The organism is Mesorhizobium sp. M0598 (genome assembly GCF_040320865.1).
Taxonomy (GTDB): domain Bacteria; phylum Pseudomonadota; class Alphaproteobacteria; order Rhizobiales; family Rhizobiaceae; genus Mesorhizobium.
In genome coordinates, this window is record NZ_JAMYQL010000002.1 from 109,036 (window position 1) to 164,230 (window position 55,195).

At 62.5% G+C, this 55,195-nt stretch carries 60 protein-coding genes and 1 tRNA gene (2 of these 61 running past the window's edge); 35 read left to right on the forward strand and 26 right to left on the reverse strand.

The window, feature by feature from the left end:
- Positions 1–29: the beginning of a DUF6949 family protein gene (locus NKI59_RS03545; protein WP_352683367.1), read on the reverse strand. It extends 316 nt beyond the left edge of the window; 29 of the gene's 345 nt are visible here — the first part of the coding sequence; it begins with the start codon at positions 27–29; its stop codon lies off the left edge, out of view.
- A 119-nt stretch (positions 30–148) separates the two neighbouring features.
- On the opposite strand from NKI59_RS03545, the gene NKI59_RS03550 reads away from it, so the two are divergent.
- Positions 149–880, forward strand: a complete 732-nt coding sequence (locus NKI59_RS03550) for a hypothetical protein (RefSeq protein ID WP_352683369.1) — start codon at positions 149–151, stop codon at positions 878–880.
- A 263-nt stretch (positions 881–1,143) separates the two neighbouring features.
- Here the strand turns inward: NKI59_RS03550 and NKI59_RS03555 are convergent, their stop codons facing one another.
- Both NKI59_RS03555 and cysE read right to left on the reverse strand, forming a co-directional pair.
- The gene (locus tag NKI59_RS03555) at positions 1,144–1,347 is read right to left on the reverse strand and encodes a DUF3126 family protein (protein ID WP_023674799.1); all 204 of its coding nucleotides are present in this window, start codon (positions 1,345–1,347) and stop codon (positions 1,144–1,146) included.
- A gap of 333 nt (positions 1,348–1,680) precedes the next feature.
- The gene (gene cysE / locus NKI59_RS03560; protein ID WP_023717455.1) at positions 1,681–2,529 is read right to left on the reverse strand and encodes a serine O-acetyltransferase; all 849 of its coding nucleotides are present in this window, start codon (positions 2,527–2,529) and stop codon (positions 1,681–1,683) included.
- Positions 2,530–2,688: 159 nt separating this feature from the next.
- Between cysE and NKI59_RS03565 the strand changes: the two genes are divergently transcribed.
- Positions 2,689–3,303, forward strand: coding sequence for an HD domain-containing protein (locus NKI59_RS03565; protein WP_352702388.1), 615 nt, complete (start codon positions 2,689–2,691; stop codon positions 3,301–3,303).
- Positions 3,304–3,345: 42 nt separating this feature from the next.
- Here the strand turns inward: NKI59_RS03565 and NKI59_RS03570 are convergent, their stop codons facing one another.
- The 4 genes from NKI59_RS03570 to NKI59_RS03585 all read right to left on the reverse strand — a co-directional run bounded on the left by NKI59_RS03570 (position 3,346) and on the right by NKI59_RS03585 (position 5,822).
- Positions 3,346–3,687: a hypothetical protein gene (locus NKI59_RS03570; RefSeq protein WP_352702390.1), complete on the reverse strand. Its 342-nt coding sequence runs from the start codon at positions 3,685–3,687 to the stop codon at positions 3,346–3,348.
- 167 nt (positions 3,688–3,854) lie between these two features.
- Complete coding sequence (locus NKI59_RS03575; RefSeq protein ID WP_352702391.1) at positions 3,855–4,622, reverse strand: alpha/beta fold hydrolase; 768 nt, start codon at positions 4,620–4,622, stop codon at positions 3,855–3,857.
- Between the two features lie 20 nt (positions 4,623–4,642).
- Entirely contained in the window at positions 4,643–5,206 is a 564-nt protein-coding gene (locus tag NKI59_RS03580; RefSeq protein WP_352620826.1) for a DUF192 domain-containing protein, read from the reverse strand.
- 19 nt (positions 5,207–5,225) lie between these two features.
- Positions 5,226–5,822 (reverse strand): cold-shock protein, encoded by a 597-nt coding sequence (locus NKI59_RS03585; RefSeq protein ID WP_502893739.1) that lies wholly within the window; start codon positions 5,820–5,822, stop codon positions 5,226–5,228.
- 215 nt (positions 5,823–6,037) lie between these two features.
- Here NKI59_RS03585 and gloA point away from each other — a divergent pair, with 215 nt between their 5' ends.
- Positions 6,038–6,478: a lactoylglutathione lyase gene (gene gloA / locus NKI59_RS03590; protein WP_352702393.1), complete on the forward strand. Its 441-nt coding sequence runs from the start codon at positions 6,038–6,040 to the stop codon at positions 6,476–6,478.
- Positions 6,479–6,556: 78 nt separating this feature from the next.
- Positions 6,557–6,850, forward strand: a complete 294-nt coding sequence (locus NKI59_RS03595) for a DUF2218 domain-containing protein (protein ID WP_352702395.1) — start codon at positions 6,557–6,559, stop codon at positions 6,848–6,850.
- Between the two features lie 8 nt (positions 6,851–6,858).
- Here the strand turns inward: NKI59_RS03595 and NKI59_RS03600 are convergent, their stop codons facing one another.
- Together NKI59_RS03600 and ilvA are read right to left on the reverse strand one after the other, a co-directional pair.
- Positions 6,859–7,431 carry a DUF1697 domain-containing protein gene (locus tag NKI59_RS03600; RefSeq protein WP_352702397.1) on the reverse strand — a complete coding sequence of 191 codons (573 nt, stop codon included), beginning with the start codon at positions 7,429–7,431 and terminating at the stop codon, positions 6,859–6,861.
- On the reverse strand, positions 7,428–8,684 hold the full coding sequence (ilvA, locus tag NKI59_RS03605; RefSeq protein ID WP_352702399.1) for a threonine ammonia-lyase IlvA: 1,257 nt from the start codon (positions 8,682–8,684) through the stop codon (positions 7,428–7,430). The genes NKI59_RS03600 and ilvA overlap by 4 nt, the downstream gene beginning before the upstream one ends.
- A gap of 126 nt (positions 8,685–8,810) precedes the next feature.
- Between ilvA and NKI59_RS03610 the strand changes: the two genes are divergently transcribed.
- The 3 genes from NKI59_RS03610 to NKI59_RS03620 all read left to right on the forward strand — a co-directional run bounded on the left by NKI59_RS03610 (position 8,811) and on the right by NKI59_RS03620 (position 12,679).
- Entirely contained in the window at positions 8,811–10,205 is a 1,395-nt protein-coding gene (locus NKI59_RS03610) for a hypothetical protein (protein WP_352702401.1), read from the forward strand.
- A gap of 104 nt (positions 10,206–10,309) precedes the next feature.
- Complete coding sequence (locus NKI59_RS03615; protein ID WP_254817699.1) at positions 10,310–11,383, forward strand: alpha/beta hydrolase; 1,074 nt, start codon at positions 10,310–10,312, stop codon at positions 11,381–11,383.
- A 132-nt stretch (positions 11,384–11,515) separates the two neighbouring features.
- A complete protein-coding gene (locus tag NKI59_RS03620; RefSeq protein WP_352702403.1) occupies positions 11,516–12,679 on the forward strand; it encodes an alpha/beta hydrolase in 1,164 nt (387 codons plus the stop codon).
- Positions 12,680–12,926: 247 nt separating this feature from the next.
- Here NKI59_RS03620 and ade read toward each other — a convergent pair whose 3' ends face one another.
- The 3 genes from ade to NKI59_RS03635 all read right to left on the reverse strand — a co-directional run bounded on the left by ade (position 12,927) and on the right by NKI59_RS03635 (position 16,788).
- Complete coding sequence (gene ade / locus NKI59_RS03625; protein ID WP_352702405.1) at positions 12,927–14,738, reverse strand: adenine deaminase; 1,812 nt, start codon at positions 14,736–14,738, stop codon at positions 12,927–12,929.
- A gap of 535 nt (positions 14,739–15,273) precedes the next feature.
- Positions 15,274–15,726 carry a cupin domain-containing protein gene (locus tag NKI59_RS03630; protein WP_352593811.1) on the reverse strand — a complete coding sequence of 151 codons (453 nt, stop codon included), beginning with the start codon at positions 15,724–15,726 and terminating at the stop codon, positions 15,274–15,276.
- Positions 15,727–16,305: 579 nt separating this feature from the next.
- Positions 16,306–16,788, reverse strand: coding sequence for a class I SAM-dependent methyltransferase (locus NKI59_RS03635; protein ID WP_352593810.1), 483 nt, complete (start codon positions 16,786–16,788; stop codon positions 16,306–16,308).
- A gap of 351 nt (positions 16,789–17,139) precedes the next feature.
- On the opposite strand from NKI59_RS03635, the gene NKI59_RS03640 reads away from it, so the two are divergent.
- From NKI59_RS03640 to NKI59_RS03650, 3 genes are all read left to right on the forward strand, one after another.
- Positions 17,140–17,472: a tyrosine-type recombinase/integrase gene (locus tag NKI59_RS03640; protein ID WP_352593809.1), complete on the forward strand. Its 333-nt coding sequence runs from the start codon at positions 17,140–17,142 to the stop codon at positions 17,470–17,472.
- Between the two features lie 57 nt (positions 17,473–17,529).
- A tRNA-Leu gene (locus NKI59_RS03645) sits at positions 17,530–17,618 on the forward strand.
- 328 nt (positions 17,619–17,946) lie between these two features.
- Positions 17,947–18,234, forward strand: coding sequence for a ribbon-helix-helix domain-containing protein (locus NKI59_RS03650; protein ID WP_352593808.1), 288 nt, complete (start codon positions 17,947–17,949; stop codon positions 18,232–18,234).
- A 127-nt stretch (positions 18,235–18,361) separates the two neighbouring features.
- On the opposite strand, the gene NKI59_RS03655 is transcribed toward NKI59_RS03650, so the two are convergent.
- A complete protein-coding gene (locus NKI59_RS03655) occupies positions 18,362–18,940 on the reverse strand; it encodes an NUDIX domain-containing protein (protein WP_352593807.1) in 579 nt (192 codons plus the stop codon).
- Between the two features lie 152 nt (positions 18,941–19,092).
- On the opposite strand from NKI59_RS03655, the gene NKI59_RS03660 reads away from it, so the two are divergent.
- The 8 genes from NKI59_RS03660 to NKI59_RS03695 all read left to right on the forward strand — a co-directional run bounded on the left by NKI59_RS03660 (position 19,093) and on the right by NKI59_RS03695 (position 26,288).
- Complete coding sequence (locus NKI59_RS03660) at positions 19,093–20,196, forward strand: NADH:flavin oxidoreductase/NADH oxidase (protein WP_352570880.1); 1,104 nt, start codon at positions 19,093–19,095, stop codon at positions 20,194–20,196.
- Positions 20,197–20,802: 606 nt separating this feature from the next.
- Entirely contained in the window at positions 20,803–21,120 is a 318-nt protein-coding gene (locus NKI59_RS03665) for an SH3 domain-containing protein (RefSeq protein ID WP_352570878.1), read from the forward strand.
- 62 nt (positions 21,121–21,182) lie between these two features.
- Positions 21,183–21,476: a DUF982 domain-containing protein gene (locus NKI59_RS03670; RefSeq protein WP_031211240.1), complete on the forward strand. Its 294-nt coding sequence runs from the start codon at positions 21,183–21,185 to the stop codon at positions 21,474–21,476.
- 28 nt (positions 21,477–21,504) lie between these two features.
- Complete coding sequence (locus NKI59_RS03675; protein WP_023674770.1) at positions 21,505–21,744, forward strand: DUF2188 domain-containing protein; 240 nt, start codon at positions 21,505–21,507, stop codon at positions 21,742–21,744.
- Positions 21,745–21,909: 165 nt separating this feature from the next.
- Positions 21,910–22,995: an ABC transporter ATP-binding protein gene (locus NKI59_RS03680; RefSeq protein WP_352702408.1), complete on the forward strand. Its 1,086-nt coding sequence runs from the start codon at positions 21,910–21,912 to the stop codon at positions 22,993–22,995.
- A 33-nt stretch (positions 22,996–23,028) separates the two neighbouring features.
- Complete coding sequence (locus NKI59_RS03685) at positions 23,029–24,354, forward strand: ABC transporter substrate-binding protein (protein WP_352702410.1); 1,326 nt, start codon at positions 23,029–23,031, stop codon at positions 24,352–24,354.
- A gap of 187 nt (positions 24,355–24,541) precedes the next feature.
- Entirely contained in the window at positions 24,542–25,393 is an 852-nt protein-coding gene (locus NKI59_RS03690) for a carbohydrate ABC transporter permease (RefSeq protein ID WP_502894452.1), read from the forward strand.
- 1 nt (position 25,394) lies between these two features.
- Positions 25,395–26,288 carry a carbohydrate ABC transporter permease gene (locus tag NKI59_RS03695; RefSeq protein WP_352702414.1) on the forward strand — a complete coding sequence of 298 codons (894 nt, stop codon included), beginning with the start codon at positions 25,395–25,397 and terminating at the stop codon, positions 26,286–26,288.
- 186 nt (positions 26,289–26,474) lie between these two features.
- Here NKI59_RS03695 and NKI59_RS03700 read toward each other — a convergent pair whose 3' ends face one another.
- Positions 26,475–27,461, reverse strand: a complete 987-nt coding sequence (locus NKI59_RS03700; protein ID WP_352702417.1) for an alpha/beta fold hydrolase — start codon at positions 27,459–27,461, stop codon at positions 26,475–26,477.
- A 149-nt stretch (positions 27,462–27,610) separates the two neighbouring features.
- Between NKI59_RS03700 and NKI59_RS03705 the strand changes: the two genes are divergently transcribed.
- The 8 genes from NKI59_RS03705 (at position 27,611) to NKI59_RS03740 (ending at position 36,437) form a co-directional block, all read left to right on the forward strand.
- Positions 27,611–28,360, forward strand: coding sequence for a competence/damage-inducible protein A (locus NKI59_RS03705; RefSeq protein ID WP_352702419.1), 750 nt, complete (start codon positions 27,611–27,613; stop codon positions 28,358–28,360).
- A gap of 79 nt (positions 28,361–28,439) precedes the next feature.
- A complete protein-coding gene (locus NKI59_RS03710; protein ID WP_352702421.1) occupies positions 28,440–29,273 on the forward strand; it encodes a universal stress protein in 834 nt (277 codons plus the stop codon).
- A gap of 127 nt (positions 29,274–29,400) precedes the next feature.
- A complete protein-coding gene (gene gpt, locus NKI59_RS03715; RefSeq protein ID WP_352481145.1) occupies positions 29,401–29,901 on the forward strand; it encodes a xanthine phosphoribosyltransferase in 501 nt (166 codons plus the stop codon).
- 222 nt (positions 29,902–30,123) lie between these two features.
- Positions 30,124–30,612, forward strand: coding sequence for an NUDIX hydrolase (locus NKI59_RS03720; RefSeq protein ID WP_352702423.1), 489 nt, complete (start codon positions 30,124–30,126; stop codon positions 30,610–30,612).
- Between the two features lie 646 nt (positions 30,613–31,258).
- On the forward strand, positions 31,259–35,023 hold the full coding sequence (locus NKI59_RS03725; protein ID WP_352702425.1) for a vitamin B12-dependent ribonucleotide reductase: 3,765 nt from the start codon (positions 31,259–31,261) through the stop codon (positions 35,021–35,023).
- Complete coding sequence (locus NKI59_RS03730; protein ID WP_352702426.1) at positions 35,020–35,547, forward strand: hypothetical protein; 528 nt, start codon at positions 35,020–35,022, stop codon at positions 35,545–35,547. The genes NKI59_RS03725 and NKI59_RS03730 overlap by 4 nt, the downstream gene beginning before the upstream one ends.
- 230 nt (positions 35,548–35,777) lie before the next feature.
- Positions 35,778–35,984, forward strand: a complete 207-nt coding sequence (locus NKI59_RS03735) for a type II toxin-antitoxin system HicB family antitoxin (RefSeq protein WP_352702428.1) — start codon at positions 35,778–35,780, stop codon at positions 35,982–35,984.
- Between the two features lie 72 nt (positions 35,985–36,056).
- Positions 36,057–36,437, forward strand: coding sequence for a VOC family protein (locus NKI59_RS03740; RefSeq protein WP_352702430.1), 381 nt, complete (start codon positions 36,057–36,059; stop codon positions 36,435–36,437).
- 128 nt (positions 36,438–36,565) lie between these two features.
- Here NKI59_RS03740 and NKI59_RS03745 read toward each other — a convergent pair whose 3' ends face one another.
- Entirely contained in the window at positions 36,566–37,585 is a 1,020-nt protein-coding gene (locus NKI59_RS03745) for a GH25 family lysozyme (protein ID WP_352623616.1), read from the reverse strand.
- 252 nt (positions 37,586–37,837) lie between these two features.
- Here NKI59_RS03745 and NKI59_RS03750 point away from each other — a divergent pair, with 252 nt between their 5' ends.
- Positions 37,838–38,515: a hypothetical protein gene (locus NKI59_RS03750; protein WP_352702432.1), complete on the forward strand. Its 678-nt coding sequence runs from the start codon at positions 37,838–37,840 to the stop codon at positions 38,513–38,515.
- Between the two features lie 18 nt (positions 38,516–38,533).
- A complete protein-coding gene (locus tag NKI59_RS03755; RefSeq protein WP_352702434.1) occupies positions 38,534–38,752 on the forward strand; it encodes a hypothetical protein in 219 nt (72 codons plus the stop codon).
- A 13-nt stretch (positions 38,753–38,765) separates the two neighbouring features.
- Here the strand turns inward: NKI59_RS03755 and NKI59_RS03760 are convergent, their stop codons facing one another.
- The 5 genes from NKI59_RS03760 to NKI59_RS03780 form a co-directional block, all read right to left on the reverse strand.
- Positions 38,766–38,978, reverse strand: coding sequence for a hypothetical protein (locus NKI59_RS03760; protein ID WP_023674755.1), 213 nt, complete (start codon positions 38,976–38,978; stop codon positions 38,766–38,768).
- Between the two features lie 118 nt (positions 38,979–39,096).
- A complete protein-coding gene (locus tag NKI59_RS03765) occupies positions 39,097–39,495 on the reverse strand; it encodes a GFA family protein (protein ID WP_023674754.1) in 399 nt (132 codons plus the stop codon).
- A 196-nt stretch (positions 39,496–39,691) separates the two neighbouring features.
- Positions 39,692–40,648, reverse strand: a complete 957-nt coding sequence (locus NKI59_RS03770) for an alpha/beta fold hydrolase (RefSeq protein WP_352702437.1) — start codon at positions 40,646–40,648, stop codon at positions 39,692–39,694.
- A 22-nt stretch (positions 40,649–40,670) separates the two neighbouring features.
- Positions 40,671–41,156 (reverse strand): SRPBCC family protein, encoded by a 486-nt coding sequence (locus NKI59_RS03775; RefSeq protein WP_352702439.1) that lies wholly within the window; start codon positions 41,154–41,156, stop codon positions 40,671–40,673.
- 120 nt (positions 41,157–41,276) lie between these two features.
- The gene (locus NKI59_RS03780) at positions 41,277–41,525 is read right to left on the reverse strand and encodes a ParB N-terminal domain-containing protein (protein WP_023674751.1); all 249 of its coding nucleotides are present in this window, start codon (positions 41,523–41,525) and stop codon (positions 41,277–41,279) included.
- Positions 41,526–41,680: 155 nt separating this feature from the next.
- Between NKI59_RS03780 and NKI59_RS03785 the strand changes: the two genes are divergently transcribed.
- From NKI59_RS03785 to NKI59_RS03805, 5 genes are all read left to right on the forward strand, one after another.
- A complete protein-coding gene (locus NKI59_RS03785) occupies positions 41,681–43,321 on the forward strand; it encodes a N,N-dimethylformamidase beta subunit family domain-containing protein (RefSeq protein ID WP_352702441.1) in 1,641 nt (546 codons plus the stop codon).
- A 1-nt stretch (position 43,322) separates the two neighbouring features.
- Entirely contained in the window at positions 43,323–44,690 is a 1,368-nt protein-coding gene (locus tag NKI59_RS03790) for an aminotransferase family protein (RefSeq protein WP_352702444.1), read from the forward strand.
- Positions 44,691–44,700: 10 nt separating this feature from the next.
- Positions 44,701–45,630 (forward strand): 3,5-dioxohexanoate:acetyl-CoA acetone transferase, encoded by a 930-nt coding sequence (kce, locus tag NKI59_RS03795; protein WP_023674748.1) that lies wholly within the window; start codon positions 44,701–44,703, stop codon positions 45,628–45,630.
- 157 nt (positions 45,631–45,787) lie between these two features.
- Positions 45,788–46,297: a GNAT family N-acetyltransferase gene (locus NKI59_RS03800; protein ID WP_352702446.1), complete on the forward strand. Its 510-nt coding sequence runs from the start codon at positions 45,788–45,790 to the stop codon at positions 46,295–46,297.
- Complete coding sequence (locus NKI59_RS03805; protein WP_352576042.1) at positions 46,294–47,325, forward strand: histone deacetylase family protein; 1,032 nt, start codon at positions 46,294–46,296, stop codon at positions 47,323–47,325. The genes NKI59_RS03800 and NKI59_RS03805 overlap by 4 nt, the downstream gene beginning before the upstream one ends.
- 18 nt (positions 47,326–47,343) lie before the next feature.
- On the opposite strand, the gene NKI59_RS03810 is transcribed toward NKI59_RS03805, so the two are convergent.
- Together NKI59_RS03810 and NKI59_RS03815 are read right to left on the reverse strand one after the other, a co-directional pair.
- Positions 47,344–48,609: a cysteine desulfurase-like protein gene (locus tag NKI59_RS03810; protein ID WP_352702449.1), complete on the reverse strand. Its 1,266-nt coding sequence runs from the start codon at positions 48,607–48,609 to the stop codon at positions 47,344–47,346.
- Between the two features lie 48 nt (positions 48,610–48,657).
- A complete protein-coding gene (locus tag NKI59_RS03815; RefSeq protein ID WP_352702451.1) occupies positions 48,658–49,725 on the reverse strand; it encodes an aldo/keto reductase in 1,068 nt (355 codons plus the stop codon).
- Between the two features lie 383 nt (positions 49,726–50,108).
- Here NKI59_RS03815 and NKI59_RS03820 point away from each other — a divergent pair, with 383 nt between their 5' ends.
- Entirely contained in the window at positions 50,109–50,273 is a 165-nt protein-coding gene (locus NKI59_RS03820; RefSeq protein ID WP_023674744.1) for a hypothetical protein, read from the forward strand.
- Positions 50,274–50,324: 51 nt separating this feature from the next.
- Here NKI59_RS03820 and NKI59_RS03825 read toward each other — a convergent pair whose 3' ends face one another.
- Positions 50,325–50,831 carry a DUF1993 domain-containing protein gene (locus tag NKI59_RS03825; protein WP_352702453.1) on the reverse strand — a complete coding sequence of 169 codons (507 nt, stop codon included), beginning with the start codon at positions 50,829–50,831 and terminating at the stop codon, positions 50,325–50,327.
- Between the two features lie 123 nt (positions 50,832–50,954).
- Here NKI59_RS03825 and NKI59_RS03830 point away from each other — a divergent pair, with 123 nt between their 5' ends.
- Positions 50,955–52,001, forward strand: coding sequence for a DUF1176 domain-containing protein (locus NKI59_RS03830; protein ID WP_352702455.1), 1,047 nt, complete (start codon positions 50,955–50,957; stop codon positions 51,999–52,001).
- Here NKI59_RS03830 and NKI59_RS03835 read toward each other — a convergent pair.
- From NKI59_RS03835 to NKI59_RS03845, 3 genes are all read right to left on the reverse strand, one after another.
- Positions 51,998–52,855, reverse strand: a complete 858-nt coding sequence (locus NKI59_RS03835) for an alpha/beta hydrolase (RefSeq protein ID WP_352702457.1) — start codon at positions 52,853–52,855, stop codon at positions 51,998–52,000. The genes NKI59_RS03830 and NKI59_RS03835 overlap by 4 nt on opposite strands.
- 92 nt (positions 52,856–52,947) lie before the next feature.
- Positions 52,948–54,558 (reverse strand): NTP transferase domain-containing protein, encoded by a 1,611-nt coding sequence (locus NKI59_RS03840; RefSeq protein WP_352702459.1) that lies wholly within the window; start codon positions 54,556–54,558, stop codon positions 52,948–52,950.
- Positions 54,555–55,195, reverse strand: partial view of an XdhC family protein gene (locus NKI59_RS03845; protein ID WP_352702461.1) — the 3' portion only. The gene runs 64 nt beyond the window's last position; the window shows 641 of its 705 coding nt (coding positions 65–705); the start codon falls outside the window, past its right edge; its stop codon occupies positions 54,555–54,557. The genes NKI59_RS03840 and NKI59_RS03845 overlap by 4 nt, the downstream gene beginning before the upstream one ends.

Sequence of the window (55,195 nt, forward strand, 5' to 3'; positions counted from 1 at the left end):
CTGAATATGATTTGTTCGACCGGGCCCATCTTTACCCTCCGTTTACCATGAAATCGCAAAGTCGCCTGCAAAAGCTGCGAAGCAAGAGCCGTGCCGGGCCGAGATGTGCCGCTCAGGCGCACCCGATGGACGGTAAACGAGGGTCGCGATGAAGCAGGCAGCCGCCACAGAGGGCCCGCAACTCAGCGTCGTCGATTCGACGCTGATGAAGCGAGTGTTTTATGCGTTCGCGACGCTGGCGCTGCTTTCGGTGGCGATCAGCCTTGGCGGCAAATGGTTCGGCCGCTCGATTGCCATGGCCGGGTACACCGACGACACCACGGTCCACAAGGTCGTCATCGGCAACAACGTCATCGCCGTGCCGGCCAATGTCATCCGCTTTGCCCAGGCCCGGCGCGACGGCATCGCCTCGCGACTCGACCTCTATCTGCGCTATCCCGAGATGGACGGCTACAGCGAGGCTGCCCGCAACGACTTCAACCACACCGGACCCAGCAAGGACATCGTCTTCCTGTCGTTCGAGCCGCAGATGATGTCGCGCGACATGAGCGGCCGCTTCGCGCCGATCTACAGCGCGCTGATCGCCAAGCCGGGTACGCCCGGCCCTGGCGGCACCACGCTTTACGCCTTCAGCGAAAAATCAGGCTATCTGAACGAAGTGCTGGCGGTCGCCGACCGCCCCGGCAAGGATCCGTTCGTCGCACGCTGCCTGAGCGGCCCGAGCGCGGACGAATCGCTGGCGCCCTGCGAGCGCGACATCCTGGTCGGCGACAATCTCAGCCTTACCTACCGCTTCCCCCGGGAATTCCTGGGCGACTGGCAGGGGCTCGACGCGGCGATTTCTGCCGAAGCAGCGCGTGTGCTGAAGACCGGGCGGTAAGCAACGAAACGAGCCGTTCCGTAGCGATCCTTCGCGCCCTCTCTGTCCTGCCGGACATCTCCCCACGAGGGGGGAGATCGGCCGTCATCTTGGCTTTCGCCAATCTCCAATGTTGCAGGAAGAGTGCAGCGCCGAGGCTGCCAATCTCCCCCCAGGTGGGGGAGATGGCCGGCAGGCCAGAGGAGGGCGCTGTCCCGCCGGCGTCCTGCAAGGTTCCGTACCGCCGCAGCGCTTGAGGCGTAGCGGTCAGCTAAACTCCCAACTCAGGCCAGATCGATGTCGAGGATCGCCATCGAGAAATTATAATCGCCGTCGTCCTCGTCCTTGAAGACGATGCCAAGGAACTCATCGCCGACATAGACCTCGGCCGAATCTTCCTTGCGCGGCCGCGCCTTCACTTCGAGTTTAGGGTTCTGGAAGGTGCGCTTGAAATAGGCGTCCAGCTTTCTGATTTCGTCCGGCTTCAACAGTCTTCTCCGATCGTCGGCTTCTTCGTTTGAGCGCGCTTCTGGCACGTCGACAATGGCCATGTAAAGGCAAGCCGGCGAGAGAACACGGGCAATCGCCTCAGGTTTGCGCTGCCCCTCATCGCCCTGCCGGGCACTTCTCCCCGTATAGTGACGGGGAGAAGGACGCCTTCGCAAAAAATTTCGCCAATCTCCAGCGTTACAGAAACAGTGCCGAGGCCGCAGTCAGCCCCTTCTCCCCGTCACTATACGGGGAGAAGATGCCGGCAGGCAGATGAGGGGCGGCGCCGACATTGATAGTTGGTCCGACGCGACAAGCCCCTGCCCGAGCACTCAGATGTCGAAGCTGACGACGTGGTCCATCGTCTGCGATGGCAACAGCTGGTCCATCTGCCGCGAAGGCTGGTCGCAGCCGGTCTCGCCGACGACGCGGGCCGGCACGCCGGCAACCGTCTTGTTGTGCGGTACCGGCGACAGCACTACCGAGCCGGCCGCGATCTTCGAGCAATGGCCGATCTCGATGTTGCCGAGGATCTTGGCGCCGGCGCCGATCAGCACGCCGTAGCGGATCTTGGGATGGCGGTCGCCGCCGGCCTTGCCGGTGCCGCCCAGCGTCACGCCGTGCAGGATCGACACGTCGTCCTCGATCACCGCCGTCTGGCCGACGACGAGGCCGGTGGCGTGGTCGAGGAAGATGCCCTTGCCGATGCGGGCAGCCGGATTGATGTCGGTCTGGAACACCGAGGACGACCGGCTCTGCAAATACAGCGCGAAGTCCTGGCGGCCCTGGTTCCACAGCCAATGCGCCAGCCGGTGCGTTTGAATGGCGTGAAAACCCTTGAAGTAGAGCACCGGCATGATGAAGCGGTCGCATGCCGGATCACGGTCGTAATAGGCCTGGATATCGACGCGCACCGTCGTCGACCAGTCCTTGTCGTCGGCCGCCATCGCCTTGAACGTCTGGCGGATGAGGTCGGAGCCGATGTCCTGATGGGCGAGGCGCTCGGCCAGCCGGTGAATGACCGCTTCTTCCAGGTTTTCCTGATTGAGGATGGTCGAATAGAGGAACGCCGCCAGCAGCGGATCGCGGTTGACCGCTTCCATCGCTTCGTCGCGGATCGAACGCCAGATCGGATCTACCGGCTGCACCCTGGTGGGACGGGAAATCGTAACGCTGTTCATCTGATGTCTCCGGCCATCCAATGTCTCGGCCATCCAATGTCTCGGTTGGCGGCTTGCCTATTCTCCGGCCGCACCTATAAGCCAGATCATAGCACGGGTGAACTCAATTTTCCTTAGTGCTTCGTGAAATGGATTTGGTTGGCGGAATTTCAAGCAGCCATGGAAAACGCAACCTTGATGGACGAGACCCTGAAGCGCGAGCTTTCCGCGCTCTATGAGGCCGAAGATCGCCACTACCACGACCTTGGCCACATCGAGGCGATGCTGGCGCTGGCCAATGATTACAAGGCGTTGTTGCATGATCCTGAAGCAGTCGAGGCAGCGATCTGGTTCCACGACGCGATCTACGACAGCCGCGCCAAGGACAATGAGGCGAGGAGTGCCGCACTTGCCGAGGAAAAGCTCGCCGGTCGCGCCGATGCACAACGCCTCGGCCACATCGCGGCGATGATCACTGCCACCGCCGGCCACGAATTGCCGCCCCTTGGCGACCAGCATTCGGTTCGCGACGCGGCGCTGTTCCTCGACATGGACCTGGCGATCCTGGGTGCTGCGCCCGAGGCGTTCGACGCTTATGAACAGGCGGTCCGCCGCGAATATCAGTGGGTCGATGAGCCGATGTGGCGGGCCGGACGTGCCGCTGTCCTGAATGGCTTCCTCGCCCGCCCGCATGTCTTCCATAGCAAGGAGTTCCGCCGGCGCTTCGAAACCCAGGCCCGGCATAACATGGCGCGGTCGCTCAGGGCGCTGGGGCACAGCCCGCGCGGATCGTAGCCCGACGCGTCGGCCACTTGCGTCCGGAAGATTTGCCCGAAATCAGGTGAATGCGCCAAAAGTCGATGCCATTGCCCACAGCATGAACACCCCGGCCGCCAGCGACGCGCCGTTGACCACGATGCCAGCCAGGCCGAGCAAACGATTGTCGTTTGGGCGCCCAAGCGCCATCAGCCCGAAGACCGCGCCGGTAAGATGTGCCAAAGGCCCGGCCAGGAAAAATACCGCAGCGAAGAAGCCCGTCGCACTGTTCTGGAGCAGTGGGGACGCGTCGCTCGGCATTGCCATCAACGCGGTGATCGCTATCGCGCCTGCCACCAATGCAGCCAGCCCTAGAACAACGGACCATTCGCCGAACCTGCTTTTCGCAACGACGCCCAGCAAAGCGGCGTCGCTTCTTCCCCATTGTGCCATCGTACCCTCTGCCCCTCGTTCAGCGCGTGGCGGGTTTGAACCGATCCACGCGTCACGCTTAGTTACCCCCGTATCGTTGCAAAACCGCTAAGAACCCCAGCTTCAGGCCGGATGGCCGCTTTTGGGGGAGCCATCCATCAGAGCGGATGCTCGGCATAAAACTCCAGCACGCGCTGCTTGAAGGTCTTGTCGCCGACCGCCAGCATATGGTCGCGGCCTTCGATGTGAAAAGCCCTGGCGTTGGGCATCAGGGCGGCGAGTTCATCCGGCGAGCCGCCGATGTCGTCCTTGGTGCCGACGGCGATCAAGGTCGGCTGGGCAATGCGGGCAATGTCGGCCTCGCTCAGCAATTCGCGCGAGGTGGCGATGCAGGCGGCGAGCGCCCGGCGATCGCTGCGGGTCTGATCGGCGAAGGCGCGGAACGAGCGGCCGCGCGGATCGCTGGTGCCTGCCGGATCGTCGGCCAGAAGGGCGTCGGCTATCGGATCCCAGTCGCCGACGCCGTCGACCATGCCGATGCCTAGACCGCCGAAGACCAGCGTCGCCACCTTCTCCGGATCGGAGAGCGCCAGGAAGGCCGATATGCGCGCGCCCATCGAATAACCCATGACATGAGCGCGTTCGATGCCGAGATGGTTCAAAAGCGCTGCCGCGTCCGACGCCATTTTTGCCGGCGTGTAGTCGGCTTCGTCATAGCTCTTCGATGACGAGCCATGGCCGCGATTGTCGAAGGCGATGGCACGGTAGCCGGCATCGTTCAGCGTCTTGAACCAGCCGGGCGACACCCAGTTGACGTAATGGCTCGAGGCAAAGCCGTGGATCATCAGCACCGGATCGCCCTGCCCCGATGCCGGCTGGCGGTCAAGGAAAGCAAGGTCGAAACCGTCATGGGAGAAGAACTGCATCGGCCGAAGATCCTGCCCGCTCAGTCGGAATCGACACTCGGCGCATCGCCCTTGTCGGGCGGCGGCATGGCCGGCCCCGGCGCCGTGCCGATGGCCGGATGGCGCAGCAGGTCGCCGTCCTTAATGCCCTTTTTGGCGGCGGTGCCCGCCTTGAGCTCGAGCACGAAGCGCACCGGTTCGTCCGGCGAGATGATCGCCTCCGACTGCGGCTCGCCTTGCTCGATCGCCCGGATCCGGCCGTCCTGGCCGACGAAGATCAGGTCGAGCGGCATCGGCGTGTTCTTCATCCAGAAACTCACATCCTGCGGCGCGCCGAACACGAACAGCATGCCGTGATTGTCGGCCATGTGGCGGCGGAACATCAGGCCGGCCTCGCGCTCGGCGGGCGTGTCGGCGATTTCGACGGAAAAAGAACGCTCGCCGGCCTTCGTCACCGCGACCAGCGGCGCCGGGTCGACGGGAAGGATCATCGCCTTGCCGTCGGCGGAACTCGGTTGCTGAAAATAGAAGAACGCACTTGCGGCGACGATGAGGAAAATCCCGGCGCAGAGCGCGCCCGCCGTCACCCGGTTCCTGTGAGCCATATGAAATCCTCGGCCGGAACTAATGCGAGACCGGCAAGGTACCCATATCGGGGTGAATTTCGGCAGCCATAAGGCCTTTGTCGCCGCGTCCGAAGCGGACCAGCACCACCTGGCCCGGCCGGAGTTCGGTGATGCCGTAGCGGCGCAGCGTCTCCATGTGGACGAAAATGTCCTCGGTGCCCTCGCCCCGAGTCAGAAAGCCGAACCCCTTGGTACGGTTGAACCATTTGACCAGCGCCCGTTCGAGGCCGCTTTCCGGCGTCACCGCGACATGGGTGCGCTGCTCCTGCATCTCCGCCGGATGCACCGCCGTGGTGACATCCATCGAGAGCACGCGGAAGGCCTGCAGCCCGCGCTCGCCCTGCTTGACCAGGCAGACGACACGGGCGCCTTCCAAGGCGGTCTGAAAACCGTCCTTTCGAAGGCATGTCACATGGAGGAGGATGTCGCCCGAAGTACCATCATCGGGAAGGATGAAACCGTAGCCCTTGGCCACGTCGAACCATTTGATGGCGCCGGCGATTTCGACGAGATCGGCCGTATCGGCGCTCTCATCCCGCTTCAACGCATCGTTACCGGCCCCGTCCCGCCCCATGAAAGAGGCCTTTTCCCCCATAAGAACGCCCCCTTTTTTCAACAAACACCGCAACTGATTCTTGGTATCAGATTAACACCGCGGCTTCCGGTGTGTGCAAGACCTGACGTGCCTTTTTTCACGGTTCCGTACAGGAATAGCGGATTTGCCGTTTGCCGGCGCCGGCAAGCGTGGCCAATTGCCCTTTGGCCGGGCCGCCCCTATGTTGCGCCGCAACGCAACATAAGGAGGAAATCATGCGCTATCTGCACACCATGGTCCGCGTCGCCGACATCGATGCTTCGCTCGATTTCTACTGCAGCAAGCTTGGCCTCAAGGAAGTGCGCCGCCATGAAAACGAGCAAGGCCGCTACACGCTGATCTTCCTCGCCGCCCCCGAAGACGAGCAAAGCGGCATCAGCGAGAAAGCGCCGCTGGTCGAGCTGACCTACAATTGGGACCCGGAAGACTACAAGGGCGGCCGCAATTTCGGCCATCTCGCCTATGAGGTCGACGATATCTACGCCACCTGTCAGCGGCTGATGGACAAGGGCGTTACCATCAACCGGCCGCCGCGCGATGGCAACATGGCGTTCGTCAAATCGCCGGACGGCATCTCGATCGAGCTGTTGCAGAAAGGTCCGGCCAAGCCGAAGGCCGAGCCGTGGGCGTCGATGCCGAACACCGGCAGCTGGTAACCGATCACGCCATGTTGAACGGACGCAGGCGGGCCCTGGTTCGGTTTTCGCGTCCGCATTCCCAAGGAGAATTCATTCATGCCGGCCAGCCATGTCGACGTCGCCACCGAACATGCCAGCCGCTATCTGCAGCAGCTGTGCAAACATTGGGCGCACAAGTTTCCCGTCGAGTTCGACCCGAACCACGGCACCATCGATCTGACGCTCGGCCGCACGGTTCTCGATGCCGACCCGGCTGCGCTGCACATTGCAGTGACGACCGATGAAGCCGGCTCGCTCGAGCGCCTGGAAACGGTCGTCGCCGAGCACATCAAGCGCTTCGCCTTCCGTGAAGAGCTGGCATTCGACTGGAAACGCGCTCCGGTCGCGTAGACGACCGGTCAACCGCCGGCCTTGGCCATGTCCAGCAGCATCAGCACGGTGCGCCAATTGCGCGCCGTGCCCGGCACCTTCAGAACGCGCGGAATGAGATTGGCAAACACCGATTTGCCGAGCCCGTCAGGCGCATGCAGGTAGAGCACGTCGCCCTTGATCTCGAAGCGTTCGGGACCGGTGCATTTCTCTGTCAGCCGGGCGACCTCTTCGGCGGTCGGCGCGCGCTCCAGCGCATAGGCGTGCAGCTTGGTCGGCTCGCCCGCCATTTCCCGATAGGGGTTGTCCGCCGCCAGTCGCTCGAGCCAGCCGAGGTCGCGCACCATGATGCGCGAATGGAACCCCCATTTCTTCTCGAATTCCGCTTCGAGCCGCCTGGTCAGCAGCGCTGCATCGCCATCTGGCGACCGGAACACAGCGTTGCCGCTCTGCACATAGGTGGCGACATCGGAGAAGCCGAGCTGCTCGAAAAACGACCTGAGTTCCGCCATCTTGACGATGCGGTTGCCGCCGACATTGATGCCGGAAAACAGCGCGATAAAAACGTTCGCCGGAGCGTTCGGAAGATCGTTGCTGCTCATATGATAAACCCGGCGAGCGTCTCGTTGTCGGTGATGTCCTGGTAATGGACGCTCTCGGCGTCGAAATTCGCCTTGAGCAGGTCGAAATTGCGGCGGTCCTTGGTTTCGATGCCGATCAGCACCGAACCGAAATTGCGCGCCGATTTCTTCAGATATTCGAAGCGGGCGATGTCGTCGTCGGGACCCAGCAATTCGAGGAAATCGCGCAGCGCGCCGGGCCGTTGCGGAAAGCGGATGATGAAGTATTTCTTCAAGCCCTCGAAGCGCAGCGCCCGTTCCTTCACATCCGGCAGCCGCTCGAAATCGAAATTGCCGCCCGACACCACGGCGACGATGGTCTTGCCCCTGATTTCCTTCCTGGAAAAATCCTTGAGCGCATCGATCGCCAGCGCGCCGGCCGGCTCGAGCACGACGCCTTCGACATTGAGCATTTCGATCATGGTTGCGCAGAGCCGGTTTTCCGGGATCAGCCGCACGGTGTCGGCGGCAAACTCCCTGAGGTGGCGCAACGGCTCGCGGCCGATCTCGGCCACCGCTGCGCCGTCGACGAAATTGTCGACCTTGGCGAGCTTGATCCGCTTTCCGGCGGCAAGGCTCTCGCTCAGGCTCGGGGCGCCGGCCGGCTCGCAAAAGACGAAGCGCGTTTCGCGGTGCTGGTCGGCGAAATAATGGGTGACACCGGCGGCCAGGCCGCCGCCGCCGACCGGCAGCATGACGATATCAGCCATGCGCGCACCGGGCATCTGGCCTGATATCTCGTAGGCGACGGTCGCCTGCCCTTCGATGATGTCCTTATGGTCGAACGGCGGCACCATGTGGGCGCCGGCAGTTTCGGTGAATTCGAGTGCGGCGCGGTAGCAGTCGTCGAAAAAATCGCCGACCAGCCTGATCTCGACGAAGACGCCGCCGAACAGCCGCGTCTTGTCGATCTTCTGCTGCGGCGTGGTCACCGGCATGAAGACGACGCCCTTCTTGCCGAAATGGCGGCAGACGAAGGCAAAGCCCTGTGCATGATTGCCGGCCGAGGCGCAGACGAACAGCTCGGCCTCGTTGCCGGCGGCGAGCGTCTTGCGGAAGAAGTTGAAGGCGCCGCGGATCTTGTAGGAACGCACCGGCGTCAGGTCCTCGCGCTTCAGCAGCACCCGCGCGCCGGTCTTCTTCGACAGATAGTCGTTTTCCTGCAGCGGCGTTTCCGGAAAGATCTCGCGGATCGCCGCAACGGCAGCAGCGACGCGAGAGGAGAAACTGGTCATGGCAAGAGCACCCCACAGGCTACGCGAGTTCGGTCCCGCTATTGCATATCCGGCCTCGCGAAGCCATTGTCCGGCCACCCGAAAGGGTGTTCCCAAAACCTCGTTGGCCGTTAGGAGCGTCTGTTCATGCCCGTCGCATCGGTGGCCCAGAAAACCGTGTCGCTGCCGGAATTCGGCGAGCCGACGGTGATGCCGCTGGTTACGCGCGCCACCTATGAGGCCCGTATCGCGGCGCTGGTCGCGCGCGGCGGGTTCGATGCCTTCGTCGTCTATGGCGACCGCGAACATGCGGCCAATGTCGCCTACCTCTGCGGCTACGATCCGCGCTTCGAGGAGACGCTGCTCATCATCGTTCCCGGCAAGCCGCCGAAACTGCTGGTCGGCAACGAGGGCTGGGGCTATGCCGAGATCTGCGATGGGCCGTACGAGCGCGTGCTCTACCAGACGTTTTCGCTGCCGGCGCAGCCGCGCGACCGCTCGCAAGCGCTGGCCGACATCCTCGTCGATTGCGGCCTGAAAGCCGGCCAGCGCATCGGCGCCATCGGCTGGAAGCCGTTCGGCCCCGGCGATGCGGGTTTTGGCGAAACGACGCTCGACCTGCCGTCCTTCATCGCCGACACGTTGCGCAGCCTTGCCGGCGATAGGGGCGTGATCATCAATGCGGCGAACCCTTTGATGAACCCTGCCGACGGCCTGCGCGCCATCAACGAGGCCGACCAGCTGGCCGCGTTCGAATTCGCCGCGACCTATTCCTCGCAAGGCCTGCGCAACGTCCTGCAAGGCATCGAACCCGGCATGACCGAATTGCAGGCGGCGCGGCTGATGGGCATCAACGGCCTGCCGCAATGCTGTCACCCGATGCTGTCGGCCGGCAAGCGTGCGGCCTATGGCCTGCCGAGCCCGCGCCTCGACATCATCAAGCGCGGCGACCCGATCACCATGGCCTATGGCATCCAGGGCTCGCTCAATGCCCGCGCCGGTTTTCTGGTCGAGGATGCGGCCGAGCTTCCGAGGGGCATCCAGGACTATGTCGAGAAGCTGGTCGCGCCCTATTTCTGCGCCGTCGTCGACTGGTACGAGACGGTCGGCATCGGCGTTCCCGGCGGCGCGTTGTGGCAAGCGGTGCACGACCGCATCGGCGATCGGTTCTTCGGCGTAGCGCTCAACCCCGGCCATCTCATCCATATCGACGAATGGATGCATTCGCCGGTATTTTCCAGCTCCGACATCAGATTGAAGTCGGGCATGGCCTTGCAGGTCGACATCATCCCGGCGACCGGCACCGATTATTTCACCACAAACATCGAGGACGGCATCGCGCTGGCCGACGAGGCGCTGCGCGAAGAGATCGCCGCGCGCTATCCCGAAGCCTGGCGCCGCATCGAGGCGCGCCGCGCTTTCATGACCGACGTGCTCGGCATAAGGCTGAAGCCGGAAGTGCTGCCGTTTTCCAACATTCCGGCGTTCCTGCCGCCGTTCTGGCTTTCGCGCAACAGTGCGATGGCAGTCGCGGGGCGCTGAGCGCATTTCGGGCGCCTGCGACTTACTTCTGCCGCACTTCGCCTGTCCGGGAGGTGCGGCGGAGGTGGATGGGCCTTTGGTCAGGCCGGAGTGGAATTGCTTAAGTGCCCTTGAAGACGATTTGCATCATTGTCCTTGCCGCGTTGCTCGCCGGCTGCGGCGGCCGCCAAACCGAGGAACTGCTCGGCAGCGCCATGATGGCAGTGCCGGTGACGGAAATCGCCGGCAATCACTCGATCTTCATCGCCACGACGCGCAAGCGCTCCGACGATCCCAACAAGGTCTTCGACGGCGAGCGTTCGGCGACGCTGAACTATGCCCGCGTCAACGTCACCGTCCCCGGCATCCACAAGACAGGCCAGATCGAGCGGCGCTCACGCGGCAAGTCGGACGATCCGGCCAAATACTTCATGGCTTCCGAGGTCGTCGGCTACGACACCCAGCCGAAATTCTCCAGCGCCCTCAGCGCCGACATCGCGGCGCGCGGCGGCCGTGTCATGGTCTTCGTCCACGGCTACAACACCGGCTTCGACGACGCGGTCTACCGCGTCACCCAGATCACCCATGATTCCGGCTATCCGGGCACGCCGGTGCTGTTTTCCTGGGCGTCGGGCGCCAAGACCACCGACTATGTCTACGACAAGGAAAGCGCCAGCGTTGCCCGCGACCAGCTGGAAGTGACGCTGAGAATGCTGGCGCAGACCGGCGCACGGCGCATCGACATCGTCGCCCATTCGCTGGGGACCTGGGTTACCATGGAGGCGTTGCGCCAGCTCGCCATCACCGGCGACCGCGATCTGGGCGGCAAGCTAGGCGACGTCGTGCTGGCCTCGCCCGATATCGACGTCGACGTGTTCAAGAGCCAGATGCGCCGCTACGGCAAGCCGGACAAGCCGTTCATCCTGCTGCTCTCCGACGACGACCGGGCGCTGCGGCTCTCCGGCCTGATCGCCGGCGCGCGGCCGCGCGTCGGCGACTACAAGGACGCCGCCGACCTCGCCAGCTATGGCGTGTCGGTCGTCGATCTCTCCAGCGTCAAGGGAGCCGACCGCTTCAACCACACCAAATTCGCCGATAATCCGGAATTGGTGCAGTTGATCGGCCAGAAGCTGCGCGAGGATGACGGGTTTGCCAGCGACCGCGAGGTGACAGACCGCATCGCCTCGGTCGGACAATAACTGCATTGCGCGGCAGTGATTGTTGACCATTGCCGCACCATCGGAACAGTTTGAACTGGACCGTGCCGGCCTCTGCCTCTATCGAATAGGCCAAGACGTCTCCGGCTCGACGTCGCCTTTGCGGGAGCCCGCGTGACCGTGCCTTCGAAGATCTTTCTCGTCGTTGCGTTCGCGCTCGCGGTTACCGGCTGCGCCGGCCAGAACACGCACGATCTGCTCAACAAGACGACGATCACCGTGCCTGCTGCCGATATCGCGGCGACGCATCAAATCTTCGTCGCAACGACCCGGCAAAAGGCAATGAAAGCGCCCCGGCAGGTGTTCGACGGCGACCGTTCGCCGACCACCAGCTTTGCCAGCGTCGAGGTGACGGTGCCCAAAATCCACCAGCTCGGCGCCATCGAGCGGGTCAAGGGCTCGGCCAACAGCAATCCGGCGAAGGATTTCACGGCGACCGGCGTCACCTTCTACGAAGGCGCGCCGCAATTCGCCAAGGCGGTCGGCGCCGACATCGCCATGCGCGGCGACCGCGCGCTGGTTTTCGTGCACGGCTTCAACAACGGCTTCGATGACGGTATCTACCGGCTGACGCAGATCGCGCACGATACGAAATACCCAGGCACGCCGGTGCTGTTTTCGTGGGCGTCGAGCGGCACGACGACCGGCTACATCTACGACAAGGAAAGCGCCAGTGCGGCGCGCGACGATCTCGAAGCGACGCTGCGCATGCTCGCCAAGAGCCGCGCCAAGAGCATCGACATCATTGCCCATTCGATGGGGACCTGGGTGACCATGGAAGCATTGCGCCAGCTTGCCATCACCGGCGACCGCGACCTCGGCGGCAAGCTCGGCTACGTCATCCTGGCCTCACCCGACATCGACGTCGACGTGTTCAAGAAGCAGATGATCCGCTACGGCAAACCCGACAAGCCGTTCGCCGTGCTGCTTTCGGGCGACGACCGGGCGCTCAGGCTGTCGACCCTGATCTCTGGCGACAAGCCGCGCGTCGGCGACTATGGCGACGCGGCCGACCTCGCCAGCTATGGCGTCTCGGTGGTCGACCTGACCAAGACCAAGGGCGGCGACCGGCTGAACCACGCCAAATTCGCCGACAACCCGTTCCTGGTGCAGCTGCTCGGCGACCGCCTGCGCGCCCCGGCGGGCCTCGCCTCCGAAGAGACCGCGCCGGCCCAGCTCGACAATCTCGGCCAGGGCCTCGGCAAGGCCGTCGGTTCGGTCGCCGAAATCGTCATCACCACGCCGTTCAAAGTGCTGACCATCGCCACCGGCGGGTGAGCGATCGATGAGCGGTCACTGTTGACGTCAGTTCGGAACAAAGCGCACGGCAGCGATCCTTCGCGCCCCTCTGTCCTGCCGGACATCTCCCCCTCTAGTGGGGAGATTGGCCACCACTTTCGGCTTTCGCCAATCTCTAACTCTGACGAACAAGGCGCTATCAACGAAACTGCCAATTTCCCCCCTTGAGGGGGAGATGTCCGGCAGGACAGAGGGGGGCGCTGTCCCTCCAGGGTTCAATGATTCTTCAAACGAACAGATCGACCTTCCGAAAAGTCGTCACGTCGATAAGGCCGACGTCGGAAATCCTGAGCTCGGGGATGACGACCAGCGCCAGCAACGAGTGCTGCATGTAGGCGTTGTTGAGCGAGCAGCCCATCTGGCGCATGGCGTCGCTGAGTTGGTCCGCCTTGGCGGCGACGATTTCCGCCCGCTCGTTGGACATCAGCCCGGCGATCGGCATTTCGACCAGCGCCAGCTCCTTGCCCTTGGAGAACAGCACGACGCCGCCGCCGACCTCGCCCAGCCGGTTCACCGCCAATGCCATGTCCTGCTTGTTGGTGCCGACGACGATGATGTGGTGGGCATCATGCGCCACGCTCGACGCCATGGCGCAGTCGCCGATATAGCCGAAGCCGGAGACGAAGGCGTTGGTGACGCCGCCGGTGCCCTTGTGGCGCTCGACCAGCGCGATCTGGCAGACATCGTTGCGACGGTCCATGGCGACCAGCCCGTCCTCGACGGCAAGATCGGCCTCGAGCGCCCGCGTCGGCGCCTGATTCTCGATGACGCCGATGACGCGCACCCGCACCTCGTTGGCGCCCAGGGGTGCGGCGATATCGAAATCGCCGGGCTTGAGCTTCCTGCCGAGCTTGACGGTGTTCTTCGCCGTCTTCGGATAGTCGTAGGCTGGAATGTCGATTTCGAGCTTGCCGCCCTTGGCCAGCCTGACGCCGCGGCCATAGACCTCGTCGATGGTCATTTCGGCGAGGTCGGAGACGATCAGCAGATCGGCGAGCCGTCCCGGCGCGATCGAGCCGATCTCGCGCTCCAGCCGGAAATGCTGGGCGGTGTTGAGCGTCGCCATCTGGATCGCCGTCACCGGCTTCAAACCCTGGCTGATGGCGTGGCGCACGACCCGGTCCATATGGCCTTCGTGCACCAGCGTGCCGGAATGACTGTCGTCGGTGCACAGGATGAAGTTGCGCGGGTCGAGCCCGCTCTCCGTCACCGCCTTGATCTGCGAGGCCACGTCGTACCAGGCCGAGCCCAGCCGCAGCATTGCCTTCATGCCCTGGCGGACGCGCGCGATGGCGTCCTCGGCGCGTGTGCCTTCGTGATCGTCCTCGGGGCCGCCGGCGACATAGCCGTGGAACGGCAGGCCGAGATCGCGCGAGGCATAATGCCCGCCGACCGTCTTGCCGGCCCTCACCGTCGCCGCGATCTCGCCCGACATCACCGGATCGTTGGCGGCGACGCCCGGAAAATTCATCACCTCGCCGAGCCCGATGATGTTCTCCCAGGTCATCGCCTCGGCAACGTCGGCGACGGTCAGCTCGGCGCCGGCATGCTCGAGCCCCGGTGCCGAAGGCACGCAGGACGGCATCTGCACGAGCACGTTGACCGGCATGGCGACGGCCTCGTCATGCATCAGCCGCACGCCCGGCAGGCCGAGCACGTTGGCGATCTCATGCGGATCGATGAACATCGAGGTGGTGCCATGCGGGATCACCGCGCGGCAGAATTCCGTCACCGTCACCATGCCGCTCTCGACATGCATATGCGCGTCGCAAAGCCCCGGCACCAGATAGCGGCCGCCGGCATCGACCACCTTGGTGCCCTGGCCGATGGCATGGCCGGCGTTCAGCCCGCAATAGGCAAAGCGGCCGCCGGCAATGGCGATGTCGGTGCCGGCGATGATCTCGCCCGAATGGACGTTGACCCAGCGCCCGTTGCGGATGACGAGATCGGCGGGCTTGCGGCCCATGGCGACATCGACCAGATGCGTCGCCATCTCGGCCCAGGGTTTTGGTTTCGTCGCATTGGCGGTCTTGGGCATCAACAGGCTCCTCTTTGCCCGACTGTGCCAAGCCGCGAGGATTTTGACCAGCGGGGAAGTAAGCGCGGACGGCGAAGTTGCAGATCTCCCCCTTGAGGGTCCCTCGAGGGGGAGATGTCGCCGAAGGCGACAGAGGGAGTCGGGACGTCCTGACGCGAACCTTTACCGCGAAACAAAACAGGCTGGCGCTCGACGCGCGACGACCCCCTCTGGCCTGCCGGCCATCTCCCCCTCAAGGAGGGAGATCGATGCGCCATGGCTTTCGCCAATCGTCAAGGGCATTTTGTGCCGGCCGCAGCAACTTTGTTCTTGCTTTGTGCCGGCAGCTATGCTACTGACTCCAACGACCCGTCCTCCCGAGGCGGGTTTTTTGTTATGGCGCCATTCATGGCAAATGGCCCAGGCGGAATACGATTCCGTTGCGGCCAATCAGCTTTCGTCTCGTTAGAGGATCCTTCTGAATCGACGGTCGCGGAGTTTGACGCACTCCATCGTTCGAGCCTTCGGCCGGTTCACTCAATTCGATCCCGAACTGTCACTTTTTGCTTGGATCGTCCGCCGGGTTGACGTAGGTGATCTTGAATGGCCCCTCGCCATGAACCTGGATAATCGTATCGCTTGTCGTCCAGGCGAAGTGATTCATTCCGGCCGGCGCGACGCCGAAGCCGCCAGCAGTCAGTTCGACACCTTTCGCCTCGTCGAGCTTATCGCCCATTCCAATATGGAAGTTGCCGGAAAGCACCGTTACGTATTCCGTGGTGGGATGATTATGTGCGGCAATTTTGTAGCCGGCAGGTGTCTTCAACCGCAGCACATAGGCGCCCTCCTTTGAGGGGTCTCCAGCGACAACAGCCATTTCCGCGCCAGCGGGAATGACAGCTGGAGCAGGACCCCATTTGATGTCTTTGGCGTTCATCGGCATCTCATCGGCAAACAGAGGCGCCGTCCCAACAAGCAGCAGTGCCAGGGCAGAGGCAAGCTTGAGCATGACAATCTCCCAATGTCTGTAGAGGACGGCGTCGAGTATCGGCGCGCCGATCCACTTGCCAATTGGAGTCTATCAGGGCAGAGCGCCCGAACGCATCCTGCGAACGGGGGACGCGCATTCGCGGTGGCCGCGGAAGCTGCCGCTAAGAACATTTCCAGGTGAAACGATTTTGTTTGTATCACTGTAGGTGATCGGCCTCGCTAGCTTCCAGTGCCAGATTTCTCTACGGCAGAAGACGGCTTGACGGCCCCTGCCCGGCATCTGAAAAGGACTGGCCTGCGGACGTGCGGAATTGGTAGACGCAAGGGACTTAAAATCCCGTTCTAGTCCGTTGCACCCTCGCAACTAACCCCTCAACGCCTTGTAATTCCCCGGTTTGCGCCGGGGTTTTGCATTTCATTTAATCTCTCCACTCGTGCAACGGATTTTGTGGGAAACACGCCGTTGTGGGAAATCGTGTGGGAAAAGGAGAACAGACGTTCATGGCCAAACCAATCCACATGAATCTGCAGGCCGGCACCGACGACGAGTTAGACAACTACGCCAAGGGTGGCTCCAGAAGAGGAAATCAAATCTAAATCAGCACAATCTTAGAGGTGCGTGAGGCGGTTTCTCAAGCACCAGCACATGACTGCCAAGAGGTGATGTGTGAGTGCTCTTGACCTTGAACCCCTCGTCAGAAAGCGTTTCGATAAATTCGCCATCCGTTCCAGGCGGAACGCGGGCAACAACGTTTGAGGTGCGCCTCACAATATTGGAAAGCACCCTTCGCGCCTTGCCTGGGCCGATGTTGCGCTGCATGTGCTGGTAAACGGCCAGCAGCAGGACGATATCGTACTTCGGCAGAAGGATATTGCCGAGGCGCCGGCTGCCAAGGTTTAGGCGATCGAACCGGGCATGTACCGGGGAGCCGCTCAATAGCATTTTTGCCGTTTCGATGTGCGGCTTGGCAATGTCGATCCCATGGATCGAACTCGGTCTCAGCTTCGATATTTCATAGGCGACAACACCCATATTGCAGCCAACATCGAGAATGGATTTCCCAGCATAGTCGATCTCCAATGAGAATATCCCGTCCAGTCTATCCTCCCATGTTCCTGCAAAACCTCTTTTGAACCTTGACCACCACAAATCATCTACTCCTAATATTAGAGAGCGCCGAAATATAGCGCTCGTTACCTTCTACTATTCATAAGTCGTGGCCAAGAAAAGCCTGCCCCACCACAAAAACACAGAAAAACACCATGGACACCACTTTCAAGGGCGCTGCGAGGCAGCCTTGCTGATCTCAACTTGCGGAAACTAGGCGCCCGCATTGGAGTAGGAGAGGACGGTGTTTAGGACATCGCCTTCAAAGCTAGTCCAGCCAACCCCATTAACGCATCACGACCACGATCTCCCGGCAGTCGCCTGATGGCTCAGAACCGCAAGGGCATCCACCGTCTGATGCAGCACAGCGACCTCTGCGACATCGGCAAGTGGGAGGTCATAGAGGTGTGGCGCAGCATCCGCGAACACATCCCGGGGCTGTCCGACACCGTGGTCTACACGACGCGGCATACGTGCTGCTCGTGGCAGATCATCCGTGGCATCGACATCCGGCGCGTCCAAATCTGGATGGGCCACAAGTCGATCCAGACCACCCTGAACTACGCCCACCTCGCACCCAATCACTTGCTCGACAACCTGACCGCGCTCGAAGGTGGCGCGGCTCCGAGGCTCGTGGTAGTGAACGGCAAATCCTAAGCCGACCGTGTGGGAAACCATGTGGGAGACCGGTGGGATTTCCCCACAATGTGGGAGGTGGGCGTGGCGGAACTGGTATACGCAGCAGACTTAAAATCTGCCGGTGTTTCAAGCACTTACGGGTTCAAATCCCGTCGCCCACACCAAGCCTCGCAAGGGACTTAAAATCCCTCGATCTCTGATCGTACGGGTTCGAGTCCCGTCGTTCCGCACCAGCAACATCGGCGCCGCCATTGCGGCCTAAGCAAGAGCATGAACTCGCCGCATACAGGCTGCCACATGCCATTTCTCGACCAGGAGCCGGCGAGCCGATGCGGGATCTGCGATATGCGTATCCGGTGTCCGCATGTTCGTTTGCCAGCTTCCAAAGCGCACTCAGGCAAGGGCGGCGGTATCGGTCACACGCATCATCGCCAGCAATTTCGATATGATTTTGTCACATCGGCTGCTGTATGGTGGAAAAGGAGTCCGCCCATGCGAACCACCCAGCCGATAAGTATCACCCTCCCGCGCGACATGGCCGAGGCCGTCGCGCGCAAGGTCGAATCCGGCGCGTACGCCTCCGTCAGCGAAGTGCTGCGCGAGGGCGTGCGCGCGCTGCTCGACCGCGACGCCGCGGTTGAACGCTGGCTGCACGAGGAAGTCGCCCAGAGCTACGACGAGTACAAGGCGAATCCGTCCAGCGCCGTCCCTGCCGAGCAGGTCATGCTGCGTATCCGCGACCGCGCCGCCGCGCGACGCGATGATGCCACTAAGGAATGACGCGCACGGTTGTATTTTCCGCGCAAGCGGAGCGCCAGTTGGATGCGCTGTATCGCTACATAGAGGAATATTCCTCCACAGCCCGTGCGGAATCGTTCGTTGGCGGGATCGTGGCCTATTGCATGGCTCACCTCCCGATCGGGTTCAGCTTCAGGTGCTGGATCAAAATAATCGTCTTGGCGTCGATGATCCGACCGTCGTGGATGCCGGCCAGTGCTTCGTCGAGCGGCATTTCGAGAACTTCGATGTCTTCGCCTTCGTCCTGCGCACCGCCGCCGTCGGAAATGCGGTCGGCGGGCGAATAGCGGGCGACGAAGAACCAGAGCCGCTCGGTTACGCTTCCGGGGCTCATATAGGGTGAAAACAGCCGCTGCACGTCCTTCAGCCGGTAGCCGAGTTCCTCCTCGGCCTCCTTGCGGATGCAGGTTTCGGGATCGTCTTCGTCGAGCAGGCCGGCACAGGCCTCGATCAGCGGCTCCTTGTGGCCGGTGACGTAGGCCGGGTAGCGGAACTGCCGCACCAGAAGCACCGTCGAACGCTCCGGATCGAAAGGCAGGATCACCGCGCCGTCGCCGCGATCGTAGGTCTGGCGGGTGTGCGTTTCCCATTTGCCGTCGCGCCGGCGGTAGTCGAAGACGGTCTTTTTCAAAACCGCCCACTCGTCGGAAAGGACTTCCTCGGAGCGGATGCGAATGCGATCTTCCATGGTGGACTCCCTGCTGCCGCGGCAAGGCGTAGCCGCGAACGGCGGTTCGCGCAATCGGGTCACCAATTGGTCCAGAGGACGTTTCACCGTCTCGTGTCTGGCGCTGGCACAATCGGCTGCATAAATAGCGGCAACCCTTTCCGGAGTTTTTTATGACCTCATCTCTTTTCCAGCCGATCACCCTCGACGGCCTCACCTTCCCCAACCGCATCGCGGTCGCGCCGATGTGCCAGTATTCGGCCGAGGACGGCTCGGCCAGCGATTGGCACCTCTATCACTGGATGAACCTGGCGATGTCCGGCGCCGGCATGGTCACCGTCGAGATGACCGATGTCGAACGGCGCGGCCGCATCTCGCATGGCTGTCTCGGCCTCTATTCCGAGGACAACGAGGCGGCGGCGCGACGCACGCTGGATGCAGCCAAGCGTGTCGCCGCACCGGGCACGAAATTCGGCACGCAGCTTGCCCATGCCGGCCGCAAGGCCTCGAACCGCAAACCCTGGGAGGGCGGCGGCCCGCTGCATGCCGATCAGGATCCGTGGCCGATCGTGTCGGCCTCGGCCATCGCCTACGACACCGGCTGGCAGGTGCCGCGGGCGCTGGAGGACGACGAGATCCTGCAAATCATCGAACGCTTCGCAGAAGCGGCACGGCGGGCCGAGCGCGCCGGCTTCGACTTCATCGAGCTGCATGCCGCGCATGGCTATCTGATCTTCCAGTTCCTGTCGCCTCTCTCCAACCGGCGCACCGACCGCTGGGGCGGCTCGCTGGAAAACCGCATGCGTTTCGCCGTCGAGATCGCCAAGGCGGTGAAGAAGGCGGTGCCCAGGCTGATGCTGGGCGCGCGTCTGTCGATCAAGGAATGGGTCGATGGCGGCTTCGAGGTCGAGGATGCGATCGAAGTGGCAAAAGCGCTGAAGGAAGCCGGCGTCGCCTATCTCTGCTGCTCGAGCGGCGGCAATTCACCGTTGCAGAAGCTGCCCTCCGGGCCCGGCTACCAGGTTCATCTGGCCGAAGCGGTGCGCAAGGCCGTCGGCATCCCGACGCGGGCCGTCGGCCTGATCGACGATCCGAAACAGGCCGAGGCGATCGTCGCCGACGGGCGCGCCGACATGGTGGCGCTGGCGCGCGCCTTCCTCGCCGATCCGCGCTGGGGCTGGCGCGCCGCGGCCACCTTCGGCGAAAAAATCCACCCGGCGCCGCAGCTTGCCCGCTCGGTGACGACGATGCAGCATTGGATGAAAGCGGCGAGCTGAAGGGGCGGGTTCTCGTCTCACCGGAAGGCGCGGGTAGTGTCTCAGTTTGAAATTTGACGGGCTGCTATTAGGCATCGGCCGATTGTCGCGCCACGCGCCGAACTCCTATATGCTTACCGGAAAGCATGGAGTGATTGAGCGGTGGTCCGATGCCTTGTCAGAATTGAAAACGAAGCAACGATGTGGACGTTCGCATCAATGCCTGTAGTAGGTGACCGGGTACACATGCCATCAGGCGATAGTCTGGCCATGTATGCGGTGACCGAGATAACGCATGTCCCGCAGCCGGCCACAGCAAGCGCGGAGAAAGTGCCGCTAGTGTTTGTCACTCTGGAAGGTGCAGGGGAGTAACAACAAGAGTGCGGCCTGATAGATAGAGCAAGCCGGCGTTCGCCCGAATGGTAAGGCCATGGCAAACCATGTCTTTAGAGAGACTGCGGTTCGACTCCCGTCGCCGGTAGGCCGCCTTCCAGAAGCGGCCTTTTTCATGTGAGAATTTTCAAACTGAGACACTACCAAGGCGCGCCACAGCTTCGCTTTGATCCTCTGCCGTTGTATGATGCGCAAAGGCTGCGGGTGGCGCGGCTGAGCTGGGGGAGCGAAACCATGTCTTTCAGAGGGATTTATGCTGCGGCTGCCGCCGCGGTGTTGGCCGGGCTGTCGTTCGCCGCACCGACGCCGGCCGAGGCGCAATATTGCGAAGGTACGGTGCACGGACTTTCCAGGCACTACAATCTGGCAACGGGAAGCGGCTTTCTCGCCGTTCGAGCCCGACCGAACTCGTCGTCGCGCATGATCGGGCAATTATTCAACGGCGACCAAACCGAGATCTTCGACCGCCGCGGAAGCTGGTACAAGGTCGATTTCGGCGGCCGCACCGGCTGGGCGAATGCACGCTGGCTGCGCAACGACTGCGGCTATTGAGCTATTTTCGCCTGAGCTAAAATAGCAGTTGCAACCAAATCGGCCGCTCCGCGTTGGCGGCGATGATGGACAGCAAGCCATTTGAAAAGCCGGTCGTGGTCGAACTCGGCCATGTCGGCAAATATCGGCAGATCCGCAGCGCCCAGGAGGCGGCGGAGTGCCTGATGACGGTCTGGCCACTCAATCGCGGGCCGCGTCATCGTGATGCCCTCGACACTTGCCTAAAAGTGCTGGAAGGTTATCGTTCGACGGCGGATGCGCGCCGGGCACTGATCGAAGCCGCCAGGGAATCGGACGTGCTGGTCACAGACGACAGGCTGCCAGACGACAGACTGGCCGACGATAGGCTGCATTGAGGCAACGGGCTTTCAACCGGAGGGTTTCATGGCGAAACTGACCTACAAGATCGTCGAGCATGACGGAGGCTGGGCCTACAAGGTCGGCTCGACATTCTCCGAAACGTTCCCCACCCATCAGGACGCGTTGCGCGCCGCCGAGATCGCTTCGGCCGAACAGCAGGTCGCCGGCAATACCGACGGCATCCAGTACGAGGACGCCGACGGCAAATGGCATGACGAGCTCGCCGACGGCCGCGACCGGCCGCAGACCGAGGTTTCGGATTAGCCGTGTGTCGATATCCCAGTGATGCCGGCGTGCTTTACAGGTCGGTTTGGTAGCGCTACCGTCTCACATCGCGCGTGACTGGGGAGGAGCCTGGGCGCTGTCGCGGGCCAGGCAGGAAAGCGGTTTCCTTCGAAGTCGTTGCAGGAATCAATCGGGAGGAGATCGATGGCGTCTGTCGCAATCGGCGATGTCTACAAATCATTTGGGACCGTCGAGGTCCTGCACGGGGTCAGCGTCGATATAAACGACGGCGAGTTCGTCACGCTGGTCGGTCCTTCGGGTTGCGGAAAGTCGACCCTGCTCAGGATGATCGCCGGCCTGGAAAAGATCTCGCGCGGCCAGATCGCGATCGGCAAACGTGTCGTCAACAACGTTGCGCCAAAGGAGCGCGACGTCGCCATGGTCTTCCAGAACTATGCGCTCTACCCGCATATGACGGTCGCCGAGAACATGGCGTTCTCGCTGATGCTCAAGGGCGTTCCCAAGGCGGAGAGCGATGCCGGCGTGCGGCGCGCGGCCGAAATCCTGGGACTGGTGCCGCTGCTCGACCGCTATCCCCGCCAGCTTTCCGGCGGCCAGCGCCAGCGCGTCGCCATGGGCCGGGCGATCGTGCGCGACCCGCAGGTCTTCCTGTTCGACGAGCCGCTCAGCAATCTCGATGCCAAGCTCCGGGTGCAGATGCGCGCCGAGATCAAGGAACTGCACCAGCGCCTGAAGACGACGACGGTCTACGTCACCCACGACCAGATCGAGGCGATGACCATGGCCGACAAGATCGTCGTCATGCATGACGGCATCGTTGAGCAGATCGGGCCGCCGCTCGAACTCTACGACCGGCCGAACAATCTCTTTGTCGCCAGCTTCATCGGCTCGCCCGCCATGAACATGCTCAGGGGCGAGATCGTAAGCGACGGCTCGCCGTCATTTCGCGGCGCCGGAGGGATTTCGGTCCCGTTGGCCTCGGCACTTTCCATCGGCAATGGTGAGCCGGTCGTGCTGGGGATACGGCCCGAGCATTTACGGCTGTCCGACCATCAGGGCATCCCGGTCACCGTCGTGGTGGTCGAGCCGACAGGGTCCGAAGTGCAGCTCATCGGCCGCACCGCCGGCGGCGAGGAGATCGTCGCAAACTTCCGGGAACGCCATTCCTTCACGCCGGGCGAAACCATCCGGCTTACGGCCGAGCCTGGCCTCATCCATCTCTTTCACGGCAAAACCGGACAGCGGTTCGAAACATCCATCGAGCAGTAGGACGGTAATGACAATAAGCAGGAGGAAGCGAGCATGAAATTCACCAGACGCGACGTGATCCGCACCACCGCCGGTGCGGCGGCGGGAGCCTTGGGAAGCCGGCTCATCGGCTCTCCCGCCTTTGCCCAGGAGGGGTTGAAATACAAGCCCGAGGACGGCGCCAAGCTCAGGCTGTTGCGCTGGTCGCCTTTCGTGAAGGGCGACGAGGACCAATGGCTGGCCAACACCAAGCGCTTCACCGAAGCGACCGGTGTCGAGGTTCGCGTCGACAAGGAAAGCTGGGAGGACATCCGCCCCAAGGCGGCGGTCGCCGCCAATGTCGGCTCCGGCCCGGATCTCATGTTGGTCTGGTTCGACGACCCGCATCAATATCCCGACAAGCTGCACGACGTGACGGAATTGGGTGAATATCTGGGCTCGAAATATGGCGGCTGGTACGACGGACCGCACCAGTATGCGACGCGGGAGGGCAAATTCCTCGGCCTGCCTCTCGCCACCATCGGCAATGCCATCGTCTACCGCGAGAGCTGGGTGAAAGAAGCGGGTTTTTCGGAGTTTCCCAAGGACACTCAAGGCTTGCTCGAACTTTGCAAGGCGCTGCAGGCGAAGGGACATCCGGCCGGCTTCACGCACGGCCACGGCGTCGGCGACGGCAACAACTACGCTCACTGGCTGCTGTGGAGCCATGGCGGCCAGATGGTCGACGAGAGCGGAAAGGTAACGATCAACAGCCCGGAGACCCTCAAGGCGATCGAATACGCGCAGGAGCTCTACAAGACCTTCATTCCCGGCACCGAAAGCTGGCTCGACGTCAATAACAACCGCGCCTTCCTGGCCGGCGAAGTCAGTGTCATCGCCAATGGGATTTCCGCGTACAACACGGCCAAGATCAACAAGGACAATGATCCGAAGCTGGCTGAAATAGCCAAGGACATTCGCACCACCAACCTGCCGATTGGACCGGTCGGAAAATCCGTCGAGCTGTTCCAGGTGACCACGGCCGTGATCTTCGACTACACGCCCTACCCCAACGCCGCCAAGGCCTACCTGCAGTTCATGTTCGAGGATCCGCAAATGTCGCAGTGGATCACGTCGTCGGCAGGTTATTGCTGCGAGACGCTCAAAGCCTTCGACAACAACCCGGTGTGGACGGCCGATCCGAACAATGCCGCCTACGCCAAGGCCTCGGCGACGCTGCGGCCCAACGGCTATGCCGGCCCGCTTGGCTATGCCTCGGCAGCGACCATGGCCGACTATGTGCTGGTCGACATGTTCGCCAAGGCGGTGACAGGTCAGGCGACGCCGCAAGAAGCGATGGAAGAAGCCGAGAAGCGCGCAAACCGCTACTATCGCGTTTGAGCCGGGTTCAGCCGGGCAGCCATGCTGCCCGGCTTCGAATCGCGCATGGCCGCCCGGCCGTTCAATGAGACCTTAGAGGAGCCGACCCATGGCCGTGACCTCCGCTGCCGCTCAGCCACGCCGGTCGGCGCTGTCGCGCATTCTGACGTTCGTGTCCGAAAGTCATAACGCGCTTGGCTTCGGCTTCATGCTGCCGGCGGCGGCGCTGCTGCTGGTCTTCCTGACCTATCCGCTCGGGCTCGGCGTCTGGCTCGGCTTCACCGATGCCCGCATCGGCCGCCCCGGCATCTTCATCGGTATCGAGAACTACGAATATCTGTGGGATGACGCCGTCTTCTGGCTCTCCGTCTTCAACACCTTGCTCTACACGATCAGCGCCTCGGTCCTGAAGTTTGCGCTCGGCCTGTGGCTGGCGCTTATCCTCAACCAGAACCTGCCGTTCAAGTCGTTCTTCCGCGCGATCGTCCTGCTGCCCTGGGTGGTGCCGACGGTGCTGTCGGCGATCGCCTTCTGGTGGATCTACGATTCGCAATTCTCGATCCTGTCCTGGGCGCTTATGGAAATGGGCCTGATCGACCATCGCATCAATTTCCTCGGCGATCCCGAGAATGCGCGGGCTTCGGTCATCGCCGCCAATGTCTGGCGCGGCATTCCTTTCGTGGCGATCACGCTGCTTGCCGGCCTGCAGACGATTCCGCAGTCGCTCTACGAGGCCGCCACGCTCGACGGCGCCAGCCGCTGGCAATTGTTCCGCTATGTGACGCTGCCGCTGCTGACGCCGATCATCGCCATCACCATGACGTTTTCGGTGCTGTTCACCTTCACCGATTTCCAGCTGATCTATGTGCTGACGCGCGGCGGGCCGGTGAACGCCACGCATCTGATGGCGACGCTGTCGTTCCAGCGCGGCATTTCCGGAGGCCAGCTTGGCGAAGGCGCGGCGATCGCAGTCGCCATGATCCCGTTCCTGCTGGCGGCGATCCTGTTCAGCTATTTTGGCCTGCAGCGGCGCAAATGGCAGCAGGGCGGCGGAGATTGACATGACCGCGATCAAAACGAGCAAACGCCCGGAACTCGACGAAGGCGGCATGGGCTACCTGCAGAGTTTGCCGCGCCGCGTGGTGACGGTCTACCTGCCGTTGCTGATCTTCGTCATCGTGCTGTTGTTTCCGTTCTACTGGATGACGATCACGGCGGTTAAGCCCAACCTCGAGATGACCGACTACGCCAATTTCAATCCGTTCTGGGTGGTGCATCCGACGCTCGAGCATATCCGCTACCTGCTCTTCGAGACGTCTTATCCGGGCTGGCTGCTCAACACGATCATCATCTCGACCGCCGCCACGTTCCTGTCGCTGCTGGCTGCGGTGTTCGCTGCCTATGCGATCGAACGCTTGAGGTTCTCCGGGGCGCGGCAGGTCGGCCTCGCGGTGTTCCTCGCCTATCTCGTACCGCCCTCGATCCTGTTCATTCCGCTGTCGGTGATGGTGTTCAACCTTGGACTTTACGACACGCCGTTCGCGCTCATCCTCACCTATCCGACCTTCCTGATCCCGTTCTGCACATGGCTGCTGATGGGTTATTTTCGCTCGATCCCGTTCGAGCTGGAAGAATGCGCGCTGATCGACGGGGCGAGCCGTTGGCAGATCCTCACCAAGATCGTGCTGCCGCTATCGGTGCCGGGCCTGATTTCCGCCGGCATCTTCGCATTCACGCTGTCATGGAACGAGTTCATCTACGCCTTGACCTTCATCCAGTCGTCCGAAAACAAGACTGTGCCGGTCGGCGTGCTCACCGAGCTGGTGCGCTCGGACGTCTATGAATGGGGGGCGCTGATGGCGGGAGCGCTGATCGGCTCGCTGCCGGTCGTGGTGCTCTATTCGTTCTTTGTCGAGCACTATGTTTCCTCGATGACCGGAGCCGTGAAGGAATAGCCAGCATCGTGATTGGGTTCGGAGGTATTCCCGGCGGCCGGGAATGCCTGGGGTAGGCACCCTGCCGGCCGAGGCTACGGCCGGTTACTTGCCGCAGTATTGATCGTTGACATTCGTGTTGGCGTTGGCGTCGGAGACAGGCTTGCACACCTTTGCGTGAGGATTGCGCGAGGTTGCGGAAGGGTGTCAGCTGCCGGTGTCGGACTTCGGCGCAAATGCGCGGTCGGCAATGCGTTCTATGAAAGCGACGACCCGTTCCGGCTCGACAAATTGCGGCATGTGACCAAGCCCCTCGACAGGCTCGAAATGCAGCCCCCTGATCTTTTCCATCACCGGCCAGCCTTGAATATCGATGCCCAGCACGAGATCGGAAGCACCAAACAGAATGCCAGCCGGCATGGTGATCTCGCGATAGCGTTGCTCGATGCGGCCAAGGTCGTGCTCGATGGCCACGACATCGGTCGACGTTGCATAGAAATGGCTTGGCCTCAGCCCGCACCAGCCGCCGCCCTCGACCATATAGTCGGCCGGCGCCGTCTGCGGCGCGAAGATGAAGGCAAGCGTCGCTTCGGCATATTTGAGAGCCGCCGGGATCGCCACCGTATGAGCCATGATCCGGCGCCGCAGCGGCGACTTGATGTACAGCGGGCCGAACTTCTGGCGCGCGTCCGGCTCCAGATGGGTCAGCGGTGCCAGCAAGGCGATGCCGGAAATCGCCTCTGGATGCTCGATAGCCAGCGTCAGCGCGATGGCGCCACCCAGCGAATGACCGACGACCAGAGGCTTTTCCAGCCCAAGCGCGTCGATAAAATGCCGCACGATCTCGGCCTGCTCGGGCAGCCGTCCGCTGGCGCCCCTGGCCCGCACCGAATAGCCGGAGCCCGGACGGTCGAGCGCGATCAGCCGATAGTTCGGGCCGAACCGTCCGAACAGCGTATGGCCGAATTGATGAAGCTGCGCGCCGAGGCCGTGCAGGAAGACGATCGGCCGCCCCTCGCCCGTCTCGACATAATGGATGCGGTTGCCGTCGATCTCGATGAATTTGCCACTGGCCGGCACCAGCCTTTCGGCCTTCGCCGCGATCCGCAGCGTCACCAGCATCGGATAGGCTGCCACGACGAGCGCCAGCAGAAACAGCGCACCGGGTAGCCATAGCAGAATCGATGCCGGCATGTCTTGCTCAGGGCTCCAAACCGGCACGCAGCATCACCCGCCGACGGGTGCACTGCAAGGGAGGTGGCACAGGTAGATCCGTCGTTTGGCGGCATTGCCGCCGGCCGTTTGCCGCGCTATCTCAGGCGACCCGTTTGCCGGAGCCAGTCATGACCGAAATCGTCACCGCCGCCATGCTCGTCATCGGCGACGAGATTCTGTCCGGCCGCACCAAGGACAAGAACATCGGCCACCTCGCCGACATCATGACGGCGATCGGCATCGACCTGAAGGAAGTGCGCATCGTTGCGGACGAGGAAGACGAGATCGTCGCTGCGGTGAATGCGCTGCGCACCCGCTATACTTATGTCTTCACCACCGGCGGCATCGGCCCGACGCATGACGACATCACCGCCGATTCGGTTGCCAAGGCCTTTGGCGTCCCATGCGAATACGACGCCAGGGCCTACGCCCTGCTGGAAGCAAGCTACGTCGCCCGCGGCATCGAATACACCGAAGCGCGCAAGCGCATGGCGCGGATGCCGCACGGGGCAGACCATATCGACAACCCAGTGTCGGTTGCGCCGGGCTTTCGCATTGGCAACGTTCATGTCATGGCCGGCGTGCCGTCGATTTTCCAGGCGATGCTCGACAATGTCGTGCCGACATTGCGGGCCGGCACCAAAATGCTGTCGGCAACCGTGGAATGCCCGTTCGGCGAAGGCCTGATCGGCGGGCCGCTGGGCGACATCCAGAAGGCGCATCCGGACACGATCATCGGCTCCTACCCGAAATATGGCGATGGCAAATTCTGGACGGAACTGGTGGTGCGCGCCCGCAGCCAGCAGGCACTGGATTCCGCACGCGCCGACGTAGAGGCTATGGTGGCGGGTTTGACCAAGGCAAGCAGGGTGGGCTGATCGGCCGGTGTGACGGAACCAAGCATCGCGTAGTGACGTTTGTCACGGATGGGATCGCCGTAAGAAATGAGGGACTGCCATGCGATTCAAGACCATCGTCGCCATATTGCAGAACGAACAGGACGCTGAGCGCGTCCTCGACTGCGCGATCCCGCTGGCCAGCCGATTCCAGAGCCATCTGATCGGCATCCATGCCGAGGCGCTGCCCGTGCCCTACACCTCGGCTACCGGCTTTCCGGACACCGAGTTCCTGCAGGTTTCCGCCGATATGAACCGGGAGCGCGCCGAGAAGTTGCAGGCCGCCTTTCACAGGCGCATCGAGGATTCCGGCCTGTCGTTCGAGTGGCGCAGTCTCGAGAGTTTTTCCGGCGACAGTGCGCTGACCGGCATCTCGACCGTTCGCACCGCGGACCTGATCATCGCCGCGCAGCGCGAATCGGGCAGCGACCCGAGCGCCGACGTCGACACGCTGGTCTACGATGCCGGCCGGCCGGTGCTGGTGGTGCCGCATTCGGGTCCGCTCGTCACCAGCTTCAAGCACGTGCTGCTCGCCTGGAACGGCAGCAAGGAAGCCGCGCGCGCGGCCTTCGATGCCCTGCCCTTCATCATCGAGGCCGAGAAGACGGACATCGTCGTCATCGACCCGCCCGATACGCTCGACGAGGCGCCGGAAACAGCCGGCGCAGAGATCGCCGCCTCGCTGTCCAGGCACGGCGCGACCGTCAGCGTCTCGGTGCTGAGGTCCGGCGGCGCCTCGGTCGACGACATCATCCAGACCAGGGTCGCCGAGTCGGGTGCGGACCTGCTCGTGCTCGGCGCCTACAGCCATTCGTGGCTGCGCCAGTTGCTGTTCGGCGGGGTGACGCGAACGGTGCTGCGCACCGCCCCGGTGGCGGCTTTCCTGTCGCGGTAGGTTCACAGGGATAGCTGGCAGGACAATCGCTTTGCCGCGCCCTTGCCAAAGCCAAGCCTTTCCAGTTAATTCCGCGCGCATTCCATAGTGTCTGCGCGCGATGCGCGCTTTGCGGAGTGCGCGAGAGATGTCCCTGCCCGAAAAAGCCTTCCCGGTCTCCTGGGACCAGTTCCACCGCGACGCGCGCGCGCTCGCCTGGCGGCTTGCCGGCGCCAACAAGGGGCAATGGAAGGCGATCGTCTGCATCACGCGCGGCGGCCTGGTTCCGGCCGCCATCATTTCGCGCGAGCTTGGCATCCGCATCATCGAGACGGTCTGCGTCGCTTCCTACCACGATTATACCAGCCAGGGACAGTTGCAGGTGCTGAAGGAGGTCACGCCGGCGCTGCTCGCCGATGACGGGGCCGGCGTGCTGATCATCGACGACCTCACCGACACCGGCAAGACGGCAGGCATCGTGCGCGCGATGATGCCCAGGGCGCATTTCGCCACCGTCTATGCCAAGCCGAAAGGCAGGCCGATGGTCGACACTTTCGTCACCGAGGTCAGCCAGGACACCTGGATCTATTTTCCCTGGGACATGGGCTTCACCTACCAGAAGCCGATCGCCGACGACCACGCCGGCTGATTCGCGGCAACGCCGCTTGATGCACCGAGTCCGCCCAGGGGACCTCCGCACACCGATAAAGGCGTGGCGCGACGCTGCTGCAGTCGCGCCGTTAGGCTGAGATCGGCGCAGATTGACGGAATCTGGCCGATCCGTGAAACATTTTTTACTTTCATTGCTTATAATTAGCCGTAAGATTCGTGAGACGGCAAATGATTCTGGAAGCTGGGGCAAGCTTCTCCGATGTTGACGAGGCCAACGACGCACAACCATAAGGCCGAAAGGGTCCGGCGACTCTTCGGCGCGGTGCCGTACCGCCTTCAGGTTGCAGCGTTGCCTTGGCGCGATAGCGGGGACGGCGTGGAAATCATGCTGATCACCAGCCGCGATACCGGCCGTTGGGTGCTTCCCAAGGGCTGGCCGGAAGCGAAGGAGCCGCTTAGCGAAGCGGCGGCACGCGAAGCCGGCGAGGAGGCCGGCCTGAGCGGCACAATCTCGCATCACGAGGCCGGCCGCTATTTCTATGCCAAGCTGCTGGCTACCGGCGAGGAAGTGCCGTGCGAGGTCCTGGTCTTCCCGCTGCAGGTCGACAAGGTCGCCGACCGGTGGAAGGAAAAGCGGGCACGCACCCGCAAATGGGTCAGCGCCGCCGAGGCTGTGCGCATGGTCAACGAACCCGACCTCAGCCAGATCATCGCCCATTTCTGCGCCGATCCGCGTAGGTTCTCCTGAGTCTCAGTCGCGCATAGCCTATCGCTCAGGTGCTGTGAATGTCGTTGCCGAAGCGCCTCCACCCAGAGCCGACCCTTCCTTGCGCTCCGCTTCTATCCCCGTTATCCACATGTGTGACACACAAGATGTGGGGGTCATAAAAGCTACGCAAACGAATCCTTGACGGCGCAAAACGAGTCGCCTTTTATAGGCCATGCGCTCCTGTTGAGAGTGCGACCGGAAAAGTTTCGAGGCCGGTCTTTTTCCCGGAATATGTGCGTTTTGAGCCGCATTCCCGCCTGTTTACGAGGCCGGCGAAGGCGTGGGATTTTGAAGCCTTGGGGGGCGAAAGGGGAGGATTGTCGGACTTGAATAAATTGTCTGTTAATACTATATTTAGTGTTTGCAGGTAGGTTCGACGCTAGATAATGTGAATTTCCCTCGATCGAGGGCGTTACAAAAAGTTTTCAGTTTTGAGGGACCCACAGGGTCCGTGAGCGCGTTGGACAGCGGCCTCGCAAGAGGTTCGACCGGCAGGGCGGCGGAGACTGTGACGATGAGAGCCGGCGGTTTTCGAACGCCGGCAGATGGCGGACATGCGCGTTTCGTCAAGAGGGCAGAAATCCTCTGGGAAAAGCGCTATATGTAGACAAAAGGGACCGGACCAATGCGCATCGAGCGTCGTTTCACCAAGCCAGGACAATCTGCCTATGCGGAGATCGAATTCCGCAAGGCGCTTTCGGAGATCAAGAATCCGGATGGCTCGGTGGTGTTCCGCTTGGACAACATCGACGTGCCGGCGCAGTTCTCCCAGGTTGCCGCCGATATCCTGGCGCAGAAATATTTCCGCAAGGCGGGTGTTCCCGCACGGCTGAAGAAGGTCGAAGAGACGCAAGTCCCCTCCTTCCTGTGGCGCTCGGTCGCCGACGAGGCGGAACTGGCCAAACTGCCCGAAGCCGAGCGCTACGGTTCCGAGACCGACGCCCGACAGGTCTTCGACCGGCTTGCCGGTACCTGGACCTATTGGGGCTGGAAGGGCGGCTACTTCAAGTCGGAGGAAGACGCGAGCGCCTTCCGCGACGAGCTCGCCTATATGCTGGCCACCCAGCGGGTCGCGCCGAACTCGCCGCAATGGTTCAACACCGGCCTGCACTGGGCCTATGGCATCGACGGCCCGAGCCAGGGCCATTTCTATGTCGACCCGTTCACCGGCAAGCTGACCAAGTCGAAGTCTTCCTATGAGCACCCGCAGCCGCATGCCTGTTTCATCCAGGGCGTGCAGGACGACCTCGTCAATGAAGGCGGCATCATGGACCTGTGGGTGCGTGAGGCGCGCCTGTTCAAATACGGCTCCGGCACCGGCTCCAACTTCTCGTTCCTGCGCGGCGAAGGCGAAAAGCTGTCGGGCGGCGGCCGCTCGTCGGGGCTGATGAGCTTCCTCAAGATCGGCGATCGCGCGGCGGGCGCCATCAAGTCGGGCGGCACGACGCGACGCGCCGCGAAAATGGTCATCGTCGACGCCGATCATCCCGATATCGAGGAATTCATCGACTGGAAGGTCAATGAGGAGCAGAAGGTCGCCTCGCTGGTCACCGGCTCGAAGATCGTCAAGAAGCATCTCGAAGCGATCATGAAGGCCTGCATCAACTGCGAAGGCAATGGCGACGATTGCTTCGATCCGGCGGTCAACACCGCGCTGAAGCGCGAGATCAAGGCGGCCAAGAAGGACGCGGTGCCGGAGAACTATATCTACCGCGTCATCCAGTTCGCCAAGCAGGGCTACACCTCGATGTCGTTCAAGACCTACGACACCGACTGGGATTCGGACGCCTATCTCACGGTTTCCGGCCAGAATTCCAACAATTCGGTGTCGCTGAAGGACGATTTCCTGCGCGCCGTCGAGCAGGACGGAGACTGGCATCTCACCGCCCGCAAGGACGGCAAGGTGCTGAAGACGCTGAAGGCGCGCGATCTCTGGGAAAAGATCGGCTATGCCGCCTGGGCGTCGGCCGATCCGGGCCTGCATTTCAACACGACGATGAACGACTGGCACACCTGCGCCTCGGCCGGTGCGATCCGGGCGTCCAACCCGTGCTCGGAATACATGTTCCTCGACGACACCGCCTGCAACCTGGCGTCGATCAACCTTCTGCCCTACCGCAATGCCGACAGCACGATCGACATCGCAGCCTACGAGCACACGGTGCGGCTGTGGACCATGGTGCTGGAAATCTCCGTCATGATGGCGCAGTTCCCGTCGAAGGAGATCGCCAAGCTTTCCTACGAGTACCGCACGCTCGGCCTCGGCTACGCCAATATCGGCGGCCTGCTGATGACCTCGGGTATTCCCTATGATTCCGACGAGGGCCGCGCCATCTGCGCCGCCCTCACCGCGATCATGACCGGCACCGCCTATGCCACTTCGGCCGAAATGGCCGCCGAGCTCGGCGCCTTCCCCGACTATGACCGCAATGCGCAGAACATGCTGCGTGTCATGCGCAACCACCGCCGCGCGGCGTATGGCGAAAGGGACGGCTACGAGAAGCTCGCCGTCAATCCGGTGCCGCTGGTCGCCTCGGATCTCAAGCAGCAGGAACTTGCCGACCATGCCAAGGCCGCCTGGGACCGCGCCATCGAGCTCGGCGAGGAGCATGGCTACCGCAATGCGCAGGCAACCGTGATCGCGCCGACCGGCACGATCGGCCTGGTGATGGATTGCGACACCACCGGCATCGAGCCCGATTTCGCGCTGGTAAAATTTAAGAAGCTCGCCGGCGGCGGCTATTTCAAGATCATCAACCGCGCCGTTCCGGAAGCGCTGCGCACGCTCGGCTATTCCGAGGCCCAGATCGCCGAGATCGAGGCCTATGCCGTCGGCCACGGCAATCTCAACCAGGCGCCGGGCATCAACCCCGGCTCGCTCAAGGCAAAAGGCTTTACCGACGAAAAGATCGCAGCACTCAATGCCGCGCTGAAGTCGGCCTTCGACATCAAGTTCGTCTTCAACCAGTGGACGTTGGGCGCCGACTGGGTGAAGGAGACGTTCGGCTTCACCGATGAGCAGCTCAATGATTTCTCGTTCGAGATGCTGCCGGCGCTGGGCTTTTCGAAGAAGGACATCGAGGCCGCCAACATCCATGTCTGCGGGGCGATGACGCTGGAAGGCGCGCCGTTCCTGAAGGCCGAACACCTGCCGGTGTTCGACTGCGCCAGCCCGTGCGGCAAGATCGGCAAGCGTTCGCTGTCGATCAACAGCCACATCATGATGATGGCGGCGGCGCAGCCCTTCATCTCCGGCGCCATCTCCAAGACCATCAACATGCCGAACGACGCAACGGTGGAAGATGCCAAGGGCGCCTACATGCTGTCGTGGAAGCTGGCGCTGAAGGCCAACGCGCTCTATCGCGACGGCTCGAAGCTGTCGCAGCCGCTCAACGCCTCGTTGCTTGCCGACGTCGAGGAGGACGAGGACGAAGCCATCGAGCAGCTGATCGCGGCACCGGCCGCGCAGCGCGCGGTGCAGGTGACCGAGAAGATCGTCGAGCGCGTCGTCGAGCGTCTCTACCGTGACCGCGAGAAGCTGCCGAACCGCCGCAAGGGCTATACCCAGAAGGCGGTCGTCGGCGGCCACAAGGTCTATCTCAGGACCGGCGAGTTCGACGACGGCCGTATCGGCGAGATCTTCATCGACATGCACAAGGAAGGTGCCGCCTTCCGGGCGATGATGAACAACTTCGCCATCGCCATCTCGCTCGGCCTGCAATATGGCGTGCCGCTCGACGAATATGTCGAGGCCTTCACCTTCACCAAATTCGAGCCGGCCGGCATGGTGCAAGGCAACGACGCCATCAAGAACGCCACGTCGATCCTCGACTATGTGTTCCGCGAACTGGCCGTCTCCTATCTCGGCCGCCACGACCTCGCCCATGTCGACCAGTCGGATTTCGACAAGACGGCACTCGGTCGCGGCATCAACGAAGGCAAGGCGACGCCCTTCTCCAAGGGTCTCACCCGCGGTGCCTCGCCGGTTAAGCTGGTGTCGGGCATGAGTGCCGAGCCCAAGGGCTTTGCGGGTTCGGGCTCCGGAATTCCAGTCCGTACCGCCCCGACCGCTTTCTCCGGCTCCAACGTGCTGACGCTAAAACCGGCAAGCGACGAAGCCGTCGCCTACAAGCGCGACTACGAGGAGCGCGCCAGGGAACTGGTCGAGGACATCGTCTACGCGGAAGCCTCCGACCCGACGGAGCTGTTCACCGACGAGGCCGCGAAAGAAGCAGCCGAGGCAAAAGCGCTTGCCGCCAACCGGCGCCAGCAATCGCTCATGCAGGGCTACACCGGCAACGAATGCTCGGAATGCCATAACTTCACGATGGTGCGAAACGGGACTTGCGAGAAGTGCGATACTTGCGGGGCCACGAGCGGGTGTAGTTGAGCGCTCACATCTTCATGGCCGATTGGCGTAGACAATTGAAGGGGGCGTTTGCCTTTGACAGCGCCCCTTTCGCCGTACACCCAAACGACGAACGCCGAGCACTTACTGCCATTTCAAACGCGATCCGTTCAGGCGCGTCGAAAATAGAAATAGAACGCGAGATCGAAAAGTATTTTCAAGATAGAAAAACTGGCCAAGAGTTTATCAAGTATCAAATCTACCTGTTTCGTTCCTACTTTAATCGCCAATACTCAATAATAAAAAATTGCTGGATCCTATCTAAGACCTCCACAAATGGAGTCGAATTCATAACGATCTTCTCAGGACGCACCTCGATTGACATCATTCTTTACCACTGTATGCATATCTATGCATCACGCGAGTACAATCAGGCCACCCAGCTAATGCGCGCGAAGAAGAAAAGTTGGCCGGTATTTCGCATCCAATTCCATCAGTTCGAGAGCGGCGCTCTTTGGGAAGGCAGGGCGTCTATCGGCGAGTCACCAGACTACCTTCTAGACTAGAACGAGCAGATGCGACGCTTTCAAAGGGGCTAGATCCGACTTCCTCGATAACGTGGCGCCCGAAGCTGATCCCGAAGGACCCCGGCGAAACCTGGCATGGGATGCGCTACCCGAGCTAACGACGCCAAGATAGCCGCCCAATTGCTTCTGCCAGCAATTGCCGTCTATCGCGTCAATGCCGCCAGCCCCTTCGTCGCCGTGGCCGGCAGTCCGCCTAAAGGAGCGATGACATGCGTTACGCGGTGGTGATTGAAAAAGCCGGAAACAATTTTTCCGCTTACGTGCCGGATCTGCCAGGCTGCATCGCCACCGGTGCCACGGTCCCTGAAGTGGAAACCGAAGTTCGCGACGCAATACGCTTTCATATCGAAGGCTTGCGCGCCGATGGGCTGGATGTGCCCAAGGCTGTTAGTCTGGCGGAATATGTAGAGGCATAGAGCCGGGCAAAATGTGGTGCTGCAGGGTTGCGGCGTCCCGCTTCGAGTGTCAGAGTCCCGCGATGGTGCGGAATGATTGATCACATAACGGTTGCAGTGAGCGATCTGCAGAAGAGCAAACTCTTCTACGAAAGAGCTTTTGGACCTTTGGGATATCGCCTTTCCTTTGGTAAGCAGGGGGTGTTTTGGGCTTTTGATGTCGGCAGCGGCAGCTTGTTCGAGATTCAACATTCGGACAGCAAACCACCGCTGACCCGTGTGCACGTCGCTTTCCGGGTAAATGGCAGGGCAGCGGTTGACGCGTTCTATCGAGCTGCCCTCGACGCCGGTGGCGCAGACAATGGTGTACCCGGCCCGCGTCCGGAATATGCAGAGAATCACTATGCCTGTTTTGTACTTGATCCCGATGGCTACAACATTGAAGCCATGCTCAATGAGCCAGTGACGGAATGACGAGGGGCAATCCTCTCGTCGTCATCCTAGGGCGGAGCAGGAGCGAAGCGACGTCGCGGAGACCCTAGGATGGCGACCGCGGAGAGGCTTCGGCTAAATCACCAAAGCTGGAATAGACGCGACCGCCCTCATTCCGCCTCGGCCACCATCTGCCGTCCGCCAGTCCAGTCGCGCCAGGCGCGCTCATCGCCACGGAACACGTTGAGGTCGATGCGGCCCCTCACCCCGTGCGACAGGCCGGAGCCGGAATATTGCCAGAACAGCCATTTGCGCCCGGGATAGACCTTTGACGGGTGGGCGGCCACGGCGCGCAGCCAGAACGGGTAATCCAAAAATGCGCCGCGCAGGTTGTCACGGTAGAAGTCAGGCGCGGTGTAGATGATCGGGCGCTGGCCGTAGTAGCGCTCGAGCTTGTCCATGAACACCTGCATCTTCTCCAGCACCTTTTGCCGCGATGGGCGGCGCTTGCAGCTGGAGTCGCCGTTCCACTCGACGTCGATCACCGGCGGCAGCGCACCCTCGACCCTCGGCACGTTGCGGATGAACCAGTCGGCCTGCTCGCCGGCGGTCCGGCACCAGTAGAAGAAATGATAGGCGCCGCGTTTCAGGCCGGCGGCATCGGCACTGCGCCAGTTCCTGGTAAACATCGGGTCGAGATGATCGCCCCCGTCAGTCGCCTTGATGTAGGCGAAATTGGCGCCCTGGGCACGCAGCTTTCCCCAGTTCACATTGCCCTGCCAGCGCGAGACGTCGACGCCGTGGACGGCGAGACGCCTCGGCGAGGATGCCTTGCCGAAATTGATCGGCTTGGCATCGCGAAAACCATAGCGCGTGACCGGCTCGGCAAGCATTGCTGGCGCTGCGCGTGTCAGCCGCCTCGGCGGCGATACCAGCGCGATCACCTCGGCCGGCGGCTCGACGCTTTGGTCGGGCTCCGCCATGGCGACCGGCTGTTCGTCCTGCTCCTGTTCCGCGAAGGCGGGCGCAGCATCAGTTTTCGCAGCAGATGCCACCGGCGCGGGCGGCCGCACAACCGAGCTGGTCGTCTCGCTGGACGGCACTTGCAGCGCATCGACGCCGGATGTCGATGTGCAGCCGGCAAGGCACAGCGCTGCGATCGAAAAGATGACGACGCCTGATAACCGCATCTGGACCTGTACGCAAAACACAACAGACCGAAGGCAGGACAACGCCGCCGGACAAACCAAGCTGGATTCCTAACAAGAAACTACCAACAAAGTTTGAATCGAATTGTTAGGGCTTTGCAGCGAGACGTTGGCCGGGCGGAGGTGTGCTATCCCTCCAATGTTCGCCCACGTCGCTGCCTCGGCTTGACAACGCACGGCATGAGATTAGTCTCCACTAATCTTACAGTGTAAGTTCATACTTGGGAGGAAGTCATGCAGCCCGCCGCCCTGTCGGAATTGCAGCCCGCAATCCCGCCGGAGCCACGCTCGCCCGCCATCGGCGTCGACGAGATACCTCGCAACCTCAGTCGCGCCATCGAACGCGCCGAGGTCAATGCGTGGCTCGACCTCTATCGCGCCGCGCCGTCAGACTTTGCCGCAAGGCAAGGCCTTGCCATCGCCGAAGATGGCGATCTCGTCTGGACCACCTGCACGACGATCCCGTTCATCCATTTCAACTGTGTCAAAAATTTCGGCGTCGAGAGCGCGGCCACCGAGAGCCGGCTCGACGCGCTTCTGGCGCATTATCGCGACGCCGGCATTCTGCGGCCCTGGTTCTACACCAACCCACACACCGAGCCCGCGACGCTCAGCTGCTGGCTCGAGGCGCGCGGCCTGCAACGTCAGGGCGGCTGGGAACGCATCTTTCGCGACGCCACGCCATTGCCCGCTGAGCCGCTTTTCCCGACGGAGGATGTCTCGGTCGAGCGGGTGACGCCGGCAACGGCAAGGGAATGGGCTGGGTTCATCGACAGCCAATATCGGTTGCCGACCTCACCGTGGTTGCTGGCGCTGGCCGGCCGACGCGGCTGGCATCATTACATGCTGCGGCGGGAAGACGCGGTGGCGGCGGTGCGCTCGATGTTCATCGGCGCCGACGGCATGGCCTAGAGCGGCATCGACGCGCCGGTGCCCGGCATCATGGCGCCGAGCTTCGACCTCGATGCAATGCTCGGCGAAGCGATGGTGCGCGACGGACTTGCGGCCGGTGCAAAACTGTTCGTGGCCGATATCGAGGCGCCGCGAGCCGAACGTGACGGGCCAGCCTACCGCAACTATGCACGCCTCGGCTTCAAGCTTGCCTATTTCCGCAGCCATTACAGCTATTTGCCGGCAAATTCCGGCTGACCGCTTCAAGACCCTAGCTGCACAACCACAGCTTGTGACAGGTCGTGGCCATCAGGTGGGCCGGCGGTACAAAGCGATCGTTGACCGGCGCATCATCGTCTACCCGGCGGACCTTTTCTTCGAGCAACGTGCGAAGTTGTGCCGGTTGCACGCGGTCGCGCTCCATTACCAGCTTGATCATCGGATCACTCAAGAGCTCGTCCAGGGTGTTGATGCTGTCGTTCATTCCGTCGCCTCCTCGACTGCCGCCCGCACGCAATAGATAGGCAGCAATGATGGCCCGCCAATGACGCTTTGCCGGCTATCTCGTGTCGCTTTGGATTAAATTTTGTCCAGATTTCACCTCAAGCCGGAGGTGGCGCGCCTTCATATTGCGGCAGGCCGTCATCGATCTGCACCCAGGGCTGCTTCGAGGCGGTCCAGATATGCATCTCAGGCCTGAACACCGAGGGATCATCGAGGGAGCCGGTAGTGATGCCGATGATGCCGGCGGAATCGCGTCGGGAAAACATCGTCGTGCCGCAGCGGGGACAAAAGCCGCGCTTGAGATCGGGCGAGGAATTCACTGTCGCCAGCGGTCCGTCGACCGTCACATCGTCGATGCGGAACAGCACGCGCGCGTTAAAGGCGGCACCCAGCGCCTTCTGGCACAACCGGCAATGGCAGACGCGCTCATTGATCGGTGCCGCCTCGGCGCGGTAGCGCACCGCGCCGCACAAACACCCGCCCTGATATCTTGCCATCACCCGCGTCCCTGCCCTGTGAGGATAGGCGGCATACCTATCGATAGGCGTGGCAGCGTCAATTGAAAAGCTTTGATGGCGCCATCTATGGCTGTGATGCGGCCGATCCACGATTGGCCGATGCGCCGGGCCAAGGCCCCATGGGCGAAATGCCGGCCATCTCGCGGAAGACGGCCGGCAGACAATTGACTGGGCGTCAGTTCGTTTCGTTGACGACCTCGTCCCAGGTCTTGACCTTGGTCTGGCCATTGAGGAACGGTAGCGCGGCAGCTGTCAGTTCCGGCGCGAAGAACACGTCGTAGTGGGTGCGGTTCGGCAGGATCGCCAGGCGGTTCTGCGACAGGTTCTCGCGCATCCAGCCGGCGTCCTTCAACCCGCCGCCGAGCATCTGATAGAACTTGATCTCGTGCTCGGGGCGGTACATATCGCTGTCGCCAAACACCAGCATCACCGGCATTTTCAGCTTCGGCACGTCGGCCGAATAGTCGTAGTCCTTGCGCATATAGGCGCCGAGCTGGTCGAGCAGTTTCGGAAAATCCTCCGGATGCGGCGCAACCGCGACGTAGGACTTGTACATCGGCGTGTCCTTCATCATGTCGGCCATCGCCGCGCCGACTTGTGCCTGCTGGCCACGCATCTCGGCGTAGAAGCCGTCCGCGGCGTAGCCGGTCGAGACCAGCACTAGGCGGCGCACCGTTTCGGGATGCTGCACGGCCATTCGGAAGGCGACGCCGCCACCCAGCGAATAACCCATGACGTCGACCTTGTCGTAGCCGAGTGCCTTGACGATCGCTGCCATGTCGTCGCCCATCGCCTCCAGGCTGAGCGGCCGGTCGCCGAGCGCGGTGCGGCCATGGCCCTGCAGGTCGACCCCGATGACGGTGCGGTTCTCGGTAAGCTTTGGCAGGATCGGCGCGAACATGTCGGTCGTGCCGAGACCGCCATGCAGCAGAAGCAGCGGCTCGCCCTTGCCATAGACGGCGTAATAATAGTTCAGGCCGTTGATCGGCAGCAGGCCGGATTTTTCCGGCGTCGGCAGTGTTGCGGTTGCGGTCGTCATGGCGGGCTTGGCCTCCTCTGCGTTGATGGTGCCCGGCGCGGCAAACAGCGCGGCGGCCGAGGCGAAAATGGCGAAAAATATCGATCTGGACATCAGTCTCCCTCTCCCGTTTGCATCAAAGTCGCTTGGCGACCTCCTCAAGCTGTTCGGCGCACTGGCCCCAGCCGTCGTGAAAACCCATTTTCTCGTGCTGTTCGCGGTCGGCGACCGACCAATGCGCGACGCGGGCAATGTAGCGCGTCTTGCCCTCGCCCTCGTCCTCGAAGGTCAGCACGACCGTCATGAACGGCTTTTCGGACGGCTCCCACGCCTTCGTATAGGCATCGGTGAAGACGAGCTTTTTGCCCGGTACGACTTCGAGGAAGATGCCTGGATTCGGGAACTCCTTGCCGTCGGGATCGGCCATGACGACAACGGTGGAGCCACCGGTCCGCACATCCATTTCGGCGCGCGGCGTCATCCACGGCTTCGGCGAGAACCATTGCGTCAACAGCTTTGGCTCGGTCCAGCAGCGATAGACGTTCTCGTGCGGCGCATCGATGATGCGGGCGAGAACCAGCTCGCGATCGGAGTTGGGGGCGACGTCGAGCTTGGTGGTCATGGTGTTTCCTCACATTTCGGTTTGGCTTCCGTGTCTAGGACGAATCGACACGACGCAAGCCGACACGGCCCGCGAAAAAATCCGCGGGACAGGAGATTCGAATGAGCGAACTGAGTGGCTTCAGTGGCGCTTGGCTTGCACCAGATAGGCGTCGATCTCGGTCTCGCCGAGCCACTTGGCCGCTTCCAGCCGATGCAACCCTTCGACCAGGATATGGCGCTTGCCGTCATGGCGCACCTGGATCGGCATCTTCATGCCGTTTTCCAGAATGTCCTCGGCCAGATGGCGGACGGTCTCGGGATGCAGCGTCTTCTTGCGCGCCGTCGGCACGTAGATATCGTTGACCCTGACCTTTTGCACTCTCAGCATATCGGCTCCCGTGGCGGACAAGGCCGCCCTTTGTGAGATAGTCTGTTTGTCCGGCAAGGCCAAGGGAGCGCCCGGCAACGGCTGGCCCGATCGTTTCCAATTGACGCTTGGCCGGCGGATGGCCGAAATGGCGGCCTTCGACCTTAGCGGTGTCCATGAACCATCTGCCGACCGAGTTTCCCGATTTCGGCCTGACGCCGGAGCAGCGACGCCAGGCGGTGCGCAGCCATTACTGGGAATGGCCCGGTATGGATGGCAGGCGCGGCGAAATCTGGTGCTACAGCGACCGTTTTTCCTACCGTCCTGGCGACATGGTGGCACTGCATGTCAGTTCGACGGCCGCCGGTTTTGGCATCGCGATCATCCGCGACGGCGGCGCGGAAACGACAATGTTCGAAGGGACCGGAATCGCGGCGCGCTGGCAAGATACGCCGGACCAATGTTCGGTCGAAGGCTGCGGCTGGCAAGCGTCGTTCGAGTTTCGCATCGGCGACGACTGGCCATCCGGCGCCTATCGCGTCACGCTTGAAGCGAACGGTCGCGACGGCAAGCCGATCCGCTGTCATCACCTTTTCATCGTCTCGCCGCAGCCCGGCAAGAAACCCGGCCGCGTACTGCAGGTCGCGGCCACCGGCACCTGGCTCGCCTACAACACATGGGGCGGTTCCAACCATTACGAAGGCATCACCGGGCCAGACCGGGACCAATATGCACGAATGGTGTCGACCCAACGGCCGTGGTGCCGCGGCTTCGTCGTGCTGCCCAGGGACGCGCCGCGCGTGCCGCTCGAAGTCGCCGTGCCGCCGAAAACCGTGCCGCGCTATCCGCATATGGAATGGGCCTTTGCTACCGGCCATTCGAAGAAATACGCATCGTCCGGCTGGGCAAGCTACGACAGCCATTTCTTCCGCTTCGCCGAGCGTGCCGGCTACGCCGTCGATCTCGCCAGCCAGCACGATCTGCATTTTTCGCCCGACATTCTCGACGGCTATGACTGCGTCGTCTTGGTCGGCCACGACGAATATTGGACCTGGGAAATGCGCGATGCGGTCGACACCTATGTCGAGCGCGGCGGTCATGCGGCGCGCTTTGCCGGCAATTTCATGTGGCAGACCAGGCTGGAGGACGAAGGCCGCCGGCAGGTCTGCTACAAATATCGCGCTCGCGCCGAGGACCCGGCCTATCGCGGCGGTGATATAAGGCGCGCCACCAATTCCTGGGAAGCGCCGGAAATCGGCCGGCCGGGTGCGGCGACCTTCGGGCTTAACGCGACAAGAGGCGTCTATGCCGGCTGGGGCGGCTGCGCGCCGCGCGGCGTACGCGGCTTTCCGGTCTACCGGCCGGAGCATTGGGCGTTTGCCGGCACCGGCATCTACTATGGCGATCTGCTCGGCGCCGACAGCCATGTCTATGGCTACGAGGTCGACGGGCTCGATTTCGAGATCCGCGGCGGCCTGCCCTACCCCACGACCACTAGCGGTGCGCCGGACGGCCTGCAGGTGCTCGCGGTCGGCATGGCGAGCCAGGTCGAGGAAAGCGCCGACATTGCGTTCGAGGACCAGTTTCTCGGCGACGAGGACGGACGCTTCACCGCCGAGACGCTGTTCGGCGAGGCAAGCGATGCCAACCTCGACAAGGTCAAACGCGGCAACGGCATGATCGTCAATTTCCCGCGCGGCAAAGGCGAGGTGTTTCACGCCGGAAGCTGCGAATGGGTTGCCGGCCTGCTAAGGCAGGATGCGATTGTCGAGCGCGTCACCAGAAATGTCCTTGACCGCTATCTTGGAAAGCCATGACATGTTGAAGTCTCCTGCCCCGGAAACTCGCGAAGCCTCGCATCTGTTTTATCTATCCAGCCTGCGCCGGCCGATGATCGACCGCGCCGAAGGCATCTACATGTGGACGCAGGATGGCCGCCGCTTCATCGACGGATCGAGCGGTCCGATGGTTGCCAATATCGGCCACTCCAATCGCAACGTGCTCGACGCGATGAAACGGCAGATGGACCGCGCCACCTTCGCTTACCGTCTGCATTTCGAGAACGAACCGGCAGAGGAGCTCGCGCGGCAGCTGGCGGCCAAACTCCCCGAGGGCATGGACCGCATCTTCTTTGTCTCCGGCGGCTCGGAAGCGACCGAATCCTGCATCAAGCTGGCGCGGCAATGGGCGGTCGCCACCGGCCAGCCCAGCCGTTGGAAGGTGATCTCGCGCTTTCCCTCCTATCATGGCGGCACGCTCGGCGCGCTCGCCGTTACCGGCGACGATGCGCTGTCCGAAACATTTGTGCCGATGATGCAGATGATGCCGACCGTGCCGGCGCCCATCGCCTGGCGCGACCGCGACAATCTTTCGATGGAACAGCGCGGCATCCGCTACGCCGACATGCTGGAGGAAAAGATCCTCGCCGAGGGACCGCAGAGCGTGCTCGCCTTCATCATGGAGCCGGTCGGCGGCGCTGCCACGGCAGCACTGGTGGCGCCGGACAGCTACTATCCGCGCATCCGCGAGATCTGCGATCGCTACGGCATCCTGCTCATCCATGACGAGGTGATGAGCGGTGCCGGCCGCACCGGAAAATTCCTCGGCGGCGACCACTGGAACTGCAAGCCCGACATCGTCGCGCTGTCGAAGGGGCTGGGCTCGGGCTATGCGCCGCTCGGTGCGCTGGCGGCACCGATGCGACTGGTGCAGCCATTGCTCGCGTCGGGCGGCTTCCAGCACGGCCATACCTACGCCGGCAACCCGCTCGCCTGCGCCGCCGGGCTCGCCGTGCTCGGCGAGATGGACCGTCTCGGCCTGATCGCCAATGCGGCTGTCATGGGCGAGCTTTTGATGGACGAGCTGAGGGGATTGGCGAAGCGGTTTCCGTTCATCGCCGACGTCCGCGGCAAGGGCCTGCTCACCGGTGCCGAAATGGTCGCCGATCCCGACACGCTGCGGCCGATCGAACCGGCAAAGAAGGCCACCCAGCGCCTGCTCGACCTCGCCTACGAGCGCGGCCTGATCATCTACGGACGCAGGGTCAAGGGCGGTGTCGACGGCGACAATTTCATGGTCGCGCCGCCGATGATCGTCACCGCCGCGCAGATCGGCGAGATCATATCCATCATCGGCGACTCGCTCGAGGTGCTGGCCGGCGAGCTCGACCTGGCGGTCGAAGGCTGAGAGGCGAACCATGGCGCCGCGAAAAGTCATCATCACTTGCGCCGTCACCGGGTCGGTACACACCCCGTCGATGTCGCCGCATCTGCCCGTGACGCCGGACCAGATCGCCGCAGACGCGATCGCCGCCGCCGAAGCCGGCGCCGCGATCCTGCATCTTCACGCCCGCGACCCCAGCGACGGGCGGCCGACCGCCGACCCCGAGGTGTTCATGCAGTTCCTGCCGCGCATCAAGCAGGCGACCGATGCGGTGATCAACATCACCACTGGCGGATCGTCGCTGATGACGCTCGACCAGCGGTTGGCCGCCCCGCTCAGGGCCGAGCCCGAAATGTGCTCGCTCAATATGGGCTCGATGAATTTCGCGCTGTTCCCGATGCTCGAGCGGCCGCGCGAATGGCAGCACGAATGGGAGCCGAAGCTGCTCGAGGCCACCCGCGACACGATCTTCAAGAACACCTTTGCCGATATGGAGACGGTGCTCGAAAAGCTTGGGCGCGGATGCGGCACGCGCTTCGAATTCGAGTGCTACGATGTCGGCCATCTCTATTCGCTTGCGCATTTCCGCGACCGCGGGCTGGTGTCGGGCCCATTGTTCATCCAGTTCGTATTCGGCATATTGGGTGGCATCGGCGCCGATCCCGAAAACCTGATCCACATGAAGCGCATCGCCGACAAACTGTTCGGCGACAGCTACCGGTTTTCCGTGCTGGCGGCCGGACGCCACCAGATGCCGATGATCTCGATTGCGGCGACGATGGGCGGCAATGTCCGCGTCGGGCTGGAGGACAGCCTCTACGACGGGCGCCAGCTCGCCAAGTCCAATGCCGACCAGGTCCGCCGGATCCGCGGCGTGCTGGAAGGGCTGTCGCTGGACGTCGCAACGCCCGCCGAGGCACGGCAGATGCTGGCGCTCAAGGGCGGCGACCGCGTGGCGTTCTGAGAGGAAGGCAATCTGAAATGTTTGGCTCCCGGCCCACCCCCCTCTGTCCTGCCCTCTTTACCACTACTTGGCATCTCCCGGGAGGTGATCCGATCTCCCCCCTTGAGGGGGAGATGGCCGGCAGGCCAGAGGGGGGTGCCTTGGCATCGTACCTCCAGTGACTGTCGCTTTGCCCGACATCAACATCCGGCCCGGCCGGGTTGAGGACGTCGAAACCATCCACGCCGCGCTCCTGCGGCTCGGCGCGCATGTCGGCGCACATCAGGAGATCACCTCGACAGCTCAGGATCTCCGCACCTATGGCTTTGGCGAGAAGCCTGCCTTCTCGACCTTGATCGCCGAAGTCGGTGGCGAATTTGCCGGGCTTTGCCTGTATTTCCCGATCTTCTCGACATGGATGGGACGGCCCGGCGTCTATGTGCAGGACCTCTATGTCGAGGACCGTTTTCGTGGCCGCAGGATCGGCGAGCGCCTGCTGCGCCGGGTGGCGGCGCAGTGCCGGAAGGCAGGCGGCGTCTATCTCAGGCTGTCCGTCGACACCGACAACAAGACCGCCATGGCTTTTTACGAACGGTTAGGCATTGGCTTGTCGAGCTACGAGCAGGTGCAGAAGATCGTCGGCGACGCCTTTTTCGCCTTTGCCGATGCACCGGAGGAGCCGACATGAAAGCCTTCTATGCCGAAGAACAGAAGCGCCACGACCCGAAGGCGTTCCTCTCAAGCGGCGCGCCGCAGCCCAATCCGGAAAAGCCGGAACGGGTCGAGCGATTGTTAGCCGGCACCAAGGCTGCCGGCTGCACGATCGAACGGCCGCGGGATCACGGGCTCGGCCCGATTGCGGCGGTGCATACGCCGGAATATCTCGATTTTCTCCAGCATATCTTCGCGCGATGGCAGCGCATCGAGGGCGCCTCGGCCGAGGTCATCCCCAATATCCATCCGATCGCGCGCAACGGCTCCTATCCGGCCTCGGCGGTCGGCCAGGCCGGCTACCACATGGCCGACACCGCCTGCCCGATCTCCGGCGAGACGTGGCAGAGCGCGCTTTGGAGCGCCTGGAGCGCGGTTGAAACCGCCGAGGCGGTGATGTCGGGAGCGCCGGCCGCCTATGCGCTGTGCCGGCCGCCCGGCCATCACGCCTTTGCCGATGTCGCCGGCGGCTTCTGCTTCATCAACAATTCGGCCGTCGCTGCACAGGTTCTGCGCAAGCAGGCGGCGCGGGTGGCGATCCTCGATGTCGACCTGCACCACGGCAACGGCACGCAAGGCATCTTCTATGCCCGGCCGGACGTGCTCACCGTGTCGCTGCATGCCGACCCGGTGCGCTTCTACCCGTTTTTCTGGGGCTATGGCGACGAGCGCGGCGAAGGCGCCGGCCTCGGCTACAATCTCAACCTGCCGCTGCCGCGCAAATCCGGCGATGCAGCGTTCCTCGAAGCGCTGGAGGCATCGTTCCAGCGCATCAACGCCTTCTCGCCCGATGCGCTTGTGGTGGCGCTGGGGCTAGATGCCTTCGAAGGCGATCCGTTCGGCGGGCTGTCGGTGAGCACGCCTGGTTTTTCGCGCATTGGCGAGGTGATCGCCGGGCTCGGCCTGCCAACGGTCATCGTCCAGGAAGGCGGCTATCTCTGCGACGAGCTCGGCGACAATCTCACCGCCTTCCTCACCGGTTTTGGCGGCGCCCACAAGCGATGATCCGCCCGCGAGGGCCGCTCAGGATCGTTCCTGCCTCAGCATGGCGACAACGCGGTGCACGCTCTCCAGCGTCTCGTCGATTTCGGCTGAAGTGTTGTAATGAGCGATGCCGATGCGCACCACCCCCTGCTCGGCCGGAATGCCGAGCTGGTGGACGATCTCCCAGGCGTAGTTGTGGCCGGACCACAGGAAGATGTTTTCGGCATTCATCTGCCGCACGATCGTCTCCGGCACGATGCCTTCGACAGTGAACGACACCGTCGGCACACGCTCATTGATCCGCTTCGGATCGGTGATGCCGTGGATGGTCAGGCCGGCAATATCCGACAGACCGTCGATCAGCTGTTGCGCCAGCGGGTTCTCGTAAGCGATTGAAACTTCGAAGGCCTTGGCGATTTTCAGCCGACGCGATCCTTGCGCGCCGGCTGCCGCGCCCAACTCGGCAAAATAATAGACAGCCGCCGAAAGGCCGGCCATCAATTCAATTTGCGGCGTGCCGAGCTCGAAGCGCTCCGGCAAGGCATTGGACGAGCAACGGCATTTATACGGCTTAAGCGCATCGATAACGTCCAGCCTGCCCCAAAAAATTCCCATATGCGGGCCGAAGAACTTGTAAGCCGAGCAGATCAGGAAATCGCAGCCGAGGTTTTGGACGTCGATCAGGCCATGCGGCGCGAACTGGACGGCATCGACGTAGACCAACGCACCAGCCCGCCTGGCGATGCCGGTCAACGCCTTCACCCGGTTGATCGACCCGGTGAGATTGCTGGCGTAGTTGAGCGCGACGAGCCGCGTCCTCTCGGAAAGCAGCGCGGCGAGCGCCGCCTCCTCGATCTGCCAGCTCTGCTGGTCGAAAGGCAGCCAGCGCACGACAAGGCCAAGGTCTTCAGCCAGTTGCAGCCAGGGTGAGACGTTGCCCTCATGGTCCATGCGGGTGAGGATGATCTCGTCCCCGGGCTTCATCGTGCGGCCGAGCGTTCGCGACATGTGGTAGGTCAATGTCGTCATGTTGGCACCGATGATGATTTCCTGCGGGCTCGCAGCGCCGAGAAAATCCGCCATCGCCAGATGGGCCTCGTCCACGATGTCTTGTGCTGCAACGGTGGTCTCGAAGAAGCCGCCGAGGTTAGCATTGGTGGTCAGCAAGCAACGCGATACTGCGTCCGCCACCGCCTGCGGGACCTGCGTGCCGGCAGGATTGTCGAGATAGATGCGCCGGCGGCTCTTGTCGGTCAGCGACAAAGCCGGAAATTTCGCGCGCACCGCGTCGATTCGGAAGTCCACGGCTGTTCCCCTCTCCTTATGACGATCGGACAACCACGTCCCGACGCATCAAGGGCACGGATTGCCGACGCGCTGGTGGATCGCATCAACGGCTTTCTGCATGTCCTCGGTCCAGACCACGTCGGCGGAAGAGAGCGCCATTTCGAGTTGCGAAATGGTGGTGGCGCCGATGATGTTCGAGGTGACCAAGGGCCGGTTCGAGATATAGGCATTGGCAAACAGCGCCGGCTCCATGCCGAAGGTGCGCGCCAACCGGTTGTATTCGAGCTGCACGTCGGCAGCATTCGGAGTCTCGTAGCGCTGGCCGCGGTTGAACAACTGCGAGCGCGAGCCCTGCGGCCGCGCGCCATGATCGTATTTGCCGGTCAAATAGCCTTGCGCCAGCGGCGAATAGGCAAGCAGCGACACCTGCTCGCGCTCGCAGACTTCGGCAAGGTTCACTTCGAAGGTGCGATTGACGAAATTATAGGCGTTCTGCAGTGAGGCGACGCGCGGGCCGAGGCCCTTGTCGGCTTCGGCGATGAAACGCATGACGCCCCAGGAATTCTCGTTCGACAGGCCGAAATGGCGGATCTTGCCGGCCTTCACCAGTTCATCAAATACGGCAAGCGTCTCGGCGATCGGCGTCTCGCCTTCCGGCACGCCGGCGGCATCGGAGCGTCGCGGTACGGCGCCGATGCGGTTCGGATTGGCGCCCCACGGGACGTCGCGTTCCGGCCAATGGATCTGATATAGGTCGATGTAATCGGTGTTGAGCCTGGCGAGTGACTTATCAATAGCGTCGAAGATATCGGCGCGCACCAGCTTAGACGGGCGGTCGCCGCGAAACCAAGTGTTGGCGGTGCGACCAACTACCTTCGAGGCGATGATCACCTGGTCGCGATTGCGCTTCTCCTTCATCCAATTGCCGATGATTGTCTCGGTACGGCCTTGTGTCTCCGCCTTGGGCGGGATCGGATAGAGTTCGGCGGTGTCGATGAAATTGACGCCGCGAGCAAACGCCAGATCCATCTGGGCGTGACCGTCCGCCTCGGTGTTCTGCTGGCCCCAGGTCATCGATCCGAGGCAGATTTGCGACACGAAAAGATCGGTCTGGCCGAGACGGCGTTTGTGCATGGAGTTTCTCCGGCGGGAATTTTGCGCGGCTGCGCGAGGAGGAAGCAATAGCATACAGGAAAGCGCCGCCCGCTTCCAAGCCCACCGACGGCAGGCCAGGCGACTTTCCCAGGATGCCGGCGAACGGAGTTTATCCCCGCGGCCAATAAAAAGCCGGACTGCATGTGAATGCAGTCCGGAAGTTCGCCAGGAATGGCGAGGAAAAACCGGCCAAGTGCCGGCACTGAGGCCTACGGTCGAAGCGCCGCAGAAGTTTCGCCGGAACAGCCGAATTATGTCAAAAAAGATCGGGGCAGCATGGCTGCCATGCGAATGCTGCACTGCACAATTGTCATGATCTGCCTATATTGACGGCCGTGGAGGTTCAATAAGGGGCTTGAATCATGGGATTCTTCACTGAAATGTTCGCCCGTCCGCGTCCGCGGGAACAGCTGCGCTATCGTGCGGCACTGGCGCTGCTCCATTCGATGAGCAATGCCGATCGCGCCGATATCGGCGTCAAGCCGGCCGATTTCCCGCGCATCGCCCGGGAAATGTCCCTACGCTAAACAGCGCGCCGTGAGATATCCCGCCGCAGCGGGATATCTCCCGAGCGAATCTCAACGCAATCCGAGGAAGATCGACTTGCCCAATGGCACGCCGTTGTGGCGCAGGATGTCGTAGGCGGTGGTCAGGTGGAAGTAGAAATTGGGCATGGCGGCATGCAGCAGATACTGCATTCCCGGCATCGAAACCTCGCGTCCCGCAAGCCGCAGTTCGATCATCCTGTCATCTGAACCATCGAATTCGGCCGCCGAAAATGTCGCGAGATAGTCGAGCGTCTTGGTGAGGCGTGCCTGCAGATCGGCGAAGCTCGCCTCATTGTCCTCGTATTTTGGCACCTCGCGCCCGGCAAGCCGCGACGGCGCGCCCTTGGCGTGATCGGTGGCAATCTGTACCTGCCTAGTCAGGGCGAACATGTCCGGCGCCAGCCTCGCCGTGAGATACACCTGCGGGTCGATCTTGCGGTCGGCCGCATTTTGCTCGGCAATGTTCAGCACATTGGCTAGTGCCTTCAGCCTCGCCGAAAATACCGGCACGGATGCTTCATACATTGATATGGTCACAAGAAATCTCCACGCGGCCCGACTGCCGAGGGCGAGAGGTAGCGCTTTCGCAGGCGATTGTTCAAGCGTCACCACGCCGCCGCAATCGATATGATAGGATTTTTCATCGAGTGGAGGTTCCCGATGAGACGCGCCTTGTTCGCAGCGACCGCTTTTTTCTCCCTTGCCGCTACCAGCCAACCGGTGCTCGCCGCCGACGCGCCTTACATAGACGACAGGTCGGATGCCGAAGCGGTCATCCGGTCGCTCTACAGCGCCATCAGCCGGCACGAGTTCGCGCGCGCCTGGGACTATTTCGGCGACACCAAGCCGGCCAAGGATTTCAATTCCTTCGTCAAAGGCTATGACGGCACCGACACGGTCGAAGTCAGGACCGGCGGCGTATCCGAAGACGGTGCTGCCGGCAGCATCTACTACAGCGTTCCCGTCGCCATCCGGGCGACGGCCAAGGACGGCAGCGAAAATGTCTTTGCCGGTTGCTATACGCTGCGCCAGATCAATGCCTCGATCCAGGAACCGCCATTTCGCCCAATCTTCATCGACAAGGGTGCGCTGAAACCGTCAAAGGCCGATTTCGAGGACGCCGTGCCGGCAAGCTGCGGCGAAGGACCGCCGCCGAAGAAGGACGCAGCGCTTGAGCAGGCCAAGAAGGCCTTCGCAGCGACCTATGGCGACCAATGCGACAAGGGCATGCCCGGCGGCGATCCGCGAGGAGAGCCGGACGCCTACTCGCTCCGCTACAAGGATGCGGGGGCGGCCGAAAACGAGCCCGAACGCGAGACACGGCTGTTTCGCTTTTTCTGCTCGATGGCCGCCTACAATGAGAGCGCAGTCTATTACATCTACGACGACGTATCGGGCGTCCGGCAATTGCAATTCGCGTCACCGGAACTCGATATTCGCTATGAGAACAACAATAGCGAAGGCAAGGTCGAGGGCATCAACATCATCGGCTTCCAGACCGACGACCAGTTGGTCAACTCCGAATATGACGAGGCCACCAAGACGATTTCATCCTTGAACAAGTGGCGCGGCGTCGGCGACGCCTCGTCGGCCGGCACCTACCTGTTTCGCCACGGCGATTTCTCGCTGGTGCAGTATGAGGTCGATGCCTCTTATGACGGCGAGATCAACCCGCAGACCGTGCTCGACTACAACACCGCGCCCTAAGGGACCTTCGATAACATCCAGTTGAGTGTGCCCCGCCAGTCGGTCATGCGGATCGGCGTGCCGTGTGTGCCGGTCTCGAAGCGGACAAAGCGGGTCGGGTAGGCTTTCGATTTGCCCAGAATCGATCGGAAGAAGGCTTCCTGTTTCTCGATTGGAAACACCGGGTCCTTGCTGCCCTGGCCGAAGAAGACCGGCACACGGCGCTTGAATGCGGAGCTTGAGAAGAAACTCTCGTCCCACAGCGAGCCGAGCAGCAGCAGCCCGTCGATGCGCCCGCCGGAGTCCTTGCGGCCTGCCAGCTTCCAGCACAACGCGCCGCCCATAGAGCCGCAGGCGACGAAGATTTTTGCGCGCGGCGACTGTTCGGCATAGTGGCCGATCAATGCGGCGATCTGGGCGGCACCGGTGTCGCCGAAATCGGAAAAATCCGGCGACAGATAGAGGCCGCCATTACCGGCCATCAGGTTCTTGATACGGTTGAAATTGCCGCCGAAAGTGAAATCGTCAGCACCCTGCTTACGGCTACCGCCCTGCCCGTGCAGATAGAGCACGATGATGCTGGCGCCCCCGGTCTTGCCGACGGCGATGTGGCGGACATCGCCGGCATCGGTCTTCAGCAACAAATCCTGCTGCACCTTGCGCACACCGATATCGGTGTATTGCGCATGCACCCGGCGCTCAGGCACTTCGTCGCGGGCGTTGATATCGCGCAGCTCACGATAATCGATGACCGTATAGGCGCCGTTGCTCTCGGACGAAAGTGTGGCCGGATAGGCGAACAGATCGTCCTTGAAGGGTTTGAGTTGGAGAGCGTTGGCGTAGGCGGCACAAGAGAGCGACAAAAGAATCGCCATCAGCAGGGCCGGGAGGCCGGAGGGAGGCAAGCGGAACCGGAAGCAGGAACGAAAGGCCATCCCTCAGCCATGCGTTTTTCGGCTTCGGTTTGTCAATCCTGCAGCACGCCGCCGGCGCTTTCCAGCGCCTCGCGCGTGTCGACATCGACGGCTGCCCCTTCGCCGATCTCGACATCGATGACGTCGAGCCCTTCGGCCTCGACCAAGTGGCGGGCACCGGTATCGCCTTCGAGGTGAGCGATCGCGGCGAACAGCGAGCGCGGCAGCAGCACCGGGTTGCCGCGCCGGCCATCATGAGCGGCGCGCACCACCGATCGGCCTTCGGACTTGCGGAACGCCTCGATCAGCCTGTCGAGGTCGGCCGAGGCGACGCCGGGCATATCGCCGAGGACAATCATGGCGCCGGCGGCGTCGCCGGAAATCTTGGCGATGCCGGCCTTCAGCGACGAAGACAGACCCTTGGCGAAATCCGGATTGTCGGCGAAGGTCATATCGAGGCCAGACAGTGCACTGCGCACGCGCTCGCTCTGGTGGCCGATGACGACGATGGTGGCCGCGGCTTTCGAACCGACCGCGCGTTCGGCGGTGCGGCGGACCAGCGGCTTGCCATCGAACAGTGCCAAGAGCTTGTTCGGCCCGCCCATGCGGCTGGAGCGGCCGGCGGCCAGAAGCACGATCTCGATCTTTGGTTCGGCTTTGGCCGGCAACGGCTCGCGCGGTTGCGGCCGCGTCGGAATTTCCATCAACAGCCCGCCGACACCCATGCCGGCAATATCCCTGGCGGTCACGTCGAGACCGGCGATCAGCCGGTCGAGCACCCAGTCGAAGCCGTTCTCCTTGGGACTGCGGGCGCAGCCCGGCGCACCGATGATGCGCTTGCCGCCGAGTGTGCCGAGCACCAGCAGATTGCCGGGATCGACCGGCATACCGGCGCGGATGACAGTGCCGCCCGCCCTTTCGATCGCAGCGGGAACGACGTCGCCGAAATCGGCCATCGCCGAGGCGCCGAAGATCACCACCATATCGTTGTCGCGGATCAGCGAGGCCGCAGCCTCGGCGACTGGGATAATTTCATGCCGCGTTCGACGCTCCGCCGTCAGCCTGCCGCCCGAACGCGCCAGGCGTGCTTCGGTGACGCGTAGCGTCTTGTCGAGCACGCTGGGTTTGATGCCGGGCAGCACCGTCTGGATGACGCCGACGCGCACCGGCTGATAGGCGTTGACCGCAAAGATCTCGCAGCCCGCGCAGATCCTTGCCACCGCATCGACCAAAGCGGAGGCGACCGCAAACGGAATGATCTTCACCGTTGCTACCATCTGACCTTTTTCGACCGGCGCATGCTGCGCCAGCGTGGCGATGGTGATCGTCGGATCGACGGCGTTGATGGCGTCGATCATCGCCGCGTCGACGGTGAACATGCCGGCAGCCTGCGCGTGGAGGTTGACCCTACCTGTCGCGGCGGGCTTCGCCTCGATGTTGCGATGGATCATGGATGCGGCGATCTTTTCGGCAGCGAGGTCCTCGCTGAGATCATCGGGCGCCAACACCGCCGCTACGACCTCGGAAATGCCAGCGGCCTTCAACAGGGACACATCCCCGGCGCTTAGCCTGTGCGCCTTGCGGAAGCGGCGCTCTCCGACCGTGGTGGCGTGCGCAAGCACTGCCCCTTCGGCCGTATCGATCGCAACGGGACCAAATTTCACGCGACCGCGCCTTTGGATTCGAGGCCGCGGGAGCGAAAGGCGTGGATCGCTTGCGCCAACACCGCGACGGCGATCTCGGCGGGGCTGGCGGCGCCGATGTCGAGGCCGATCGGGGCATGGATGCGGGCGATCTGGTCGGCGGTCGCTCCCGAAGCCAGCAGGCGTTCCACACGTTTGGCGTGGGTCTTGCGGCTGCCGAGCGCGCCGACATAAAAGCAGCCGGCGTCGAGCGCCGCCTTCAGCGGGAAATCGTCGATCTTCGGATCGTGGGTGAGAGCAGCCAGCGCCGTATAGCTATCGAGCGGCTGACGCGTCAGCACATCCTCTGGCCATTCGGCATGCAGCGCGATATCGGGAAAACGATCGGGCGTGGCAAAGGCCGTGCGCGGATCGATGATGTCGACAGGATAGCCGGCGATCCTGGCCATCGGTGCTAGCGCCTGGCTGATGTGGACGGCGCCGATCACCACCAGGCGCGGCTGCGGCAGATGTACGTTGAGGAAGAAGGTCCGTCCCTCAGCTTCGACCGAACCGGAATTGCCCGTACGAAATGCCTTGGCGATGGCCGCCCCGAGTTCGCCGGCTACCCGGTCGCCCTCGCGCACGACACGGTCGCGGCCGTCGCCGAGATCGGTGA

Coding starts and splice junctions, on each gene's coding strand:
- NKI59_RS03665 (WP_352570878.1), top strand. CDS start 20,803: ATGTCTTTCAGAGGGATTTATGCTGCGGCTGCCGCCGCGGTGTTGGCC.
- NKI59_RS03685 (WP_352702410.1), top strand. CDS start 23,029: ATGAAATTCACCAGACGCGACGTGATCCGCACCACCGCCGGTGCGGCG.
- NKI59_RS03585 (WP_502893739.1), bottom strand. CDS start 5,822: ATGGGGGAAAAGGCCTCTTTCATGGGGCGGGACGGGGCCGGTAACGAT.
- NKI59_RS03790 (WP_352702444.1), top strand. CDS start 43,323: ATGTTGAAGTCTCCTGCCCCGGAAACTCGCGAAGCCTCGCATCTGTTT.
- NKI59_RS03650 (WP_352593808.1), top strand. CDS start 17,947: ATGCGAACCACCCAGCCGATAAGTATCACCCTCCCGCGCGACATGGCC.
- NKI59_RS03630 (WP_352593811.1), bottom strand. CDS start 15,726: ATGCTCAAGCTTGCCTCTGCCCTGGCACTGCTGCTTGTTGGGACGGCG.
- NKI59_RS03610 (WP_352702401.1), top strand. CDS start 8,811: ATGCCCGTCGCATCGGTGGCCCAGAAAACCGTGTCGCTGCCGGAATTC.
- NKI59_RS03550 (WP_352683369.1), top strand. CDS start 149: ATGAAGCAGGCAGCCGCCACAGAGGGCCCGCAACTCAGCGTCGTCGAT.
- NKI59_RS03770 (WP_352702437.1), bottom strand. CDS start 40,648: ATGTCCAGATCGATATTTTTCGCCATTTTCGCCTCGGCCGCCGCGCTG.
- NKI59_RS03830 (WP_352702455.1), top strand. CDS start 50,955: ATGAGACGCGCCTTGTTCGCAGCGACCGCTTTTTTCTCCCTTGCCGCT.
- NKI59_RS03705 (WP_352702419.1), top strand. CDS start 27,611: ATGACCGAAATCGTCACCGCCGCCATGCTCGTCATCGGCGACGAGATT.
- NKI59_RS03785 (WP_352702441.1), top strand. CDS start 41,681: ATGAACCATCTGCCGACCGAGTTTCCCGATTTCGGCCTGACGCCGGAG.
- NKI59_RS03725 (WP_352702425.1), top strand. CDS start 31,259: ATGCGCATCGAGCGTCGTTTCACCAAGCCAGGACAATCTGCCTATGCG.
- NKI59_RS03600 (WP_352702397.1), bottom strand. CDS start 7,431: ATGAGCAGCAACGATCTTCCGAACGCTCCGGCGAACGTTTTTATCGCG.
- NKI59_RS03695 (WP_352702414.1), top strand. CDS start 25,395: ATGACCGCGATCAAAACGAGCAAACGCCCGGAACTCGACGAAGGCGGC.
- NKI59_RS03740 (WP_352702430.1), top strand. CDS start 36,057: ATGATTGATCACATAACGGTTGCAGTGAGCGATCTGCAGAAGAGCAAA.
- NKI59_RS03580 (WP_352620826.1), bottom strand. CDS start 5,206: ATGGCTCACAGGAACCGGGTGACGGCGGGCGCGCTCTGCGCCGGGATT.
- NKI59_RS03815 (WP_352702451.1), bottom strand. CDS start 49,725: ATGCACAAACGCCGTCTCGGCCAGACCGATCTTTTCGTGTCGCAAATC.
- NKI59_RS03700 (WP_352702417.1), bottom strand. CDS start 27,461: ATGCCGGCATCGATTCTGCTATGGCTACCCGGTGCGCTGTTTCTGCTG.
- NKI59_RS03750 (WP_352702432.1), top strand. CDS start 37,838: ATGCAGCCCGCCGCCCTGTCGGAATTGCAGCCCGCAATCCCGCCGGAG.
- NKI59_RS03780 (WP_023674751.1), bottom strand. CDS start 41,525: ATGCTGAGAGTGCAAAAGGTCAGGGTCAACGATATCTACGTGCCGACG.
- NKI59_RS03690 (WP_502894452.1), top strand. CDS start 24,542: ATGCTGCCGGCGGCGGCGCTGCTGCTGGTCTTCCTGACCTATCCGCTC.
- NKI59_RS03575 (WP_352702391.1), bottom strand. CDS start 4,622: ATGCAGTTCTTCTCCCATGACGGTTTCGACCTTGCTTTCCTTGACCGC.
- kce (WP_023674748.1), top strand. CDS start 44,701: ATGGCGCCGCGAAAAGTCATCATCACTTGCGCCGTCACCGGGTCGGTA.
- NKI59_RS03710 (WP_352702421.1), top strand. CDS start 28,440: ATGCGATTCAAGACCATCGTCGCCATATTGCAGAACGAACAGGACGCT.
- NKI59_RS03675 (WP_023674770.1), top strand. CDS start 21,505: ATGGCGAAACTGACCTACAAGATCGTCGAGCATGACGGAGGCTGGGCC.
- NKI59_RS03835 (WP_352702457.1), bottom strand. CDS start 52,855: ATGGCGATTCTTTTGTCGCTCTCTTGTGCCGCCTACGCCAACGCTCTC.
- NKI59_RS03805 (WP_352576042.1), top strand. CDS start 46,294: ATGAAAGCCTTCTATGCCGAAGAACAGAAGCGCCACGACCCGAAGGCG.
- NKI59_RS03660 (WP_352570880.1), top strand. CDS start 19,093: ATGACCTCATCTCTTTTCCAGCCGATCACCCTCGACGGCCTCACCTTC.
- cysE (WP_023717455.1), bottom strand. CDS start 2,529: ATGAACAGCGTTACGATTTCCCGTCCCACCAGGGTGCAGCCGGTAGAT.
- NKI59_RS03680 (WP_352702408.1), top strand. CDS start 21,910: ATGGCGTCTGTCGCAATCGGCGATGTCTACAAATCATTTGGGACCGTC.
- NKI59_RS03720 (WP_352702423.1), top strand. CDS start 30,124: ATGTTGACGAGGCCAACGACGCACAACCATAAGGCCGAAAGGGTCCGG.
- NKI59_RS03735 (WP_352702428.1), top strand. CDS start 35,778: ATGCGTTACGCGGTGGTGATTGAAAAAGCCGGAAACAATTTTTCCGCT.
- gloA (WP_352702393.1), top strand. CDS start 6,038: ATGCGCTATCTGCACACCATGGTCCGCGTCGCCGACATCGATGCTTCG.
- gpt (WP_352481145.1), top strand. CDS start 29,401: ATGTCCCTGCCCGAAAAAGCCTTCCCGGTCTCCTGGGACCAGTTCCAC.
- NKI59_RS03670 (WP_031211240.1), top strand. CDS start 21,183: ATGATGGACAGCAAGCCATTTGAAAAGCCGGTCGTGGTCGAACTCGGC.
- NKI59_RS03745 (WP_352623616.1), bottom strand. CDS start 37,585: ATGCGGTTATCAGGCGTCGTCATCTTTTCGATCGCAGCGCTGTGCCTT.
- NKI59_RS03775 (WP_352702439.1), bottom strand. CDS start 41,156: ATGACCACCAAGCTCGACGTCGCCCCCAACTCCGATCGCGAGCTGGTT.
- NKI59_RS03760 (WP_023674755.1), bottom strand. CDS start 38,978: ATGAACGACAGCATCAACACCCTGGACGAGCTCTTGAGTGATCCGATG.
- NKI59_RS03820 (WP_023674744.1), top strand. CDS start 50,109: ATGGGATTCTTCACTGAAATGTTCGCCCGTCCGCGTCCGCGGGAACAG.
- NKI59_RS03640 (WP_352593809.1), top strand. CDS start 17,140: ATGGCTCAGAACCGCAAGGGCATCCACCGTCTGATGCAGCACAGCGAC.
- NKI59_RS03595 (WP_352702395.1), top strand. CDS start 6,557: ATGCCGGCCAGCCATGTCGACGTCGCCACCGAACATGCCAGCCGCTAT.
- ade (WP_352702405.1), bottom strand. CDS start 14,738: ATGCCCAAGACCGCCAATGCGACGAAACCAAAACCCTGGGCCGAGATG.
- NKI59_RS03565 (WP_352702388.1), top strand. CDS start 2,689: ATGGAAAACGCAACCTTGATGGACGAGACCCTGAAGCGCGAGCTTTCC.
- ilvA (WP_352702399.1), bottom strand. CDS start 8,684: ATGACCAGTTTCTCCTCTCGCGTCGCTGCTGCCGTTGCGGCGATCCGC.
- NKI59_RS03765 (WP_023674754.1), bottom strand. CDS start 39,495: ATGGCAAGATATCAGGGCGGGTGTTTGTGCGGCGCGGTGCGCTACCGC.
- NKI59_RS03655 (WP_352593807.1), bottom strand. CDS start 18,940: ATGGAAGATCGCATTCGCATCCGCTCCGAGGAAGTCCTTTCCGACGAG.